Below are 55507 nucleotides of genomic sequence, written 5' to 3'. Positions count from 1 at the left end.
AACGTCAGCGCTCGCTCGGGCAGTTCCGGATCGTCGATGCGCAGATACGACGCCGCCCCGCTCCCGATGTCGTAGCGCCCGATCCCGAGCCGGTGCACGGCTCCGGCGGCCGGCCCCCCGGCGACCCGCAGCTCGACGAGCCCGGTCGGCTCGCCCGGCAGGCACCCGGCGGGGTCGTACAGACTGACGACCGCGCCCTCGCGCAGGGGCGAGGTCCCGATGGTGGCGGAGGGGTCGACGGGAAACCCGTCGACGTAGGCGATCGGAGCACCGCCCTGACCGCCCGGCTGCTGCGCGTGCTGCCCGATGGGGATGATCCGGGCACCGCTGCTGTAACCGACATGAGTCGCCAGCTCTTTGGCGATGTCCCCGACCGAGGACTCAGGATCCGCATCAAGCACCACGTCGGCGGAAGCCCCGCCGAGCGGATCGACGACGGTCAGAGTCAGGCGCACGCTCGTCCTCCCCAGCCACCTGAGGCCGCTTCCCTCCCGCGGGCCACAGTAGGACCGACGATATCCGCTCCCCCCTTCCCGCAGGCAACGGCCTGTGTGCGGGGTCCCTGGAGGGGGTGAGCAGATCCGGCGTACCGCCCGCCCCGCCGGATCCCGGCCCCGCCGCGAACCGGGCCCCGCACCCCACGCTTTCACAGCGCGCTCGTGACAAAGCCGGGGTGTGCTCCTGCAAGCGTCCTGGATAGGCTGCTGACTCAGCGGACGATCGCATCATCCGCATCAGCAGCCACGGGGGCTGGCCCTGCGGCGAGTTGGAACCTGGAGGCGCCACATGGCCAAAGACGCAGATATCACATACGAGAAGATGCGCACCGCCGCGAAGAAGCTCGGCCATGAGAAAGAGAAGATGGACGAGAAGCTCCACGGCCTGGACAGCTACATCGACAACCTCGTAGCCGACGGCTACACCACCTCCAAGGGTTCCTCCGCCTTCGACGACTCCTTCAAGGAGTTCACCAAGGGCATGAAGGACACCCTCGAGGGCCTCAAGGGCATGGCCAAGTTCCTCGACGACGCCGCAAAGGCCTACGAGGACCTGGACCAGCAGCTGGCCAACGGGGTCAAGGGCTAGTCGGTCCCGCGCAACGACTTGCAGGCGTAGCGGCCGCTTTGGCCGCTACGCCTGCTATGCGCAAAAGAGGCTCTTCGTCGAGCGGAGAGTCTTCATCAGGGGAACTCATGTCGGATCGGATCGCAGAGGGACCCTCTTCGGCGGCAGGGCAGCCCAGCGAGCGCTTCTGGGCGCGAGACGGGTTCGTGATCGCCGCCGTCATCGCTCTGATGGCGGCCCTGACAGGGGCGATCGTGTTCACGGTGGGCACCTGGCGGTTGTTCGCGCGCAGGACGGTCCCGGAGTTGTTGGACCTTCCGGGCGGACCGTGGGCGGTGGGCTGCGCGCTCGGCCTGCTCACTGTCGCCGGAGGGTTCGGCATCGTCTGGTCCCTGACCGGAGTCCTCGAGGCGACAAGCCTGCCGCGTGCCCTGCGCAAAGCAGCGACCGCCGCACTCTGGACAGCCACCTTCGCGCCGCTCCTCTACCTCTTGAGCAGCCTCCCAGGCAAGAACTGCCCTTCGTACAAGACGAGTTGCGCCTACATTCCCATCACTGGAAGCGCCCTCCTCGCGTACGCGCTGAGTACTGCCCTGACCGGCTGGCTCCTCCTGCGTTGGAAGAGGTCAGCTGCCGAGGCACAGCAGGCACGGGAGCGGGAGCGCCTGCGCAGACTCCGCAAGAGGGGCAAGGGGAAGAGCCGACGGGCATGAAGCGCTCCCGAGCGCACGGGCCATGACCTGACCGATGAGGGGCCTCCAATGAGCCCCTGACGAGCCCCGTCACGCCCCGTCTCTGCGCGTCACACCGGCTGGACGTGTACGTCCGCCGGGCTGAGCGCCGTGAGATACGCCTCGATGTCCTCCCGGTCGCTCGTGAAGATCACGGCGCTGCCGTGTTTCACGGCGGACAGGGCAACCCAGGCGTCCACAGTGTCCGAGCACTCCGGTCGACCGGCGTTCGTGGTGCTCCCGCCACTCCTGCTCCGTCAACTCCTGGGCGGCCGAATCCGGTTCGACCGGCAGGGCCGCTGCTTCCGCCTCTGCCGCCGCGATGACGGCGTCGATTCCCGAGAACTGTTCCTCCATGGCCTCGGTCTCCGCCATCTGCCGTGTCGCGGCGTGCACGAGGTACGCCGAGACGTCCAGGCCGGCCCGTTCGGCGTGCTGCCTGATGCGCGCGGCCTGCTCCTCTTCAAGGCTGATGCTGATCCCGGGGTCCTCGCCATGAGACGAGTGTGTGACGCGTATTACGCCCTGTTCAAGCGGGCTCGGTTATTGCCGGGCCGTTGGTGGTGAGGCGGCGGTGAAGGACACCGTTTGGAGGATTGCTGTGGTCATGTCGCAGAACTCGCCCCAGTAGTCCACGGCGGCCGTGTCGATGGTGAAGACGGCTGTGTACGGGCCTGTGGGGAAGGGGACGTGGATCTGGATCTGTCCGGTCAGCAGCTTTTCCCGCTCGGCGGTGGCGGTGACGTCCGGGCTGAGCGTGATCTCTCGCATGATGATGCTGGAGACGGCGGGGCCGCAGGGCAGGTCGAGCCAGCGCGCGTCGTTGAACGGGTCGGCGGCGAGGACGGCCAGGATGCCGTGCGCGGCTATGTCCGGATCCGCGTGGTCGGACTCGTAGGCGGCGACGGAGAAGGAGCAGTGCGCCACGCCCTCTGTCTCCAGGCCGAAGAGACCGAAGGCGGAGTAGGCGAGGCCCGCTGTCGCCATCGCTTCCGTGACGAGTTCGTAGAACGGGGCCGCCGACTGCCAGAGTTGGCCGTCCCCGCCGGGATACAGACCGCGGACGAACTCGGCCGTGGCGGTGGAGCGTTCGTCCGCCGTGGCGTCGACCGGCAGGGCGTGGAAGCCGTCCGGCATGACGAACGACATGGGCGGGATGTTCCGGGCGTCGAACGTCGCGATCAGCTGAGCCAGATCGGTCACGGCGCCGTCCCTTCGGTCGTCGGCGCCGTCCTCTCGGCAACGGGTGCCGTCCCTTCGGCAACGACCGTGACGTTCCGTTCAGGAGCCACTGGGCCGTTGCCCTGAGGCGCCAGTGCGCCGTTCCCCTGAGACGCCGGTGCGCCGCTCCTCTCAGGCATCACTGGGCCGTGCCCTTCGGGAAGACGTCCGTGCCGGCGGGGTCCACATAGCGGGTGAGGCTCTGCTCGGTGCCGTTCGACAGGGGCACGCGCAGGTGTACGGCGACCGTGCCGTCGGTGAGCTGCTCCAGCTGCGGAGGTTCCGTGACCGGCAGCACCTCGCCCACCGCGCGGGACACCTGGAGCGGCGGTTCCGCCACGAGCTCGGCGATCCGGTCCCGCTGTTGCGGCGTGACGTCGTCCCCCGACACGGGGCGTCGCTCTCCGCGCAGTTGGCCCACCAGCTTGGCGGCGTCCCCCACCTTCCAACGCGTCCAGGAACCGTCGGCGAACCGGATCCTCACGTCGGAGCCGTTCTCGGAGAAGTGCATCCGCTCCGCTTCGGCGACGGTATCTCGCGGTGTCTCCCACAGCGCGTCGGCGGGCGCCAGGCCGGCTGCGGCGCTGACTCCGAGGACGAGAAGACGACGATCGGTGAGTACGAGCTCGGTCCGGTACCCCTTGGGCCTGCGCGCCGGGTCCAACTGCCAGGGAAGGGTGCGCGCGAGGGTGCCCGCGGCGGCCCACATCACCGGGAAGTCCTCGACCTCGTTCTCGGGTTCCCGGGGCTTTCCGGGGCCATGGGGTTCGCCGAAGGGCGAGCCGCTGGGGGCCGTGGCGTTCGCGGCCATGTTCAGCAGGCGGGGAATGCCGAGCAGCGCGATGTCCAGCGCGCGTACGCCCGCCCGGTCGGCCTTTCCCCGTGGGCTGAACCCCGGCCCGGCCGGCCAGCCGCTCAGCTCTTCTTCGATATCCCGCCGTTCGGTGTCCCTGAACGAACGCAGGCCCGCGACCCGCGGTGCCGATCCGGTCGCGAAGGAGGCGTTGACCCGCATCAGCAGGGCTTCTCCCGGGGGCGGATACCAGTCCACGGCCCTGTGTCCTCTCCGTGCTCACCAGGCAAAGCCGGGTGTGCTGGGTGTGCGTCGTGCTTGGCGTGCCGGGTGCTTCCGACCGGGCGCGCTCCCGGCGGAAGCGCCTCCGGCGGACGCGCTTCCGATGCGGCGCGCTGCGCTCAGTGCGCCGCCGCGGAGTCATGGAATCGGTCCCCCGGGTGCATCATCTCTCCGATGTGCGAGGGAATGGACCATGCTTTGGGGGCGATTTTGATCGCCGCGTCGATTCCGCGTCCCAGATTGCTCATGGAATCGATCTTGTTCAGGCCCGGAATTCCCCGAGTGCCGATCCACTGCCCGTTGCGGACGTTCTGTTCGGCGACCAGGGTGATGCGGTTCATGATTCCGCCCTCGGTCGAGATGAAGCCCCCGGCCTTGAGGCCCCAGAGGCCGACCGTCTTGCCCTTGACCGTGAAGCTCACCGCGCCCGCGACGTTGTCACCGACGCCGATGATGTTCCGGCCGATGGTGGTCACGCCCTTGAAGCCCTCGCCGAGTTCCGCGGCGCGTGAGGCGGCGACGGCCCCGTCGGCGACCTTGACTCCCTTGGCGAACGCGCCGATACCCGGGAGTGCGCCGAGCGCGTCGAAACCGATGCTGACCCAGCTGACGTCGGCACCGGCCGCCATCGCCACAAGATGGGACACCAGGGCCAGGCCACTGGTGACGACGGCCGCGGCGGCGAAGATGGCACCGATCGGCTCGAAGGGGGCGGTGAGGATGGCCAGCATCCCAAGGACGCCACTCAGGTCGCTGAGCAGGTCACCGACCGTCTTGATCAGATCGGCGTGGTCCTCCAGCCACTTGCCGGTCGCGTCCCACGCGTCCGCGATCCCGCTCCCCAGCTTGTCCCAGAAGCCGGGCTCGTCCGGCGCGATGTCCGCCGCCTTGTCGAGGTCCTTGCCGATGAGGGCGGCGGCCTTCTTGTAGCGGTCCTCCAGGTCGTGCACCTTCTGTGTGACGTCGTTGACGTCACTGGACGTCTTGCTCTGGTCCTTGTCCTTCGCCTTGGCGTCGGCCTCGGCGTCGAGGACCTCCCCGGCCCGCTTCTCCAGCCGGTCGGCCTCCTCCTGGAAGTGGACGAGCTCGCCGGCCCACCGGTGCAGGGCGCGCGAGGCCTTGTCGAAGGAGTCGTGGCTCTTCTTGATGAGCGGAGTGATGTCGGTGGAGACGTGCTCACTGAAGGCGACGGCGGTCCTGCCCTTCCAGGCGCCTTCCTTGATCTGCTCCAACTCCTGTACGGCCGTGCCCAGCTCGCTCGCCAGGCCGCCGAGCTTCTTCGCGAGTTCCCGTGTCTGCTCCACGTCGCCGGGGGTGGGATCCCAGCCGATGTGCGGGAAGGAGGGGCGACTCATGCCTGTCTCAGTGCCCCTTCTTCTCGGGGGCCTTCATGGACTCGGCGAGCTTCAGGTCCAGGTCGTCGAAGGACTTCCCGATCTTGTCGATCATCTTGACGGCACCCTGGGTGTGCTTGCCGAGCTGCTTGATGCCGTAGCCCCAGTCGTCGGCGAAATCGTGTACGTCGTCCACGAGTGCCGCGGCGCCCACGACCGAGCCGTCGGTGCCGCGCAGGGTGCGGCGGGCGGTGTCCATGCGGTCGCTGACCGTGGAGAACGTCTTCCGCAGGTCTTCGAAGATGGTGCCGTCTAGTCGGAGATCACTCACGTTTCACTCACGATGCGTTCCGGTTGGGCTCGGGTGTTGCTGACGGATGGGGAGGATTGGAACGATTTCCCCCTTCACGTACGTGAAGGAACGGTGAAGCGGAAGCCGGAGCGTGTGGCATCACACCCTGGCGCTGGAAATCGCCCGATCGAGTGATCCTACGCAGTAGACAGGGCGACGGCCTGGAGCAGCATGGCGGGTGGCGTTGTTTGAGGGGGCTTTGGGGTCGAGTTTGCCGCTCCTTGGCGGGGCTGTGATGTTTCCGCGATCCCCGAGGTGCGGCGTTGCTGGAGCGAAGTCGGACGGGTCCGCGGGTCGACCCGGGTCGTGCCGAGCTCTCCCGCGCGCGGCACCTCGTACGCTGGCCGCGACGCAAGCAGAGGTCGAAAGACACGGGCAGAGAACGAAACGAGCCCCGGACCCGGAGTGAGCCGGGGAGCGGGGGAGCAGGGGGAAACGAACCATGGCCCGCTACATCGAGACGCTCACCATCGAGCGCGGCGGATTCAGGATCAAGGTGCCCGAGTCGTGGTGGGAGTTCGACGTACGGCCCGAGTCGCGTGACGACTCCATCCGGCGCATGGTGAACGAGCGGGTCGAGCAGCGGCCGGAGTTGGCGCAGTACCGGGACACGTACACCGCCTTCCTGCGGAAGTCCGCGGCCGACGCCTGGAAGTCCGGCGCCCTGTACTGCGGCTGCATGGCGGAGAGCTTCGGCGGGGACACCCCGATCACCGGCTCCGTCACCGTCTCGATCGTCGGCGGCCGTACGCAGTCCGGCGAGGCCCTCTCCACCGACCCGCAGGTGATCGCGAGCCAACTCGCCGTGCGCGAGGCGAAGAAGGAGGGCGACGCCTGGCGGAAGGTGACGACCGTCGACATCCCCGGCGTCGGCCCGGCCGCGCGCACGTACGGCATCGAGGACATCGTCGTACCCGACGACACCCTCAAGCGCACCATCCGTGCCGTACTCATGCAGACGTTCATCCCCGTGCCGGGGCAGGAGGGCAAGGTCGCCCTGGTCGCCGGGAGCAGCCAGGTCCTCGACCTCGCGGACTCCTTCTTCGACATCTTCGACGCGATCACGTCGACGTTCCGCTTCGCGACCTGAGTCCGTCACGCGAACACCGCACCCCCGTACCGCCGTCACCCCGCGGCTGAAAGACCTCGCCGCCGCCCCACCGCCTCGTGAACACCTCGTGCAGACCTGGCACACTCCCCGTGACGAACCCCACGCCCCACCCCGGTGTCGGGTTCGCGGCTGCACAGGGGTGACCTGGCACGAATCCCTGTGCTCAACGGGGAACCGGACACCCTCAGTTGCGCGTGGATAACGTCGAGCGCCGTGAGGTTCGCGATCCATAACGCGCCTTGAGGGGCTTATGTGCGGCTGATACGGTGCCATGGCTTGACACTCGCTCCAGCGCTGGCTATTCGGCCAGGTCGCACGGTACGCGCAGTACAGGTGTGCGCGGGCGAAGTGTCCTAATTGGTCGGCAATTTGGCAGAGTTATCTTGGGTGTGCGGGGAGCGGTTGCGTGAAGATCCAAGAGCGTACGGGGGCGGGCAACCAGCGCTCCGCTGCGCCGGCTCAGCCGGCGATGGGTGAGCGCCTTCCCGCGCCGCCTCGCGAGCGCAAACCCGCGCTCGCCGCGCTCGCCGTACTCCTCATCCTCGTGGGCGCGCTGGGCGCCACGATGCTGGTGCTGCGGGCCGGGGACCGGGTCGAGGTCGTCCAGGTGACCGGCGACATCCAGGCCGGGGAGTCGGTGGGCAAGAGCGTGACCTCCGTGCTGGTCGCGGACGACGCGAGCATCAACTACGTGAAGTGGTCGCAGGTGGACACCCTCAAGACCCTCAAGGCCAAGTCCACGATCTACAAGGGAACCGTCGTCATCGGCGACATGTTCGCCAGCAAGACGACCCTCCCCGCGGGCAAGGCCTCGGTCGGCCTCGCCCTGAAGGAGGGCCAGTACCCCGCCAACATCAAGGAAGGCGACGTCGTGGCCGCCTACCGCGTCGGCAACGACAGCGGCAGCAGCTCCAGCCGGAACAGTTCGTCCGGTTCGTCGAGTTCGTCGAGCAGCAACTCCCTGATCGTCGACAACGCGCGCGTGGACACCAAGAGCGACGACAGCGACGCCACGATCAGCACGGGCAACCTCTCCATCACCCTGCTCGTCGACCAGAGCGACGCCCCCGCCCTGACGCAGGCCGCCGCGGGCGGCGACGTCGCCGTCGTTCTCGTCCCCGGCAACGGCAACTAGAGGCGAGTGGGTAAAGAGACATGGCGCTCATCGCCGTCGCCGCCGACAAGGGTTCCCCCGGCGTCACCACCGCCGCGGTGGCCCTGTCGGCGGTCTGGCCCCGCAGGGTCCTGCTCGCCGAGACCGACCCGGCCGGCGGAGACCTCGTCTACCGCAGCGCCGCGGCTCACGGTGGGCCGCTCAACCCCAACACCGGCATGCTGTCGATAGCGGCGACCGCCCGCCGCGGCCTTGTGCCGGACCAACTCTGGGACCACGTACAGCCGTTGAGCGGAGGCCTGGAAGTCCTGGTCGGACTCGGTGTCGCCGAGCAGGCGACCGGTCTCGCCGGACTGTGGCCCACCCTCGGCCGGGCCTTCGCCCAGCTCGCCGACTCCCCGCACGCACCCGCCGACGTGATCGCGGACTGCGGACGGATCAGCGGGGACACCCCGGCCGTCGAGATGTTCTCGCAGGCCGCCCTCGTCCTCCTTCTCTCGCGCACCGAGCCCGAGTCCATCGCCCGCGTCCGTGACCGGGCGGCGGCGCTCAGCGCCAAGCTGCACGGCGGCCCGCGCGGCGCGGCCGCCCTCGCCACGCCCCTCATCGGCGTCATCCTCATCACCGACCCGGGCGACTCCGCCAAGCTCGTCCACCAGGTCAACGACATGCTGGTGGCCGCCCAGACGGGCGCCCGCGTCGTCGGCACGCTCGCCGACGACCCGGCCGGCGCCGACCAGTTGGCCGGCCGCAGGCGCGGGCGCCTCGACAAGTCGCTGCTCATCCGCTCGGCCCGCAAGGTCACCGCGGACCTGTATCAGCAGTACGGCGCCGCCTGGGCCGTACCGGCCGGTGGGCCCCATGGGCAGCCGCACGCCGGAGCCGGCCGATGACAGCCGTCGACCATCAGCTGGTCAAGCGGTTCCGGCAGGAGGCCGGCGACCGGATCGCCGAACAGCGGCGCCTCGACCAGGTCTCCGGCGTCACGCCGATGTCCAGCGAGGACGAGCGGCAGTACGCGCGCGCGGTCATCGCCCAGATCCTGGAGGACTACGCCCGCACGGAGATCAACTCCGGGCGTACGCCGCTGGACGCGGAGACCGAGGAGCAGTACGCGGCCGCCGTGCACGCCGCGCTCTTCGGCGTCGGCCGCCTCCAGCCGCTGCTCGACAACCCGGACGTCGAGAACATCGACATCAACGGGTACGACCACGTCTTCATCGGGTACGCGGACGGGCGTGAGGTCACCGGTGACCCGGTCGCAGAGAACGACGAGGAGCTGATCGAGCTCATCCAGGTGCTCGGCGCCTACTCGGGTCTCTCCTCCCGGCCCTTCGACTCCGCCAACCCGCAGCTCGACCTGCGGCTGCCGGACGGGTCCCGGCTCTCCGCCGTCATGGACGTCACGCGGCGCCCCGCGCTCTCCATCCGCCGCGCCCGCATGGGCAAGGTCTTCGTCTCCGACCTGGTCGGGAACGGGACGATCACGCCCGAGGTCGCGCACTTCCTGGCCTGCGCGGTCCGCGCCCGCAAGAACATCATGATCGCGGGCGCCACCAACGCCGGCAAGACGACACTGCTGCGCGCCCTCGCCAACGAGATCCCGCCGCACGAGCGCCTCATCACCGTCGAGCGCGCCATGGAACTCGGCCTCGACACCTTCGCCGACCTCCACCCGAACGTGGTGGCCTTCGAGGAGCGCCTGCCCAACTCCGAGGGCCAGGGCGCCATCACCATGGCCGAGCTGGTCCGCCGGTCGCTGCGAATGAACCCCTCCCGCGTCATCGTCGGTGAGGTCCTCGGCGACGAGATCGTGACCATGCTCAACGCGATGTCGCAGGGCAACGACGGTTCGCTGTCCACGATCCACGCGAACAGCTCCAGCGAGGTCTTCAACCGTATTTCCACGTACGCGCTCCAGGCGACCGAGCGACTGCCCATCGAGGCAAGCCAGATGCTCGTCGCGGGCGCGGTGAACTTCGTCGTCTTCATCCAGCGGCGCAACGACTACGAGTCGGGCGGCCGCCTCCAGCGCATGGTCACCTCCGTCCGCGAGGTCAACGGCGTCGACGGCCGTGTGCTGTCCAGCGAGGTCTTCGCGGAGGCCCCGGACGGCCGGATCGTGCCGCACGCCCCCCTCTCCTGTCTCGATGAACTCGTCGCGCACGGCTACCGGTTGCCCGGTGGCGGAAGCTGGGGGTGATCACCGTATGACGTCCACGTCCCTCACCGATCTCGCGGCACTCGACTCGCTCGGCTCCATGGGCGGGCTGTTCTCGACGACCGTGCTGTACGCGCTCGCCTCCGGCATCGCCGTCGGCGGCGGCCTCGCGCTGTTCGCCGTCGCGGTGCGCGGCCTGCCCGCCAAGCCCGAGCACGAGAAGCAGAAGGCGAACCAACGGGCCGGTGAACTGGTGCGGTTCGCCGGGCAGCGCGGCTCGATCGCCGCCGGTGCCGGCCTTGTCGTACTGCTTCTCACCCGCTGGGCCGTGGCCGGTATCGCCGCCGGTGTCCTCGTCTTCTTCTGGGACAAGCTCTTCGGCGGCGCCTCCGAGGAGCGGTCCGCCATGCGCCGGGTGGAGGCGCTGGCCTCCTGGACCGAGTCGCTGCGCGACACGATTGCGGGTGCGGTCGGCCTGGAGCAGGCGATCCCGGCGTCCGCCCGCGCGTCCGCCCCCGTACTGCGGCCCCATCTCGACGCGCTCGTCGACCGGTTGCGCTCCCGCACACCGCTGCCCGAAGCCCTCCAGCACCTCGCCGACGAGATCAACGACGCCTCCGCCGACATCATCGTCGCCGCCCTCATCCTCAACGCCCGCCTGCGCGGCCCGGGTCTGCGCCAGGTGCTCGGCGCGCTGGCCAAGTCGGCGCGCGAGGAGGTCGACATGCGGCAGCGGGTCATGGCGCAGCGCGCCTCCACCCGCCGGTCCGTGCAGATCGTCGTGGCGGTCTCGATCGCGTTCGTGCTCGGCCTGTCCATCTTCAACCGCGAGTTCGTCGAGCCGTACGGCACGGCGGTCGGACAGCTCGTACTCGCCTGCGTCTGCGGCCTGTTCGCGCTCGGCTTCTGGTGGCTGCGCAAGCTGTCCACGATCGAGACACCCGAACGCTTCCTGGTGCGCGACGAGTCGTCGGTGCAGTTCGTCCGTCCCCGGATGCCGGCCCAGCAGGAAGAGGGGGTACGGCGATGAGCGACGTGACCATGCCGATCCTGGTCGGCGCGATCATCGGCCTCGGCCTCTACACCCTCGTACGCGCCCTCATGCCGTCCAAGCGCAGCGCGGTCGCGCAGGTCGCCCGCATCGACGCGATGCGGGCGCGCGGAGCGGCGTACGAGTCCGTGCAGCGCGGCGGGCAGGACGCGGGACGGCTCGGGACCGTACGGGCCCAAGTGGGCCGTCGCGTCGCCGAGTTCTACATGCAGCAGGGCTGGGAACTGCGGTCGCTGCGGGCGGATCTCGCGGTGCTGGACCGGAGTTGGGAGAAGTTCCTCGCGACGAAGGTCCTGCTGGCCACCGCGGGGCTCTTCTTCGGCCCGTTCCTCTTCGCCATCGTCTGGACGCTCGGCGTCGGCCGCAGCCCGATCATCCCGGTGTGGCTGGCGCTGCTCTTCGCGGCGGTGTTCTTCATCCTCCCGGACGTGGAGGTACGGCGCGACGCGGCCGAGAAGCGCCGCGACCTGCGGCGGGTCATCGGCGCGTACCTGGACCTGGTGTCCATGAGCCTGGCCGGCGGCCGCGGTCTGCCCGAGGCGCTGATGGCGGCGGCCGAGGTCTCCGACGGCTGGGCCACCCAGCGGATCCGCAACGCGCTGGCCGATGCCCGCATCACCGGCATCAGCCAGTGGCAGGCCCTCGGTTCGCTCGGCGAGCAGCTGGGCGTCGAGGAACTGAAGGACCTGTCGGCCTCGTTGGCGCTGGTCGCGGACGACGGCGCGAAGGTACGCGAGTCGCTCGCCTCGCGTGCCGAGACCATGCGGCACCGCGAACTCGCCGAGATCGAGGGCAGTGCGGGCGAGAAGTCGCAGTCGATGCTTGTCGCGCAGCTGCTGCTGTGCGCGGGATTCCTGGTGTTCCTGATCTTTCCGGCCGCCATGCGCGTGTTCCAGGTCTGACGTCGATCACCTTTTTTGAGAGGACAACTCACCATGAACGGACGGAACTTCAGCACCGGGATCCCGGGGGTGGACTTCCTCGTCACCTTCCTTCAGGGCCGGGTGCAGCGCGCCCGCTCCGGGGAGCTCGACCGCGGTGCGTCCGCGGTGGAGTGGGTCATCATCTCGGCGGTCGTCGTCGCGATCGTCGGCGTGGTCGCCGCGATCATCAACGCCGCGCTGAGCGACGGCGCCAACAAGGTGGGCGACTGCATCAAGGGTGCGGACGCGGGCAAGACCTGCTGACCATCACTACACACGTCTACGGGGTTGCTGGTGCGCGTACGTCGCTGGGTACGCCGTCGGGTGGAGGCCGCCTCCGCCCGCGGTGACTCCGGCATGACCGCGATCGAGTTCGTGCTGCTCACGCCGGTGCTCTTCTTCATGATCTTCGCGACGGTGCAGTTCGCGCTGTACTTCTTCGCCGATCATGTGGCCCAGGCGGCCGCCCAGGCAGGCGCGCGCAAGGCCCGCGCCCTGGCCGACGAACGGCCCGGCGCGTGGCGCGGCGAGGCACGGGACGTCGTCGACAGCTACATCCAGCAGCTCGGCCCGCAGCTCGTGCTGTCCCCGGACGTGAAGATGCTCCAGCCGGAGCAGAACAAGGTCGGGGTGGAGATCACGGCCCGGGTGCCCACGGTGTTCCCGGGGCTGGACCTGACGGTGCACGCGCAGTCCGTGGGCCCGGTGGAGAGATTCGTGAAGGAGGGGGAGAACTAGATGCCCCTCGCTTCCTTTCCGAGGTCCAGGGCCGCGGCCCTTCTGAGGTCGAGAGTCGCGGTCGGCCGTGACACCGGCCTGTCCACGATCGAGGTCGTGATCCTCGCCCCCGTGATGATCCTCTTCATCCTCGTGCTGGTGGCCTTCGGGCAACTGGTGGACGGACGGGGCGCGATCGACGGCGCGGCGCGCGACGCCGCCCGTGCCGGGTCCCTCCAACGCGAGGAGGGGACCGCCATGTCCGAGGCCCAGAACGCAGCGGACGCCGACCTGTCGGACGTCTGCTCGGGCCCGGTGACGGTGACCAAGACCAGCGCCGGTTTCGCCGACGCCGATCTCTTCACGGTCGAGGTCAGCTGCGAGGTGCGGGGCCTGGCGATGCTCGGCCTGGATGTGCCCACGCGCCTGACGGGGACGTTCACTTCGCCGCTCGACCCGTTCAAGAGGAAGGCGTGATGGGGGACATGAGGCTGCGGTCCCGGGTCCGGGTCCGGGTCCGGGAGTGGGCCGGGGCCCGCCGCGCCCGCTTGGACGACCGCGGCTCGGGTGCAGGCGCGGTCATCATCTTCGCCCTCGTCTTCCTCTCCCTCTCCGCGTTCGTCATCGACGGCGGCCTGTCCATCTCCAAGCGCGAGCGCGCCGCGGACATCGCGGAACAGGCCGCCCGGTACGCCGCCCAGGACGTAGACAAGGAAGCCCTGTACGAGAACCGGGGCAGGGACGGGGCGCCCATCCGCTTCGAGAACTGCGGCGCCCGCGTGAAGGCCTTCGCCCGCGAAATGGGCATGTCCGGCGCCGACATCGCCGCGACCCACTGCGTCGCGGCGAACGCCGACGAGGTCGAGGTCGAGGTACAGCTGACGTACTCACCCGTCTTCTCCGGCATGTTCTACGGCGGCGATGTCGTCGTCCACGGGCGGGCGGTGGCGGAGAACGAGGTCGGCTGAGCCACGGGATGTCAGTGGAGGGTGGGCCGGTAGATCAGCTCTTGGATACGACCGTCGAGCGTGCGGTTCTCGAGCAGCTCCAGGTCGAAGTCGGCCGCACCCTGGAGGATCGGTTCCAGCCCGGTCCGACCGGTGATGACGGGGAAGAGCGTCACCTGTACGCGATCGACGAGGCCGGCGGCCATCAGCGCCCGGTTCATCGACAGGCTGCCGTGCGAGCGCAGCGGCACCTCGGACTCCTTCTTGAGGCGGGCGACGACGTCGACGGCGTCACCGCTCACGACGGTCGCGTCCGGCCAGTCGAGGGGGCCCTCCAGCGTCGTCGACACCACCGTCGCCGGCAGGCTCCTCATCCGCGTGACCCAGGGGTCCCGCACATCGGACTCCTCGGTGCTCGACGCCAGCATCTGCGCGAACGCCCGGTACGTGTTGGCCCCGAAGACCATCCGCTGCTCCGCGCCGTACAGGGCGAGGCGGTGGTCGAGCAGCTCCGGGCCCTGCTTGCCCCAGTAGCCGGTCCAGTCGCCGCCGGCGGCGCCGAAGCCGTCGAGGCTGCAGAAGACGTCGAAGGTGTAGGTGGCGGTCATGTCGTTCTCCTCGGGTGCGGGTGCGGGTGCGGGTGCGGGTGCGGGTGATCGATGTGGGTGATCGGCGCGGGTGATCGGTGTGGTTGATCGGTGCGGGTGGAGGCCGGTGATCGGGTCCGGGCGGGCGCCGTAGCCCGTCGCATTCATTGACCCAGGACGCTTCCGAAACTCATCGCTACGCCGATCACCACGGGCCTCGACCACTCGAATGGCACGCGAACGAAGACCGAGTCCAGGTCCCGGGGAGCGGGGTCCCGGGGAGGGGTGGTGGAAAGGCGATGGACAAAGATCGCGCGGGCGGCAGACTGGCCCCATGACCGCATCGGATACCAAGGCTGACCTTCACTACTACTTGCAGTCCGCCCGAGATGCCATGCTGTGGAAGCTCGAAGGGCTCTCGGAGTACGACATACGCCGCCCGCTGACGCCGACCGGCACGAACCTCCTGGGCCTGGTGAAACACGTGGCCGGCGTGGAGCTGGGCTACCTCGGCGACACCTTCGGACGGCCGTCCGGCGAGCCCCTGCCCTGGCTCGACGACGGTGCCGAGACCAACACGGACATGTGGGTCACCGCCGATGAGTCACGCGAGTACATCGTGGAGCTCTACCGCCGGGCATGGGCGCACGCGGACGCGACCATTGAGGCGTTGCCGCTCGAAACGACCGGCAGGGTGCCGTGGTGGTCCGAGGGCAAGGACGAGGTGACGTTGCATCATGCCGTGGTGCGAGTGATCGCCGACACGCAACGGCACGCCGGGCACGCCGATGTTCTCCGGGAGCTCATGGACGGTGCCGTCGGGATGAACAAGGGCAACGACGCGATGCCGCCGGTCGACTCGGCATGGTGGGAGAACCATCGAAGCCGACTGGAGCGTGCGGCTCAGGAGGCCGCCGGCCGACACGCCTGACGGTACGGCCAGGGGCAATGGCCGACGGTGCGACCGGCTCGGGTCCCCCTAGTCGCCGGCGCTGTGGCCCTTGCCGCCCGCGACCTTCTTCTCCGTCTTCGTGCCTTCGGAGACGTTCTTGGCGAGGTCGTCGTCGAGCTTCTTGAACTCGCGGACGACGGCGTCGGACATACCGGCGAGGGCATCGAGTGCCTGCCCGATGTCCTCGCGACCGTCCTCCCAGCCGGACTCGAAGTCGTCGAGGGCGTCGTAGACCGTGTGGTCGCCGAGGTCGTCCTTGAAGGACTCGAAGAGCTTCTTGGTGTGGTTCAGCCGCGTCTTGATGTCGCGCAGCCGACCGCCGTAGTCCTCCAGCTCACTGAGCGGGAGCGCGAGGTCGCTCTTGCCACTGCCCATGTCTCATCCCCTCCTTCAGCTTCGACAGAAATGGCTTGCGAACCTATCGCACAGCTGTTGCTGGTGAGACGCCGGTCGTGGCCGGGGTGGTTCCGTCGCACTCGCTATGCGGGGGTGGAGGCGAGGGCTCCGGAGCGTATGTGGCGGAGGAGGTGCGCGAGGGGGAGGGGGGTGGTGGTGAGGGTGGTGTGGGGGGTGGCGGATTCGCGGAGGTGGAGGGTGGTGGGGGTGGAGGCGAGTTCGATGCAGGCGTTGCCGTCGCCGCCACCGGAGAAGGATGATTTCTGCCAGTTGCGCGGAGTCGTCATGGTGCGCCTCACGGCTCCTTCGTCAGTCGGTGGATGAAGTCACGCGACCGTGCGGGTTCGAGTGACACACCCTCCACTCTACGGAAGAGCGTTCGAAAGCTGCCGAGTTGGGCTTCGGAATCGACAAAGGCCGAGCCGTGCGGTGCATCACGTACGACGGTGTCCAGCTTGGGGACAGCGCCCCCCGCGTAGACCATCGCGCTTCCGGCATCGGTGAAACCGTCCAGGTCGAAGGGGATGACTCGTACGGTCACGTGGTCCGCTTCCGAAAGTTCGAGAATCCGGTTGAGCTGTGCTCGCGACGCGGCGCGGTCGCCGACCCTGATGCGCAGAGCGGCTTCGTGCATCACTGCCTCGTACGGAATGGGCCGTGAGCCCTCAATGATGGTGCGCCGTTTCATCCGGTGCTCTACGCGCAAGTCGAGTTCATTGCCGGGGAGTTCGGGCACGCGGTGTGAAAAGACTCCGCGGGCGTATTCCTCCGTCTGGAGGAGGCCTGGGACGTGCAGGAAGTCCACATCCCAACGAAAGGTGGCGTGGTACTCCAGCTCGGACAGGTCCAGGAAGGGTGTGGGCAGCAGGCCTCGGTACTCCTCCCACCATCCGCGCGTGCGGTCCATCGCCCATGCCACCAGAGCATCGACCAACTCCTCGTCCGCGCAGGAGTAGTGCCCGGCCAGGCGGCGTACCCGTTCCTCGCTCACACCGGCGACGCCGGCCTCGATCTGGCTCATCTGGGCAGAGTTCGCTCCCAGCAGGGCCGCCGCCTCGGTGGCCTTCAGGCCTGCGGCGTCCCGCAGTTTGCGCAGCTCGGCCCCCAGCCGCATCTGTCGCGCGGTGGGGTTTCGCCTTGTTGCCATGGGTCCAGTCTCCCTGGTCCAACTCGCTTGGCGGGATGCCTCGTTCGGGTGTCAGGTTACGAGAGCTGCTTGCGGGGTCGCAAATTTAAGGCGTACCGTCAGTGACGCGATATGCACGCTGCGATACCACCGGGAGCCCGGAAGCGCACCACTCCGTCATGCCATGACGGCTGCGGCAATGTCACCGCCCGCCACTCGCCGCGGACCCCAACCCCCCACCCATCAAGCGGAGTTCACGCATGCCAAAAACCAAGGACGAGCCCTGGGAGTACACACTCCACATCCCGCACGACCTCCGTGCGGTCACGGTCTGTCGCCGCACCCTGCGCCTGATCCTCACCATGCACGGCCTGATCCGCATCGCCGACGTGGCCGAGTTGCTCGCGACCGAGCTGGTCTCCAACGCCGTACGGCATACGAAGGGGCCGGCGTCCCTACGGCTGCGCTGGCGGGACGGAGTCCTGCGAATCGGCGCCTGGGACGCGGACCCTGAACCACCGCCCCCTTCACGCGAGTTGGCGTACGCCTCCATCGAGGCGGAGGCGGGCCGCGGACTCGAACTCGTACGGGCCTGCGCCGACGACTGGGGCTGGCACCCGCTGCTTCAGGGCGGCGACAGAGGCAAGTACGTGTGGTGTGACCTCGGTGTTGCGTAGCTCGTTGATCAAGTCGTACAGGAAGACAGAAGGACAGGAGGGAGGGGTGATGGTCAGCTCGTCGCATGAGGCTCTGCATCGGATCTTCCAGAAGGATCCGGCGTTGCTGACGCGGGCTCTTCAGCGTGTGCTGCGGGTTCCGTTTCCCGAGCCGCGTGAGTTCGCGGTGCTGAACGCCGATCTGACGGAGATCGAGCCGGTCGAGCGGCGTGTGGACACGTTGATGCGGGTGGAGACGGACGAGGGGACGTATCTCCTGGTCGTCGAGTCGCAGGGGAAGAAGGACGAGGGCAAGCGGGGAAGCTGGGCGTACTACCTCTCGTACCTGTACGCGAAGTACCGCTGCGAGCCGGTGCTCATCGTCATCACGCAGAGCAGTGCCACGTCTCGCTGGGCGGCGCAACCGATCCGTCTCGGTCTGCCCGGCTGGGACTCGCTGACCGTGCGGCCGCTCGTGCTGGGGCCGGACAACGTTCCGGTGATCGCGGACGAGCGGGAGGCTGAACGGGACGTACCTCTTGCGGTGCTCTCGGCGATGACGCATGGCCGGGGTCCGCAGGCCGCCGCCATACTGGAATCCCTGGCTACCGCCCTGCGGACCATCGACTCCGAGAGTGCGGCGGTCTTCGTGCAGTTCGTCGATTCATGCCTGGTCGATCCCCAGGCGAAGCAGATCTGGAGGGACCTGATGACGGCGATCCACTACTTCTGGCGGCATCCGCTGGCCGAGCAGGTGCGCGAGGAGGGCCGGGAGGAGGGACGGGCCGAGTCCAAGGCCGAAATGACTCTCCGCATCCTCGAATGGCGCGGTATCCCGGTACCGGCCTCCGTTCGTGAACGGGTGCAGGCTTGCACCGACCTGGAGCAGCTGGAGACCTGGGCCCAGCGAGCGGTCCACGCGGCGAAGGTGGAGGAGCTGTTCGCTGACGAACGGCCCTGATCCGGCCGTTGGAGGTCGAAGCGGGTGGGAGATGGAGGAGTCCGTTCCCTCATCTCCCTGGCATCAAGGAAGCCGTCAATTCCCGCTCTCTCGCACGTAACGCCGGAGTCGGGCCTCGATGTGCTCCATCCACTGCCAAGCAGTCATCCCCTTCGGGGTGAGAAGGCCGTGGCCGATACCTCGGAGGGCCCACTCCAGATCGTCATCGGTCGGAGCGATGATCCTCAGGTCGTCGATGTCGCTCAACATCTCCTCGATGTGCTCGACCTGCTCGCCCTGGATGTGGTCCTCCAGGACCGCATCACGGTCGGGAAAGTCGTAGAGGCAATCCACATGGAATGCTCCGGCCATCAGCCCACGGATGGCGCCGTACCTTTCCCGCCACTCCCATCCCGACTCCGGAACAGCGTCCTCGATATGCTCGCCCGCCGCGATGAATGCCCGCAAATGAACGAGCATCAACTCAAAGAACTCGTCGGGGTCCTTGCCGTCCGACGGCCTCAACTGCTCCGGTTCGACACCGACGTCGTCCAGAGCTTCCAGGACATCGTCCTCCGGACCGCGCTCCAGCAGGAGCTCCAGCTCAGCAACCACGCGCGCCGCGCTCCCCGGGGTGCGTGCTGCCATGCGCAGGTATGTGCGCATGGCACGGGACGGGGAGTCCGGGGTATCCAGATCTCCGGGCGGCAGCAACGAGCCATCGCGTGCGTGATTCACACCGCGCGTCCACTCGTATGCCTGCAACAGTTTCCAGATCTCCTGGAACTCGAGCTTCTCGCCCATTTCTCGATGGGGCGACGAATCAGGGCTTTCGGTCATCAGGTGAATCCTGTTTCGCTGAATATCGGCTAGGTTGCCGAGCCGGGAAAGGATGTGATCACAATGTATTTGTCGGGTTCCATCCGCAAGCCCCGGCCGGCCCACGTCAAGCAACCGGCCACGCCCGAAGTGGCAGAAGGGTGCACAAAGGCCATCCGTGACCTCATCGGGCATTTGCACAAGGCCGACATGCAGGTGTGCATCACCGACCAGGCACTCGGCCGGGCGGTCCCGTACGCCGGAACGCCCCCCTCGCACTCCCCGCCGAAATCAAAGCCCGGCCCGGAGCCCTCGCCCTCACCGCAGGCCCCGCCAAGTCCGCCGTCCAACGGGTAGCGGTCACCTACCGGTTGACCGACTGGATCTCCTGGACGTTCACGTCCTGGGTGGTCCCGAAGGTGCCGTTCGGGAGGTCGCTCCTCCTCAGTCGCATGTGACCGGCATCGCACGTGCATGCTGGTCCCGCAGCGTCCTCCAAGCCAGTTCTTGGGCCGGACCGGGCATCGCGGGGGCGGGGTGCCCGGCTCGGTCGATGAGGACCAGGGAGGTCGCGATGAAACCGAGAGACAGGGACCGCAGGATCCCCTGATCCGACGTTTCCGGTCCGGTCGATGGCCGAGGCGGACAGTGCGCCGAAGTCGTGGAAGTTGATGGCGCATACGCCGTCGGCGGGCAGGTCGATGCCCGAGTCGATGCCGAACAGCCCGGAGAAGACCTCGGCAGTTCCTACGAAGGCGTGGGCCACATCGACTCCGGGGCACCAGATGTCCCGGCCGGGCAGGTCGCTGGGGTGGAACCTGAAATTCACTGGCGGATCAATCCAAGTCCATGGTGTGGGTCTTCCGGCGGTAGGTCTGCGTTATGAGGGCCAGGCGCTGGGGGCGCCAGAGTCCGTCGTCCTCGTTGAGGCTCAATTCGGCACCCCGGCGGAGCAACCAGATCTCCTCGAACTGGAAATGCAGGACCGTGTCGCCGTCGATCCGGTCCAGCAGTGGTACGACCAGCCGGAGCATGTCGTCCTGTTGGTCGCTCACGTCGACACCCTTGGCCATACGGAACCCCACGCCGACCGTCGGAGTGAAGCCGAGCCCGGAGACGATGGGATGGCACGGCTGTGGCGGACGTTCCGTCATCACGCGCAGTTGCGTGCCCAGCCGGGTGAGCGCCCCGTCCATGAGCCGACTGGATGTGATCGGCGCTTCGAACACCCCGGAGTCCTTGCCGACTTCTTCCAATTGAGCCGCCACCTCGTTCGCGGACAACATAGTCGCGCAATCAAGGTAATAATCGATGGCCATACAGTTGATTACCTGGGTCCCTTGGTTTCCGGGAGGGGGAAATGGCATGCCTGGGCTAATCGATTTTGTAAGTGGCGCGATCGTACTCTTGAGAGATCAGTGCGAGACGATTTGGCGTCCACAACTCTTCGTCATCACTCAGGCTAGTTTTTCCAGCGCGGCGGACGAGTTTGGCACTCTCGTAGTCAAGATGCAGCACGGCATCTCCTGGTACCTGTTCAAGCAGCCGGGATGCGAGGAAAGCGACGTCATCGTCCTGCTCCTGCGCATAGACGTTCTTCTTGTATCTGAAGATCACCGTCGTTGAGGGGGAGATTCCCAGATTCTTGACGAGTGGGTCATCAGGATCTGGTTCATCTTCCTCCTCGATAACCCGAAGCCAGGTGCCATGCACCGTAACGGCTCCCTCGGCGAGGAGATCTTCGGGGGAGGGAGCAGGCTGCATCAGTTGCGCATCGCTTGCTGTGTGGACCAGTCTTTCCGCCACACCTAGGGCCGACATTGGTGTCGCGATATCCAGAGTATACGAAAAAGCCATGTCGAAAGTTCTCCAGTCCCGCACGCCCTTCGCGTGCTGCAGTGCGGACTTCGCGGCACTGAGGTCGTCGGCGGCCTTGTCTCGCTTCTTCCTCAGCTGCACCAGTTCGGGATCGTCGTCTCGGGTATGCGGGGGCAGGGCTTTGATGCCCTTCGTGGCCGACTGATGCTCGCGGTCCGCGACCTGGGCCGCCTTCAACGCCTTGTCGGCCAGGTGCTGCACATGTTCGAGAGCGGAGGCCCAGTCGGCGGTGCTCTCCTGGCGGACCCGAGTGCCCATCGCACTCGCGGCCTTGTCGTAGCGGTGGTACGCCTTCCGCAGCGGCTTGAGTGTCTCCTTCGCCGTGTCCCGGAACGCATCGGCTGCCTTGGACTTCCAGGATTCGACACCGCAGAGCGCCTCGACGTCACCACCTTCACTTGGTTCCCTTGCCCTGCTTGGCCTTTGCGTCCTGCCTTCGCAGGGCGGCGGCGAGCTCCGAATCGACGGTGTCGTAGCTCTGTTCGGCGAGATCCTTTCGATGGATCTTCCAATTGCTCGCGAATTCATCGAACGCGTCGACGACGTGCTTGTTCCCCAACTCGGCTGCCGAGGAGGCTTCGGCCGGATTGGCCCGGTCGGTGAAGGAGTGGTAGATCCTCTGCAAGGCGCGCGAGCACTCGCGTATGCGCTTGGTGTCCGCTTTCAGATCACCGTTCGTCTCGTGCGGAACGGTGCCGGTTTCGGCGGAGCGTGTTATCGGTTGACCGACTGGATCTCCTGGACGTTCACGTCCTGGGTGGTCTCGAAGGTGCCGTTCGGGAGGTCGCCGTTCGCGCCGCCTGTGCCTTCCCAGGTGATCTGCCAGGTGACGGAGGCTTTCAGGGGGTACGGCTTGCCGTTCGTGGCGCGGAGGTAGGTGATCCCGCAGGGCGGGGTCCGGTCGGCGTCGCCCTTCTTGTACGGGGTGCCGATGGAGCCGTCGTCGTTGATCTCGCACTCGCCGGAGGCGGGGTAGGTGTCGGCGTCGTCCGTGCCGGGTTCGAGGTGAAGGCTCACGGGCTTGGCCGTCGTTTCCGCCCACAGCCCCGTGTTCGGGAGCTCGGCGCGGACCTTGACTTCCTTGAAGGTGCCCTTGTCCAGCCATATCCAAGTGGGCAGGTTGACCGTGGACTTGCCCTCGGGCCGCAGCTCGACCTTCGTCTCCGGGACCTGGATCTTGTCGTACGCGTACGCCGCCAAGGTCTCCGGAGTGGGGGCGTGCTTGTCGTCGGGGATCGTGCCGGCGTCCTGCCAGAACATGATGCGGCCGCAGTCCCAGGCCTTGGTGTCGCTCTCATGTCCCTTGCGGACGACGCTGCGCCAGAACATGCCCTTTTTGCCGACGTTGTAGTTCTTGTAGCCGTCGGCCGTGCTGTTCTTGGCGCTGCTCAGGTCGAAGTTGTCCTCCGGCTCACCCTTGTCGTAGTGGTCGACGAAGATGCCGTTGCTCCACCACTCGTGGGCGTTGACCGCGCCGCTCTCGCCGGACTCGACGGCCTTCTTGAGGGCTTCGGGCGTGAACACCGGCTCGTACCAGCACACCGGCGGTTCCCAGTTCGGATCCACCGAGGTGAGGTCGTCCAGGGAACCCTTCTCCGTGTGCCCGCCGGGGTAGGTGACCTGGATGCTCGAGTGGGTCACGGACGCCATGAGGTTCCGTCCGTCGGCGTCACCTGTGGGTTTGTCTTTGTGGGGCGGGGTCGTGGTGTTCCCGGGTGTGCCGTTGGCGAGAGCCGGGCCCGCGCTCCACAGCAGCGCGGCCGCGGTGGCGGCGGAGGTCCAGCCCAGGAGGCGTCGGTTGACCGTCATCCCTTGCACTCCTTCACCCTTCCCTGGACGTCGACCTGACGCGCCTGCCAGACCTGCGAGGACGTGGTGGAAGGACTCATGAGGAGGCTGAACTTCTGGTAACTGTCCAGGTTCTCCTCGGTGCGGTTCACCGTCCCGGTCTTGATCTTCTTGCTGAAGAACTTGGCCTGGTTCCTGCAGAAGGTGACCAGAACGGGCTTGCCGTCCCCCACGGGGGCGACATCGGCCTTGAAATACCGGTCCGTTCCGTAGACGGTCCAGCCGCCCTTCACCCAGGCCTGGATCTGGGACTTGGCGTACTTCGCGGCGCCGCCTGTCGAGTAGAACTGGTATGCCGCGTCATTGGCGTCCTGCTGAGCGATGCCGTGGTCAAGGGCTCTGACGTAGTTCTCCGCATCCGCCAGCGCCGCTGCGTGATCGGCGGCCGACGGCTTGTCGAAGTCGAAGACCAGGCTCAGATCCTTCGGCACGCTCACGTCGGGCCGCTTCACGCCGGACGCGCCGGAGGCGGATGCCGAGGCCGACCCCACCCCCGTATCCGCCCCCTTGATGTCGTCCGGCGACGAGTCGTCGCTGTTGCCGCACGCGGTGAGCAGTAGGGCCGCTGTGGCGGCGAGTGCGGTGGCGGTGGGCAGGGTGCGGCGGGACATGGTCGGATCTCCCCCTGTGTAAGGCAATGTGCAGCAGAGAACGAAGCTACCAGGGGCGCGTAAAGGGGAGCGGGGTGGCAATGGGGGATTGTGTGGGGACTGTGAGAACTGTGACATGACAGTTGCGAACGAGGCGGAGGCTGGACGTCGCGGGGGTGACGGCGGGCCGGTGGTCCAGCAAAGCCTCGGGCGGTAACTCGTGCTTAGGGGGCGGATGGTGAGGAAACGGGCGCGCGGTCCGGCGGCACTCCCTGTCCGCCCTTCGACGACCTCCGTACGATCTCGGTAGGCTCAGCACACCCCCCAGGCGCACCCCCGGCACACGTACATGCAGCAGTCACTCTCTCCCCACACGACCCCAGACCCCAGGACACCCGCCATGGCGCGACGCACCACTTCCAGCTCGACGGGAAGCTCGCCGGGTCCGAGGAATCGGACGCCGCAGCCCCTGCCCCGGCGTCGTCGGACGTTCGGGGACTTCGTGAAGGCGTTCCTGGCCTTCGTGGCGCTTGTCGTGCTCGTGGTCGGGGTGCCGGGAGCGCTTGCCGTGGCGATCGGCTGGCCGCTGCCGGGCGGGGCGCCGACGCTGGACTGGCTGCAGCGGCCGATCACCGTCGACACGTTCATCAACGTGCTGACCGTGGTCGTCTGGCTGGCCTGGGCGCAGTTCACGGCCTGTGTGCTGGTGGAAGTGAAGGCCGCGCTGTCGGGCGTCGGACTGCCGGGGCGGGTGCCCGGTGCCGGGCCGAGTCAGCTGCTGGCCCGGCAGCTCGTCGCCGCGCTGCTGCTCGTCGGCGCCACCGCGGCCAGCCTCACACCCGGGCTCTCGCAGCTCGGGCACAGCATGGAGGGCAACCAGAAGGGGACCATCGCCGCGGCGCAGCAGACGCCGGGCGGGCTGTTCGGGCAGCAGCAGGAGCAGGCCGCGTCCAGTGCGGCCGCCGCGATCGCCGAGCAGGCCGCCAACGCCGCGTCCCACGCCGAGGCCGGCACCGGTGGCAGCACGGCCGAGGAAGGCAGCACCAAGTACTACCGGATCCAGCCGCCCGAGGGGCGCCATCACGACTCCCTCTGGGAGGTCGCGCAGCGGCACCTCGGCGACGGCCGCAGGTACAAGGAGATCTACCAGCTCAACAAGGACCGTACGCAGCCCGACGGATCCAAGCTCTCCGAGGCCAGTCTCATCCGGCCCGGGTGGATCCTGGAGATGCCCGGCGACGCCCACGGCGGCGAACTCGTCGAGCTGCCCGACGAGTCGCCCAAGGTGTCGGAGGAGGTCCAGCAGCAGATCTCCCAGTACGCCCAGACCGGCGATCACCAGCAGGGCGGCAACCAGCAGCAGGGCGGCAACACCCACCAGGGTTCCGGCGACCGGGACACCGCCCACATCACCCTCCCCGAGCAGCGGCCCGGCGGCGACCAGCGGAACAACCAGCAGGACGATCGGCAGGGCAGTCAACAAGGAAGCCAAGGCGGCCAAGGCGGCCAAGGCGGCCAGGGCAGCCGACAGAGCAACCAGCAACAGCAGCAGGCCGGTTCGCAGAGTGAGCACGGCGGGTTCTCCTTCGGGCTGCCCGAGGCCCTCGTCGGCGCACCCCTCCTCGCCGCCGGGCTCCTCGGCGCCCTCGGCCGCCGTCGCCGTCAGGCGCTGTGGCAGTCGGCGCTCGGTGCCGTCGGCGGACGGCGCGGTATGGAGCCGCCCACCCCGACCGGGGCCGCGGCCGACGCGCACGACGCGCTGCTCGTGGGGGCCGACCCCGAGGGCGTACGGCTCCTCGACCTCTCGCTGCGCGGGCTCGCCGCGGCGCTGGCCGCCGAGTCCCGGCCCCTGCCGACCGTGTACGCGACGTGGATGAGCGGCAACGGCGATCTGCACCTCCAGCTCGCCCAGCCCGCCGGGAAGCCGCCCGCGCCGTGGCAGCTCGGGCAGGACCAGACGTTCTGGATGCTCGCGCGGACCGACGCCGAGCGGTACGAGGACGTCGACACGGCCGCGCCGTACCCCGGTCTCGTCAGCCTCGGCACCATGGACGACTCGCGGCTGCTGCTCAACCTGGAGGCCGTTCCCGGAATCGTGTCCCTCAGCGGCCGCGAGGCCGACCGCGCAAGCGTCTTCGCCTCGGTCGCCGCCGAGTTGGCGACCAACGGCTGGTCCGACCGCATGACGATCACGCTCGTCGGCTTCGGTGAGGACCTCACCCCCCTCGCCCCCAACCGGCTCCGCCACCTCGACGACGTCGAGGCGCTCGTGGAGACCATGGAGGCGGAGACCCGGCAGCGGCGCGGCGCGCTCGGGGCCGCCGGCCACGACTCGGTGCTCACCGGGCGTACCGGCCCTGCCCAGCACACCCGTTGGGCCCCGCACCTCGTACTGCTCGCCGCCGAGCCGTCCCCCGACGACGCGGTCAAGCTGGCCGAACTCGCCTCCGACGCAAGCCGGTTGGGCATCGGCTACCTCGTCGGCACCGAGAGCGGCGATCTGCCGGGCGCCGCCTGGGAGATGGAGATCACCGGCGACGGCAAACTCCTCGCACCGCTGCTCGGACTCGAACTCGACGCGCAGGTACTGCCGGTGGCCCAGCAGCGCGCGGTCGTCGAGCTGTTCGTGGAGGCCGACCCCGAGCGCGACGACACCAACGCCACCGCCCCGCCGTTCCTCGTCGACATCAGCGAACAGGGACGGCCCGCCGTGTACGCGCGGCTCGTCGGCCCGTACGAGATCATCGGCCTGGAGACGCCCGACGGCGAGCGCAGCCCGCTGATGCACGAGGCGCTCGCACTGCTCCTCCTGCACCGCGAGGGCGTCCACCCCCGGGTGCTCTCCTCGGCCCTGTGGCCCCGCGGCGCCGGCGACGACGTACGCGACGCGCTCGTCGAGCGGCTGCGCGGCTGGCTCGGAACCGACCCGGACGGCACGCCGCGGCTCGGCGTCGACGCGGCCGGGCGGCTCACGCTCGCCAAGTCCGTCGTGTCCGACCTGGACGTGCTGCGGTCGCTCTACCACGAGGCCACGCAGGGCAAGGGCGTCAACTCCCGTGTAGTGCGCGGGCGGTTGCTCACCGACGCGCTCGTCCTTGTCCGCGGTCCGCTGCTCGCCGACCGCCCGCAGGACCGTTACAACTGGCTCACGCACGAGATCATCGATGCCCAACTCCCGCTGCTCGTCGCGGACATCGGGCTCGCGCTCTCCGCGTTCCACCTGGAGAAGGACCGCGCGGAGAAGGCCATCGAGGCGCTGAACGCGGCGCTGGGCTCCGCCCCGGGCGACGAGCGGCTGTGGAACGAGCTGCTGCGCGCCACACACGCCACGGGCGACAGCGACCGGTTGAAGCGGGTCGCCGTCGACCTGGTGTCCCGCAGCGGGGCCCGCGGGGTGCCGCCGCGGACCGAGGCGCTGCTCGACGAACTGCTGCCGTCCTGGCGCAGCGGCGTGGCGGCGGTGGGATGAGCGCCGACCCCCGCCTTGGACGGAGCGACTGCCTTCGAGCTGTTGCGGCCCGGGATGAGCCGCTGCCCGCGTGCTGTTGCGGCCCGGATGAGCCGCTGTCCGCGCGCTGTTGTGACCTGGGATGACTGAGGATCTCGTACTCGCCGCCGTCGCCGCCCTGTGGGGTGCGGCGGCCGGCCTGCTCGTGCCGCGCGCCGCATACCGTTTCTCCGTCGAGCCGGAGCAGCCATGGCAGGACGCGTGCCCCGACGGGCACCCGATCGCCGGGTTCGCGGGCGGCTGGCTCGGGCGCGCCCGCTGCCCGGACGGCACCCGGTACGGCCCCGGCGCCGTCCCCGTCGCACTCGCCACCGCCCTCCTCTGCGCCGGTCTCGCCCTCGCCACCGGCACCCGGCCCGAGCTGGGCGTCTGGCTGCTGCTCGCACCCCTCGGCGTACTCCTCGCCGTCGTGGACTTCCGGGTGCAGCGACTGCCCGACGTGCTGACGCTCCCGCTGGCCGGGGCGGCACTCGCGCTCCTCGGCGTCGTGACGTTCGTACCCGAACACGCGGGCGACTGGCCGGCAGCGCTCTACGGTGCGCTCGCGCTCGGCGCCGCGTACTTCGTGCTCTTCCTCATCAACCCCAACGGCATGGGCTTCGGAGACGTGAAGCTCGCGCTGGGGCTCGGGGCGGTGCTGGGCTGGTACGGGTGGAGCGTGCTGTTCCTGGGGACCTTCGCGGGGTTCCTGCTCGGCGGGCTGTACGGGATGGGGCTCGTCGTCGTGCGGCGTGCGGGGCGCAAGACGTCGATGCCGTTCGGGCCGTTCCTGGTCGCGGGGGCGTATGTGGGGCTCCTGATCGGGGCGTATGCGGCCTGACGTCGGGTTCCTGACCGGGTCGTGCACGGCCTGACGTCGGGCGGTGGGAGTGGCTGGCGTAGGCTGGCCGGGTCCGTCCACACCCTCGCGAAAATGACGAAAGGGACGCTCCCGGTGACCGAGAAGGCCGACCTTCAGTCCGTCCTCGACCGTGCCGCCGCGGGTGGGCGGATCACCCCGGAAGAGGCGCTCGACCTCTACCGCGACGCCCCGCTGCACGCGCTGGGCGCCGCCGCCGACGCCGTACGCCGCCGCAGGTACGCCGGTACCGAGCACATCGCGACGTACATCATCGAGCGCAACATCAACTACACGAACGTGTGCGTCACGGCGTGCAAGTTCTGCGCCTTCTACGCGGCACCCAAGGACACCGACAAGGGCTGGACGCGAGACCTCGACGACATCCTGCGCCGCTGCGCGGAGACCGTCGAGCTCGGCGGGACGCAGATCATGTTCCAGGGCGGGCACCACCCGGACTACGGCGTCGAGTACTACGAGAAGCACTTCGCCGCGATCAAGGCCGCGTACCCGCAGCTGGTCATCCACTCCCTCGGCGCGTCCGAGGTCGAGCACATGGCCCGCATCTCCAAGGTGAGTGCCGAGGAGGCGATCCAGCGGATCCACGCCGCCGGGCTCGACTCCTTCGCCGGTGCCGGCGCCGAGCTTCTCCCCGAGCGGCCGCGCAAGGCGATCGCTCCCCTCAAGGAGTCCGGCGAGCGCTGGCTGGAGATCATGGAGGCCGCCCACAACCTGGGCGTGGAGTCCACCTCCACCATGCTCATGGGCACCGGCGAGACCAACGCCGAGCGCATCGAGCACCTGCGGATGATCCGCGACGTACAAGACCGGACCGGCGGCTTCCGCGCCTTCATCCCGTACACGTACCAGCCCGAGAACAACCACCTCAAGGGCCGTACGCAGGCCACGCTCTTCGAGTACCTGCGGATGATCGCCATCGCCCGGCTGTTCATGGACAACATCAACCACATCCAGGGCTCGTGGCTGACGACGGGCAAGGAGGTCGGGCAGCTGTCGCTGCACTACGGCGCCGACGACCTCGGGTCGATCATGCTGGAGGAGAACGTCGTCTCCTCCGCCGGAGCCAAGCACCGCTCCAACCGCATGGAGATCATCGACCTGATCCGCAAGGCGGGCCGCGTGCCGGCCCAGCGGACGACGACGTACGAGCACATCGTCGTGCACGACGACCCGGCGAACGACCCGGTCGACGAGCGGGTCATGTCGCACATCTCGTCCACCGCGATCGAGGGTGGCACCGCCCACCCCGAGCTGAAGCTGCTCGCCTCCAACTAGCGTCGCCATGCTGACGATTCACGCCGCCGATCTCGTGATCACCGGGGACCGGCGGCCTCCCGTGCCCGGTGGCGCCCTGCTCGTCGACGGGCGGGAGCTCGCGGCTCTGGGACCGTACGAGGAGCTGGTCGCCGCGCATCCGACGGCCCGGATCCGGCGGTGGCCGGGGGTGCTGACTCCGGGGCTGTGCAATCCGTACGGGCCCGAACTGCTGGAGCAGGCCTACCATCCGGACCCGCGTGAGGCCGAGGAGTTGGGCCTTGAGCCCGTCACCGGTGACGCCTTCGCCGCGCTCGCGACGGCCTTCCCGATGACCGACGCCCGGTGGGGTGCGAGCGCGCGGCGCGGTGTGCAGCGGATGCTGGCGCACGGCACGGTCGCCGTCGCCGGGGCGCTGCGGCGGCGTGCCGTCTCGGACGCGGTGCTGCGGGTGGGGCTCAGCCAGGAGGAGCGGTTCGAGCGGCCGGCTGGTCCGCCGTCGCTCGACCCGCTGGCCGGACGGGGCCTGGCGGAGGCGGTCCTGTCGCCGCTCCCGTCGAAGGGCATGGACGCGACGTTCGCCGTGTTCGACGTGCCGGACGAGGAGGCGCTCGTGCGGCGCGGGGCGGCGACGTGCGTGGCTACGGTTCTTGGCGGGCGTCTGGTGTACCGCCGCCGGTGATTGGCCCATCGGCCGTCGGCCATCGGTGCCACAGTCGCCGTCAGCCCGACAAGGCTTCCGCGAACGCTCCCGAACTCTGCTTCACTCCGCTGCAGTTGGTCGCCGCGTCGTCGGAGGCGGAGTCGTCGTCCTCGCACTGCTGGTCGCGGAAGGAGGACCACATCGACACCCAGGCGACCTTCTTCTCCTCGGCGAACGTGCGGACCTGGGCGGCATCGGCGAGCGTGAACGTCTCGCCCGCGACGTCGTTCACGCCGATCATCGAGGTGAGGGCCATGCCCTGCCAGGCGCTCGCGTCGGAGAGCCCGAAGACCTTCTTCAGTTGGGTGTGGGCGGCCTTGGCCGAGGTCAGGGCGTAGGTGCCCATGTCTCCGTCGTACGACTCGCCGTAGTTCATCGTCATGATGTTGACGGTGGAGACCTGTACGGAGTGGTCGTTGGCGGATTCCAGGAGCGCGAGGCCCTCGGAGTCGAGGCCGGACGGCATGACCGGCAGCGTGAAGGTGACCTTCAGGTCGCTTCGCTCCTTCTGCAGCAGCGCGATCGCCTCCGAACGCAGCGCGACCGAGGCCGAGTCGGCCAGTTCGTCGCCCTCGATGTCGAAGTCCGCCTGCGTCGAGCCGGCCGCGTCCAGTGCCTTGCCGTAGGCCGCGGCGAGCGCGGAGGCACTGTCGCACGTCGAGGCGAGCTCCTTGCCGGACGCCCCGCCGAAGGAGACACGCACGCTCGCGCCGGACTTCTCGAGCGCCGAAATCCGGGACTTGGTGGCCGAGTCGGCGAGGGCGGTCGTCCCGTTCCACTTCGGTGTGCAGGCACTGCCGTCGGCGATCACGAAGGCCAGGTTGTACGTCGTAGGCGTTCCGGAGGCGTCGTTGTCGGAGGCGGTCGTGGCACTCACGTAGGGGGCGTACGAGGTGGTGGACGACTCCGTGGGGGAGGCGGACGCGGCGGCCGATGCCGAGGCCGTGGCGCCGCCGGTCTTCGAGGGCTGCGCGGGGGCCGCGTCCGTGGCGCCGTCACCGCCCGAGGAGCACCCCGCACAGGCCAGTGCCACCAGGCAGACGAGCCCGGCGGCCGGCTTCAGGAAACTCCTCATTGCGCATGCACCCGCTCTCGTGATTTCCGTCCCGGAATGTCTCAGGACAGAAACAGAATGTGTCGACGAAATAGAAATGTGTCACACCCGGCTGGGAATTCTGAATACAGGAATGACACAGCAGCCTCATGGGAAATGGTGCATGAATCGGATGAGTCGGACATCAAAATAGGGCATAAGGTATAGATGTGCCCCCTCTGAACTGCGCAGACGTTCTGCGAATCTCTCAGGAAGGAGACAGGTTGAGGGGGGCTCTCATGGTTCTCTCACAAGGGATCAAGGCCTTGGCACATAAAGGCCTCCTAATGTCCGGGGAATGCAATCCGAGTCCGCCGTCGAAAACCGCGCTCCTGTGCGCGGACGTGGCCGCAAGCGCGGCAGCGGGTCCGAAGAGGGACCCGTCTTCGTTGACAACTCCGGGCGCAGAGCGCGACTGGTGCGCCGGTTCGCCACCCTCCTGTGCGTCCTCTCCCTCGGGTACGTGGCCGTGCTCGGCCTCGCCTTCATGGGCTGGGGAACCTCGCTGAGCGACTCGATCACGCCCTTCGGCGGCGGCCGGGCCGGCTCGGCGCCCGGAGGCTACGGGCAGCAGGGCGGCCGGGACGGGGTCGCCCCGACCGGCGCCCCCACCGGCACACCGCCCACGAAGCCCACCGGCACTCCGCCCTCGGGCACAGCCACCGGCTCCGCCCCGACCCCCGCCGCGTCAGCCTCCACCGGCGCCAACTGAGCGGAACACACCCACACTTATGACTACGACGACGCCCTCGCGCGGCCGCCGGCGCGCCCCCACCCGCATCGAGCGGGCGGCGGGCAAGGCCGCGGCGCTGCAGAAACCCCGTGTGATCCTCGCCCTGCTGCTTCTGCTGGGCCTGACCAGTGTGATGCTCCTGGACGGCTATCTGCGCGGCGAGGTCTTCAGCGACCAGCGCGTGCGCGACGGCGCCGCCTACGACGACGTACCGCAGAAGATCCTGGAAGCCGGACCGATCTTCACGTCCAGCAACGGGACCGTGGACGCCAAGTCCGTACCGGACAAGACGATCGTGCTGACCTTCGACGACGGTCCGAACCCCGAGTACACCGAGAAGGTCCTCAAGATCCTCCAGGGCAACGACGTGCCCGGCACGTTCTTCGTCGTGGGCTCGATGGTCTCGCGCTACCCGGACGCCGTGAAGGACATGGTGGCGCAGGGCAACGAGGTCGGCATCCACACCTTCTCGCATGTCGACCTCTCGTATCAGAGCACCTCGCGCCTCGAACGCGAGCTGAACCAGACGCAGTTGGCCCTCGCGGGCGCGGCAGGCATCACGACGACGCTGTTCCGCGCGCCGTACTCGGCGGAGACCGACGCCATCGACAACTACAGCTGGCCGGTCTACAAGAAGATCGCCAAGCTGGGCTACACCAGCGTCTTCATCGACACCGACAGCGACGACTGGAAGCAGCCGGGCGTCGCGAGCATCATCAAGACGGCCACGCCGAAGAAGAACAAGGGCGCGTCGGTCCTCTTCCACGACGCGGGCGGCGACCGGGACCAGACCCTGCTGGCGCTGCCGAAGTACATCAAGAAGATGAAGGCGAAGGGGTACACCTTCACGACCGTGAGCGGTGCGCTGGCCAAGCAGCGGTCGGCGAACGCGGGCGCGCAGGCCGGGCAGCGGCAGGCCGCCGGGACTCCCGGTACCGGTGCCGCGCCCGGTTCCCGTGCCTCCGCCGGTTCGGCCGCCGTCGAGCAGGCCGCCCACCGCAAGGCCACCGGCACCACCCTCTACGAGGGCAGGGCACTCATCTACGCGGTCGCCTTCGCCGAGTGGAGCATGCCGGGGCTCGCGACCGGACTCGCTGTCGTGGGCGTCGCGGTCATGGGCCGCTTCGGGATGATGCTCATCCTCGCCCGCCGCCACTTCCGGCAGCGCAACAAGCGCCGGTTCAGCTGGGGGCCCGAGGTCACCCGCCCCGTCAGCGTGATCGTGCCGGCCTACAACGAGAAGGAGTGCATCGAGAACACGATCAACTCCCTTACTCAGTCCACTCATCCGATCGAGATCATCGTCGTCGACGACGGCTCGACGGACGGTACGGCGGCCCTTGTCGAGGCGATGGGCGTACCCAATGTCCGTGTCATCCGCCAGGAAAATGCCGGCAAGCCCGCCGCCCTCAACAACGGTGTGCGCAACGCCAGTTACGACATCGTCGTGATGATGGACGGCGACACCGTCTTCGAGCCGGACACCGTACGGCAGTTGGTGCAGCCGTTCGCGAACGAGGATGTCGGCGCTGTCGCGGGCAATGCCAAGGTCGGCAACCGCGACACGGTCATCGGCGCCTGGCAGCACATCGAGTACGTGATGGGCTTCAACCTCGACCGCCGCATGTACGACCTGCTGCGCTGCATGCCCACCATTCCGGGCGCGATCGGCGCGTTCCGCCGCGACGCGGTACTGGAGGTCGGCGGCATGAGCGAGGACACGCTCGCCGAGGACACCGACATCACCATCGCCATGCACCGCAAGGGCTGGCGCGTGGTCTACCAGGAGCACGCCCGGGCCTGGACCGAGGCGCCCGGCTCGCTCAAGCAGCTGTGGTCGCAGCGCTACCGCTGGTCGTACGGCACCATGCAGGCGCTGTGGAAGCACCGCAAGTCCCTTACGGACAAGGGTCCTTCCGGCCGGTTCGGCCGGGTGGGCATGCCGCTCGTGGTCATCTTCCAGATCGTCACGCCGGTCTTCGCCCCGCTCATCGACGTGTTCACCGTCTACTCGATGATCTTCGTGGACTTCTGGGCCTCCCTCCTCGCCTGGCTGGCCGTGCTCGCGGTCCAACTCCTCTGCGCCGCCTACGCGTTCCGGCTCGACCGCGAGAAGTACCGCTATCTCCTGATGATGCCGCTCCAGCAACTGGCCTACCGCCAGATGATGTACCTCGTCCTCATCCACTCCTCCATCACCGCCCTCACCGGCGGCCGCCTCCGCTGGCAGAAGCTGAAGCGCACGGGCGAGGTCGGCACCCCGGCGGGGGTGAGCTGATGAGCTGGGGGTCGGAGCAGCAGGGGCACGGGTACGGATACGGCCACGGCGGCGGCTATGACGGGTCCGGGCAACCGCCGTACCAGCAGCCGTACCAACCGCCGTACCAGCAGCAGCCGTATCAACAGCCGTATCAACCGCCCTACGAGCAGCAGTACGCGGATTACTACGGGCAGGGGAGCGGGCAGGGCAACGGACCGGGGAACGGGCAGGGTTATGCCCAGGAGACGGCGCCGCTGCCGGTGGTCGAGCCGGTGGTCCAACCGGTGGTGGAGCCTGAGGAGCCCGCGGTCGAGGCAGGCACCGACCCCGCGGGCCCCGAGGGCACGACGAAGAACCCGCCGCCGAAGCCGAAGCCGAAGTCCGGCGGACGGGACCGCTACTTCGACGCCCTGCGAGCCATCGCCCTCGTCCGCGTGGTGGCGTACCACACCTTCGGCTGGCCCTGGGCCGGCATGGTCTTCCCGTCCATGGGCGTGATGTTCGCGCTCGCCGGCACGCTGATGGCGAAGTCCCTGGAGCGGCCCGCGCTCAAGGTGGTCAGGAGCCGGATGCGCCGGCTGCTGCCCCCGTTCTGGGTGTGGGGGTTCTTCGTCGTGGTCGCGATGATGATCCACGACTGGATGCCGGGCTGGCAGATCGTCTACTGGATCGTGCCGCTCGGCGACCCGCCCGGCAACGACTGGGGCATGCAGGCCTGGGAGATCCTCTGGTACCTGCGGACGTACCTGTGGTTCGTGCTGCTCTCACCGGCGCTCCTGTGGGTGTTCCGCAAGGCGCCGATCCCGGTGCTGCTCGGCTCCCTCGCGCCGGTCCTGGTCCTTCAGTTCCTTTGGGAGGCGCCGGACAACCGCTTCGGCAGCGCGCTGACGGACCTCGCCACCTTCCTGTTCTGCTGGGTGGTCGGCTTCGCGCACCGGGAGGGCGTGCTGCAGCGGCTGAAGCCGTTCGCCGTGGTCGCGCTGTCGCTCGCCGCGCTGGTGTACGGCGCCTGGTACGCCTTCTCCCACCAGGCGGAGACCGGCAGCTACGACCTGGACGACATCCCGGTCGCGCAGACCTTCTACTCGGCCGGCTTCGTGACGCTGCTGATGTACTTCAAGGCGTACTACGACGTCGACTTCGCGTGGCTGGCCCGCTTCAGGCGAACCGACCGGATCGTGACGGTCTTCAACGCGCGCGCGGTCACGATCTACCTCTGGCACGAGATCGCCCTCGTGCTGGCCGTCCCGCTGATCGACCAGTTCTGGAACGTGCCCGCGTTCGAGAAGTACCTGCCGCTGGAGAGCCAGTGGTTCATGTTCGGGATCGGCTGGGTGCTGATCTGGGTCGCGATCCCGCTCTTCGGCTGGGTCGAGGACGTGGCCGGGAAGAAGAAGCCGAAGCTGCTGCCGTGAGGCAGAGGCCGCCGCGTGAATGAAGACCGGCATACGGGCCGGGTGCTGGAGAGTCGCCCGGTCCGTACTGCCACAATAGGGACCGTGACCCGCGCATCCCTGGACAAGCAGCCGCACGAAGTCGCCTCGATGTTCGACGACGTGGCGGAACGGTACGACCTGACGAACGACGTGCTGTCGCTCGGCCAGGACCGGGTGTGGCGCAAGGAGGTCGCGAAGGCGGTCGACGCCCGGCCCGCGCAGAAGATCCTGGACCTGGCCGCGGGGACAGCCACCTCCTCGCTGCCCTTCGCGCGCACGGGTGCGTACGTCGTCCCCTGCGACTTCTCGCTCGGCATGCTCCGCGTCGGCAAGAAGAACTACCCCTGGCTGCCGCTGACCGCGGGCGACGCGACGAAGCTGCCCTTCAAGGACGACACCTTCGACGCCGTCACGATCTCCTTCGGGCTACGCAACGTCCAGGACACCGACGCCGCGCTCAGCGAGCTGTACCGGGTGACCAAGCCCGGCGGCCGCGTGGTGATCTGCGAGTTCTCGCACCCCACCTGGGCGCCGTTCCGGACCGTCTACACCGAGTACCTGATGCGCGCGCTGCCCCCGGTCGCCCGCGCCGTCTCCTCCAACCCCGACGCGTACGTCTACCTCGCCGAGTCCATCCGCGACTGGCCGAACCAGCCCGCGCTGGCCGAGCTCCTGCAGAAGGCGGGCTGGTCGCAGGTGGCATGGCGGAACCTCACGGGCGGAATCGTGGCGCTGCACCGGGGCTTCAAGCCCGCCTAGCCCCGACGTAGGTCGTACGGAGTCGAATCACTCGTACGAAGGACACGTTGACGGGAACCGGTCAATGGGAAACTCCGTCCGTTGAATACGTCCGATCACGGCACGAGTTCTCTGGACGACGGAGCGTTTCCATGGCGTCGCACTGCCCGCACTGCGGGGTTCCCGGTCCCGACGAGGCCCGCTTCTGCATGCACTGCGGACGCGAGCGGCAGGGACCGGCGGATGCCCGGACGGATGCCCGGACGGATGCCCGGACGGATGTACCGGCGGTGGGTGCATCCGCGGATGTCTCGGCCGATGTGCCGACCGATGTGCCGACCGATGTGCCGACCGATGTGCTGGGCAAGGCGCTGAGCGATGCCCCGGGCGCCGCGTCGGCGGATGTGCCGTCCGAGACACCGGCGGTCGCTGCCGCGGGGAGCCCACCGGTGCCGGGTACGCCGCCCGCACCCGGCGCGGCGCCGACTCCTGGCGCGCCGCCGGCACCGGGTACGCCGCCGCCTCCCGGCGTGTCGCCGACGCCGGGTACGCAGCCCTTGGGGCCGCCGCCACCGGTGTACGCCCCCGGCCCTGCCCGGCAGTCGCCCTTCGGCGCCTTCCTCGGCCGTACGTTCCGCGGTGACTGGGCGGGAGCCGTGCAAGCGGCGCTCTGGCCTGTCGGCCTGCTGCTGATCGCCTCCGTGGCGCTGGGGATTCCCTCCTACGGGCAGTCCTCCGACGGGGGAGAGGCGATCATCGGGTTCGGCGACCGGACGCGGGTCGCCCTCGCCGTGCTGCTGCAGGCGCTCGGCGGCGGCTTCGAGGTGAAGTCGGCGCCCGCGTCGGTGTTCGGCGGGGGCGGCGGAGACAGCGGCCTGGCCGGGGACTTCGAAGGAGGCGGCTCGCTGTCCCTCGTCCCGCTCACCGTCACCGCACTGTGGATCGCGGCGCTCTTCATCGGCGCACGGATGCTGCGGACCCGGACGTTGCGGCTGGAGGCGCTGCGGGCAGCGGCACTGGGCACGGGGATGCCGGGCACGGGGGTGCCGGTTGCGGGGATGCCCTTTGCGGCGGCGCCGGTCGCTGGGATGCCGCGTACGCAGTTCGCGCAGCCCGGCCCGTACGGCGGTGCCCCGCAGAGCACGACCGCCGGGCTCGAGGCCGCCGCCCGGGTCGCGCTTCTGGTGACCGCGGGCGTCCTGGGCCTCGGGCTGGTCGCGCGCCCGACGCTCCTGGGAGTCGTACAGGTCTCGTCGTCGCCGCTGCTCGCCGGGCTGGGAGCCCTTCTGCTCGGGTTCGCGGTCGCGGCCGGCGTACTGCACGGCGACGACCTGGCACGCTGGTCGGCGGCCCGGCCGGGCACGCGGGCTCTGCTGCGCGCGACCGGCACCGCCCTGCGCGCGCTGTCTGTCGTCCTCCTCCTGTGCTCCGTCGTCGCCTTCATCTGCCTCACACAGATCGACGGCCTCGACGACCTGTGGGACACCGACAGCATCTCGCCGCTGGCCGCCGCGCTGCTCGTGCTGCCCAACCTCGCGGTCACGGCCCTTGGCCTGTCCTGGGGCACGCCCATCGTGGGGGAGGCGCGCGGCACGTCGTCGTACAGCTACGGCGGCGGATACGACCACGAGTCGTTCGGCCTCTCCGAACTCGCCGACGTCACCAACTCCTGGGCGATCGTCGGCGCACTGGCCCTCGGCCTCGTCTGCGCCCTGACTGTTGGCGTCATGGCTGCGCGCCGCTCCGCCGACCGCCGCGAACAACTGCTGGCCGCGGGCGTCTTCTACGGCCTCTTCCTGCTGATCGCAGGTTTCGGCGGCCTCGGCTGGGAGCTGTCCGGCAGCAGCTCGGACGACAGCGGGTACGGCTCCGGCTACTCCTCGGGCGGGTCCCGCAGCGGCAGCGTCTCGATCGGCCTCGACTTCCCCTACGCCCTGCTCTTCGGTCTGCTCTGGATCTTCATCGCCGCGTTCGGCGCACCGTATTTGCTGCGGATTGCGGGCATGGGGGCGGGCTCGAAGATGGGCTCGGGGATGGGCCCAGCGATGGGCCCAGCGATGGGCGCGGGGATGGGCTCGGGGATGGCTTCCGTGCCGGGCCTGGGCGCGCCGGTGCCGTCGGAGACCTCGATGCCTCCCGCGACTGCGATGCCTTCGGTGACTCCGCTCCCCCCGGTGACTCCGGTGACCCCGCCGCCCGCGCCCGCTCCGCCGCTGCCAGGCAGTCCCACGCCGGGGCCTGTACCGCCGCCGCAGGCATTCGCCTCACCGCTCCCGGCCCCCGTCTCCGTCCCGGTCCCACCCCCTGCTCCTTTCCCGGGCCCGGTCGCGGCCCCGGCCCCGACCCCGATGCCGTACGACTTCCACACCGTGCACCTCGGGCAGCGGCCGCCCGTCACCCCCACGCCGCGCAGTCGCTCGCTCGTCTGGGTGGTGACCCTTGCCGTGGCATTCGTCGTGGGTGGCGGGGCGGCGGCGGGCGTACTGGTCTGGCAGGACCAGCACTCCGACGGATCCTCGAACAAACCGGCGGCCGGTTCGACGCCGACGGGCGCCGCGACCCCGTCGGCCTCTTCGACCGCTTCCCCGTCCCCGACCTCGCCGGAGTCGCAGACGACCGAGCCCACGGGTACCCCCTCGCTGGAGGCGACGGGGAACGCCACGGACGACGCCACGACGTCATCCGTGGAACTGCCCGACGGCTACCACCAGTCGGGCGACCCCATGGGCTTCTCCTTCGCCGTCCCGGACGGCTGGACACGCGTGGGCGTCAAGAACGGCACCCAGGTCACCTACGCCGGCTCGGCCGGCCTGGAGCACCTCCAGGTCGGCGTCATCGCGAACGCGGGCTACACCTCGTACGACAACTTCGTGACCCTGGAGAAGACCGCCAAGAAGAAGGACACCGACTACCGGCGGATCAAGCTGGAGAAGAACACCTTCCAGGGGCGCGCCGGAGCGATCTGGGAGTACACGTACACCGACGAGTCGGGAGCCACCGTCCACGCGAAGGACCAGGGGTACGTCGCCGCGAACGGAACCGAGTACGCGATCATGATCGTCGGACACGACGACGCCTGGCAGAGCGGTCTCGTGGAGACGTTCCGCGTCGCCCTCGACTCCTGGAAACTCACCTAGGGCGCGGGCGGCTCACCTGAGGATCTCGAACGGGTCGCCCGGCTCGTCGAGTTCGCGGCGCAACCCGCCCGACGGAGGGCCGGGCCGGCGCGGCTCGCGCACCCCCGCGCCGCCGCCCTCACCGTCTCCGAGTTCGAACCACACCGTGATCACGGCGCCACGCGGCACCTCGGCGCCGGGCGGAGGATATTGGCGTACGACGTAGTCGATGACCGCGAGGTGGAAGTCGGGGCGGTCGGGCGCGGCGAGCAGCACGCCCTGCGCCTCGGCCGTCTCGCGCGCGTCCACGGCCATCAGGCCGACCAGTCGCGGGACGCGCACCTCGGGTGTCTTGGGTGTTATGCGCACGGACGTCACCCCCAGCGGTACCGGAAGGGTAAGCCCCGCCGGTCCCGTTCCGGAAGCGTCGGCCGGGACCGTCAGCGCACGAGCAGAGTCGGAGAACCGCCCGTAGTGGAAAACCGGCCGGAGTCGCAGAACCGGCCGGAGTCCTAGAACCAGCCTGTGCCAGAGTTCCGCCAGGGCTGGACCTCCGCTGTGTCAGGCCTCCGCCGGGTCAGACCTCCGCCGGTTCAGAGCGCCAGCCGGTAGCGGTGACCCTCCTCCTGCGATCTCGGGGTCGTGAACCTCTCGGCGAGCTCCATGCCGAGGCGTCTGGTCACCGCGATGGAGCGTTCGTTGCGTGCGTTGACCATGGCGACCACGTCGGTGACGCCCGCCGCGCGCACCCGTTCCAGCGTCATGTGCGCGGCCGCGGTGACGTAACCCCGCCCCCAGTACGCTCGGCCGAGCCGCCAGCCGATCTCGATCTGCCCCGCCGGGCCCCAGGCGTGCGGCCAGGGCTGCGCGCCCGTGAAGCCGATGACCTCGCCCGAGTCGTCGAGCATCGTCCACAGGCAGAAACCGTGCTCCGCGTCATGCCGACGCTGTCGGGCGGTCAGCTCCTCGTACACGGACAGTTCGGCCGCCTTGCCGCCGTGGAACTCCATGACATCCGGGTCGGCGAAGATCCGGTGCCAGGCAAAGGCGTCCTCGTCGGTGGGGACGCGGAGCCGTACGTCGGGGAGAGCTCGGTTCACGGGGCAACCCTTCAGCCGGGTGATCAGTACCGCTGCATAGACTGCCCATGTCCAGTGCCCGTCAGCACGCAGATTTCTAACCTTGGGGAGATCCCGCCGTGACCGAGCCCCAGCCCCTCTCCGAAAACACCGCCGACGTGATCGTCGTCGGGGCCGGGCCAGCCGGTTCCACCACCGCCTACTACCTGGCGAAGGCGGGTCTGGACGTCCTGCTCCTGGAGAAGACCGCCTTCCCGCGCGAGAAGGTCTGCGGCGACGGCCTCACGCCCCGCGCGACCAAGCAGCTCGTCTCGATGGGCATCGACATCTCGGAGGAGGCCGGCTGGCTCCGGAACAAGGGCCTCCGCATCATCGGCGGTGGCGTCCGGCTCCAGCTGGACTGGCCGGAACTCGCCTCCTTCCCCGACTACGGACTCGTCCGCAAGCGCGACGACTTCGACGAGCAGCTGGCCCGGCAGGCGCAGAAGGCGGGCGCCCGGCTGTACGAGCGCTGCAACGTCGGCGCCCCGATCATCGACGACCGCACCGGCCGGATCACCGGTGTGCACGCGAAGCTCGGCGACACCGGTGAGAAGCGCGAGGTCACCTTCCACGCGCCCCTGGTCGTCGCGGCCGACGGCAACTCCACCCGCCTCTCCCTGGCGATGGGCCTGCACCGCCGCGAGGACCGCCCGATGGGCGTCGCGGTCCGCACCTATTTCGAAAGCCCCCGCCACGAGGACGACTACCTGGAGTCCTGGCTGGAGCTGTGGGACCGCCGCGGGGCCGAGGACCGCCTCCTGCCGGGCTACGGCTGGATCTTCGGCATGGGCGACGGCACGTCGAACGTCGGCCTGGGCGTCCTGAACACCTCCGCCTCCTTCAAGGAGCTGGACTGGCGTGAGGTCCTGAAGGCCTGGTGCGCCTCGATGCCGGAGGACTGGGGCTACACCCCGGAGAACATGACGGGCCCGATCCGCGGCGCCGCCCTCCCGATGGCCTTCAACCGCCAGCCCCACTACACGAAGGGGCTGCTGCTGGTCGGCGACGCGGGCGGCCTGGTCAACCCCTTCAACGGCGAGGGCATCGCGTACGCCATGGAGTCCGGCCAGATCGCGGCCGACGTCATCGTCCAGGCCCACGCCCGCGCCACCCCGGCCCAGCGCGAGATCGCCCTCCAGCGCTACCCGCGGGTCCTCAAGGACACCTACGGCGGCTACTACACCCTCGGCCGCGCCTTCGTGAAGCTCATCGGCAACCCGAAGGTCATGAAGATCGCCGCCCAGCGCGGCCTCACGCACCCGATGCTGATGAAGTTCACGCTCAAAATGCTCGCCAACCTCACGGACCCCACCGGCGGCGACGCCATGGACCGCATCATCAACGGCCTGTCCAAGGTGGCCCCGAAGGCCTAGCGGCCCGAGGACGAGGCCGGGTACGCCGATGGTCGCCTCCCCTCGGGGAGGCGACCATCGGCGTACCCACCGCGTGCTAGAGCACCCGCACCGCACCCGAAGCGGGGTAGCCCGAAAGATCCTGGATGACAACGCCCTTGGAGGGGTTGGCCGCGTCCAGGTACTGGCCGTTACCGATGTAGACACCCACGTGGTACGCCGAACCGGCCGAACCCCAGTACAGGACGTCGCCGACCTGGATGTTGGAGAGCGACACCGGCGTACCGGACGTCGACTGGTCCTGTGAGACGCGCGGCAGGTCGACGCCGACCTGCTTGAACGCTGCCTGCACGAGACCGGAGCAGTCCCACGCGTTGGGGCCGGTGCCGCCCATGACGTAGGCGTCGCCGACCTGCGCCTTGAGGAACGAGATGACCGTCGCGACGCTGCCGCTGGCAGGAGCGGAGACATTCGTGGACGTCGACGCGGACGCCGAGGCGGAGAGAACGGTCCGCTCGGAGGAACGCGAGGCGGCCTCGGCGGCAGCAGCCTTGCGAGCGGCCTCCGCCTTCTTCTTCGCCTCAGCCTTCTTCTTGGCGTCGGCGAGGTCCGCCTTGGCCTGCTTGGCGGCCTTCGCGGCGGCCGCGTCGCGCTCGGCCTGCAGCTCGTAGTTCGCCGCGGCCTGCTGTGTGGCGTCAGCGGACTGTGCGACCTGTGCGGCCAGGTCGGCCGTCAGGGCGGGCAGTTCGAGCGTCTGCGTCACGGGCTCGGCTGCGTTCGCCGAACCGGACGCACCGGCGACTGCCAGGGTGCTGAGGACGCCACCGGCAACTCCGGCGCGCATCGCGAGCGTCGACGCGTTGCGGCGGGGCTTCCGGTGGCTGCGTATGTGAGCGGTGTGGGACATGGGTACAACCGGTATCAGGGGCTCCTCCATACCTTCAAGAAACGTGTGGTGCGCCACAGTTGTTCAATCGGCGGCCGAATCTCCCACGCGTCACTCTTTATTGACGCCGTAACGGGCATTGCGGACACAGGTGATCAAGCCCGTGATCATGGCCTTTCATTGTTACGCCCGAATTGCCCGCGTCCTACCACTGGTTGGACCCGGTGGCCAAGCCCGGTTTTTTGGCCCTGCTGTGAATGTGGCGCAGGTCACGGAACGGTCTCCGTGATGGCCGCGTCCCGCGCGTAGGTGGCGGTCGCCCCGCTCGTGAACGCGTGCACGCGTCCACTTCCGTCCACACCTCTCCCTCTGATGTGTGAACGGCCTCATCTATCAAGGGTTCTGGTCCAGCGCCAATTTGCCCTGAACAACCGCGCCTTGATAATGCAAGACGGCCCCGACCAGCAATGATGAGGCAAAATGTCACCTCTTGGTGATCACTCGACTGCTTCGCGTATGAAGATCACCGCTCATCCGACTTCATGATCCTTCGCCGGGTGGTGGAGATCACAAAGTCCTTGATGACCCCCGTGTCGCAGATCACAGACCGGCAGGCATAGGATGCGGGGCAGTTGGGCTTGTGACCTGCTTCACATGTACGCGATCTTCGCCGGGACGGGCGAGGTGCGCGGGGCACGTGAATGAGGGATCGGGTCCGACGCATCCGCCAGCAGTCAGTGCCGACTGAGAGGAGCGAGGAGCGGTGAACGCGTATGCGCCCATCCTCGTACTGGGAGCCCTCGGGGCAGGCTTTGCGATCTTCTCCGTGGTCATGGCCACGCTGATCGGGCCGAAGCGGTACAACCGGGCCAAGCTTGAGGCCTACGAGTGCGGTATCGAGCCGACCCCCACGCCGGCCGGCGGCGGGCGCTTCCCCATCAAGTACTACCTGACGGCGATGCTCTTCATCGTCTTCGACATCGAGATCGTCTTCCTCTACCCCTGGGCCGTCACCTTCGACGCCCTGGGTGTTTTCGGGCTCGTGGAGATGCTGCTCTTCGTGCTCACCGTCTTCGTGGCGTACGCGTACGTATGGCGGCGCGGCGGCCTGGAATGGGACTGAGGGGCCTTTAAGCATGGGACTCGAAGAAAAACTGCCGAGCGGCTTCCTGCTGACCACCGTCGAGCAGGCCGCGGGCTGGGTGCGCAAGGCGTCCGTCTTCCCCGCGACATTCGGACTCGCCTGCTGCGCCATCGAGATGATGACGACCGGCGCCGGGCGCTACGACCTGGCGCGCTTCGGTATGGAGGTCTTCCGCGGGTCACCGCGCCAGGCGGACCTGATGATCGTCGCCGGGCGCGTCAGCCAGAAGATGGCGCCGGTGCTGCGGCAGGTCTATGACCAGATGCCGAACCCCAAGTGGGTGATCTCCATGGGGGTCTGCGCCTCATCGGGCGGAATGTTCAACAACTACGCCATTGTGCAGGGTGTCGACCATATCGTCCCGGTCGACATCTATTTGCCCGGCTGTCCGCCGCGGCCCGAGATGCTGATGGACGCGATTCTCAAGCTCCACCAGAAGATCCAGACCTCCAAGCTCGGCGTGAACGCCGAGGAGGCGGCCCGCGAGGCGGAGGAAGCGGCGCTCAAGGCGCTCCCCACCATCGAGATGAAGGGCCTGCTGCGGTGAGCGACGCGAACGGCAACGGCGCGAGCAACGGGGTGAACCCCGAGAAGGACCTGAGCGCCTCCAACCTCCCCGGCCAGCGTGGTGACGCGGGCGAGGAGATCCGCGTCCAGCGCGGAATGTTCGGCGCCAACAACGGCGGCGACACCTCCGGCTACGGCGGCCTGGTCCGCTCGATCCGGCTCCCTGGCGAGTCCGCCCGCCCCTACGGGGGCTGGTTCGACGAGGTCGCCGACGAGCTGGAAGGCGCCTTGGAGGAACAGGGGCTCGTCCCCGAGAACGCGATCGAGAAGACGGTCGTCGACCGCGACGAGCTCACCTTCCACATCGAACGCGAGTACCTGGTCCGCGTCGCCCAGACCCTGCGCGACGACCCGGCCCTCCGCTTCGAGCTGTGCACCGGCGTCAGCGGAGTCCACTACCCGCACGACAAGGGTCGCGAGTTGCACGCCGTCTATCACCTGCGCTCGATCACCCACAACCGGCTGATCCGCCTCGAAGTCAGCGCCCCCGACGCTGATCCGCACGTCCCGTCACTGGTCCCCGTCTATCCGACGAACGACTGGCACGAGCGCGAGACGTACGACTTCTTCGGCCTGATCTTCGACGGTCACCCGGCGCTGACGCGGATCATGATGCCGGACGACTGGCAGGGCTTCCCGCAGCGCAAGGACTACGCCCTCGGCGGCATCCCCGTCGAGTACAAGGGCGCCCAGATCCCGGCTCCGGACCAGCGGAGGTCGTACTCATGAGCACGCAGACCCCTTCTTCTGCCGCATCCGCCCGTGAGACCACCGAGGGCACCGTATATACGGTGACCGGTGGCGACTGGGACGAGGTCGTCGAGACCGCGGCCAAGTCCGACGACGAGCGCATCATCGTCAACATGGGCCCGCAGCACCCGTCCACCCACGGGGTGCTCCGGCTCATCCTGGAGATCGACGGCGAGACGGTCACCGAGGCCCGCTGCGGCATCGGCTATCTCCACACCGGCATCGAGAAGAACCTCGAGTACCGCACGTGGACGCAGGGCACCACGTTCGTGACGCGCATGGACTACCTGACGCCGTTCTTCAACGAGACGGCGTACTGCCTCGGCGTGGAGAAGCTGCTCGGCATCGAGGAGCAGATCCCCGACCGCGCCTCGATCATCCGGGTGCTCCTGATGGAGCTGAACCGGCTCTCCTCGCACCTGGTGTGCATCGCCACCGGAGGCATGGAGCTGGGCGCCACCACGATCATGATCTACGGCTTCCGTGATCGTGAACTCATTCTCGACATCTACGAACTCATCACCGGCCTGCGGATGAACCACGCGTACATCCGGCCCGGCGGTCTCGCCCAGGACCTGCCGCCCGGCGCGGTGGACCAGATCCGCGAGTTCGTGAAGAAGATGACGAAGAACCTTCCCGAGTACGACAAGCTCGCCACCGGGAACCCCATCTTCAAGGCCCGCATGCAGGACGTCGGCTACCTCGACCTGGCCGGCTGCATGGCCCTCGGCGCCACCGGCCCGGTTCTGCGCTCGGCGGGCCTCCCGCACGACCTGCGCAAGGCGCAGCCGTACTGCGGTTACGAGAACTACGACTTCGAGATCCCGACCGCCGACACCTGCGACTCCTACGGGCGCTTCCTGATCCGTCTGGAGGAGATGCGCCAGTCGCTGCACATCGTCGAGCAGTGCCTGGACCGGCTGCAGCCCGGCCCGGTGATGGTCGCGGACAAGAAGATCGCCTGGCCGGCCCAGCTCGCCCTGGGACCGGACGGACTCGGCAACTCCCTCGACCACATCAAGAAGATCATGGGCACCTCCATGGAGGCCCTGATCCACCACTTCAAGCTGGTGACCGAGGGCTTCCGCGTCCCGCCGGGACAGGCGTACGCGGCGGTCGAGTCGCCCAAGGGCGAACTCGGGGTGCACGTCGTGTCCGACGGAGGCACCCGCCCCTACCGGGTCCACTTCCGCGACCCGTCCTTCACCAATCTGCAGGCCATGGCGGCGATGTGCGAGGGCGGCCAGGTCGCCGACGTCATCGTCGCCGTCGCGTCCATCGACCCCGTGATGGGAGGCGTCGACCGGTGACCACCACCCCCGAGGGCGTCAGCCTGGGCATGCCCCAACTGCCCGCGCCCGACTATCCGGACGATGTCCGAGCCCGGCTGGAGACGGACGCGCGCGAGGTCATCGCCCGCTACCCGGACTCCCGCTCCGCCCTCCTTCCGTTGCTGCATCTCGTGCAGTCGGAGGAGGGGCATGTCACGCGCACCGGCCAGCGGTTCTGCGCCGAGATGCTGGGCCTGACCACGGCCGAGGTCACCGCGGTCGCGACCTTCTACTCGATGTACCGGCGCAGGCCGAGCGGTGACTACCAGGTGGGCGTCTGCACCAACACCCTGTGCGCGGTGATGGGTGGCGACGCCATCTTCGAGGCGCTCCAGGACCACTTGGGCATCGGCAACGGCGAGACCACCGACGACGGCAAGGTCACCCTGGAGCACATCGAGTGCAACGCGGCCTGCGATTTCGCGCCGGTCGTGATGGTCAACTGGGAGTTCTTCGACAACCAGACCGTGGCCTCCGCGAAGCATCTCGTCGACGACCTGCGCACGGGAGCACAGGTCGAGCCCACCCGCGGCGCCCCCTTGTGCACGTTCAAGGACACCGCCCGGATCCTGGCCGGCTTCCCCGACACGCGTGAGGGAGCCGTCGAGGCCACCGGCAGCGCGGGACCCGCCTCGCTGATCGGCCTCCGCCTGGCCAAGGGGGAGACCCACCCCGCGCGCGTGGTCCACCCGCGAGGCTCCGGTGCTCCCCAGGACGAGCGGCCGCACGACCCGTCGCCGACCGAGCACCTCAGCTCGCACGACGCGCCGCAGCAGACGTCGGCCTCCGATCCGTCCCACCCGGCGGGTCCTGTCGCCGAGGAGGGGGAGTGATGACCGTGTCCACCCAGTACGGGGGCACCTCACGGCCGGAGGCCGGGGGAGAGACCAGCCCCGAGAAACTGCTCGCGCCGGTGCTGTCGGCCTTCTGGGACGAGGACAAGTCCTGGACGCTGGACGTCTACCGAAGGCACGAGGGATACGAGGGACTGCGCAAGGCCCTCGCCATGTCGCCGGACGACCTGATCGCGTACGTGAAGGAGTCCGGTCTGCGGGGCCGCGGCGGTGCGGGATTCCCCACCGGAATGAAATGGCAGTTCATTCCGCAAGGAGATGGAAAGCCGCACTATCTAGTTGTCAACGCCGACGAGTCGGAGCCGGGCACCTGTAAGGACATCCCGCTCCTCTTCGCGAACCCGCATAGCCTCATCGAGGGCATTGTGATCGCGTGTTATGCCATTCGGTCGTCGCATGCCTTCATCTATCTGCGCGGTGAAGTGGTCCCAGTGCTGCGGCGGTTGCACGAGGCCGTACGAGAGGCCTACGCGGCGGGCTACCTCGGCGAAAACATCCTGGGCAGCGGGCTCGACATCCAGCTCACCGTGCACGCGGGCGCGGGCGCGTACATCTGCGGTGAGGAGACCGCGCTGCTCGACTCGCTCGAAGGCCGCCGTGGACAACCGCGGCTTCGTCCCCCTTTCCCTGCCGTCGCGGGCCTCTACGCGTGCCCGACTGTTGTAAATAACGTCGAATCCATCGCGTCAGTTCCCGCAATTCTCCAAAAGGGCAAGGAATGGTTCAGGTCGATGGGAAGCGAGAAGTCCCCGGGCTTCACGCTCTACTCGCTCAGCGGCCATGTCGCCAGCCCCGGCCAGTACGAGGCCCCGCTCGGCATCACACTGCGTCAACTCCTCGACATGAGCGGCGGGATCAGGCCCGGTCACCAGCTGAAGTTCTGGACGCCGGGCGGCTCCTCGACCCCGATGTTCACCGACGAGCACCTCGACGTCCCTCTTGATTACGAAGGAGTGGGCGCCGCGGGTTCCATGCTCGGCACAAAAGCACTCCAGTGCTTCGACGAGACGACCTGCGTCGTACGCGCCGTCACCCGCTGGACCGAGTTCTATGCCCACGAGTCCTGCGGCAAGTGCACGCCCTGCCGCGAAGGCACGTACTGGCTCGTGCAGTTGCTGCGCGACATCGAGGCGGGCAAGGGCGTCATGTCCGACCTCGACAAGCTGAACGACATCGCCGACAACATCAACGGCAAGTCCTTCTGCGCCCTCGGCGACGGTGCCGCGTCGCCGATCTTCTCCTCGCTCAAGTACTTCCGCGAGGAGTACGAGCAGCACATCACGGGCCGCGGCTGCCCCTTTGACCCGGCCAAGTCGACGGCCTGGGCGGACAAGCACACGGAGGTGAACGCATGACGGTGACCACCAGCGCTCCCTCCGGAGGGGGAGAGGCGGCGGTTCCGCCGGAAGATCTCGTCTCGCTGACGATCGACGGCGCCGAGATCAGCGTGCCCAAGGGCACCCTGGTCATCCGGGCCGCCGAACAACTCGGCATCGAGATCCCCCGCTTCTGCGACCACCCGCTCCTCGACCCGGTCGGCGCCTGCCGCCAGTGCATCATCGAGGTCGAAGGCCAGCGCAAGCCGATGGCGTCCTGCACGATCACCTGTACGGACGGGATGGTCGTCAAGACGCATCTCACCTCGCCCGTCGCCGAGAAGGCCCAGCACGGTGTGATGGAGCTGCTGCTCATCAACCACCCGCTGGACTGCCCGGTCTGCGACAAGGGCGGCGAGTGCCCGCTGCAGAACCAGGCCATGTCGCACGGCAACTCCGAGTCCCGCTTCGAAGGAAAGAAGCGGACCTACGAGAAGCCCGTCCCGATCTCCACGCAGGTGCTGCTCGACCGTGAACGGTGCGTGCTGTGCGCCCGCTGCACCCGGTTCAGCAACCAGATCGCGGGCGACCCGATGATCGAGCTGGTCGAGCGAGGGGCGCTCCAGCAGGTCGGCACCGGTGAGGGCGACCCCTTCGAGTCGTACTTCTCCGGGAACACGATCCAGATCTGCCCCGTGGGCGCGCTCACGTCGGCGGCGTACCGCTTCCGCGCCCGCCCCTTCGACCTGATCTCCACGCCGAGTGTCTGCGAACACTGCTCCGGCGGCTGCGCGACGCGCACCGACCACCGGCGCGGCAAGGTCATGCGGCGCCTGGCGGCAGCGGACCCCGAGGTCAACGAGGAGTGGATCTGCGACAAGGGGCGGTTCGGCTTCCGGTACGCACAGCAGACCGATCGCCTCACCACCCCTCTGGTCCGCAACGCGGAAGGTGTCCTGGAACCCGCTTCCTGGCCTGAGGCCCTGGAGGCGGCGGCTCAGGGGCTGGGAGGTGCCCGGGGCCGGACCGGTGTCCTGACCGGCGGCCGTCTCACCGTCGAGGACGCCTACGCGTACAGCAAGTTCGCGCGCGTGGCCCTCGACACGAACGACATCGACTTCCGCGCGCGCGTGCACAGCGCCGAGGAGGCCGACTTCCTGGCCGCCCGGGTCGCCGGACGTGGACGGGACCTCGACGGTACGGGGGCCACGTACACCGCGCTGGAGAAGGCGCCCGCCGTCCTGCTCGTCGGTTTCGAGTCCGAGGAGGAGGCGCCCGGCGTCTTCCTGCGACTGCGCAAGGCCTGGCGCGCGCACAAGCAGCGGACGTTCTCGCTCGCCACGCACGTGACGCGGGGCCTGGAGAAGGCGGGCGGCACGCTGCTGCCCGCCGCACCCGGCACCGAGACCGAGTGGCTGGACGCCCTCGCGAGTGGCGTGGGTCTGGAGGGCGACGGTGCCAGGGCGGCCGAGGCGCTGCGTGCCGAGGGCGCCGTGCTCGTCGTCGGTGAGCGGCTCGCCGCCGTGGCCGGCGGGCTCACCGCGGCCGTACGGGCCGCGTCCGCGACCGGCGCCGAGCTGGTGTGGATTCCGCGCCGGGCCGGTGAGCGCGGCGCGATCGAGGCGGGCGCGCTGCCGTCGCTGCTGCCGGGCGGCCGCCCGGCCACCGACCCGCGCGCGCGGGACGAGGTCGCCGCCGCCTGGGGCGTCTCCGAACTCCCGCACCGCTACGGCCGCGACACCGGGCAGATCGTCGAGGCCGCCGCCGGCGGTGAACTGCGGGCGCTGGTGGTGGCGGGCGTGGAGGTCGCCGACCTTCCCGACCCGGCACGCGCGCGTGCTGCCCTTTCCGAAGTGGGCTTCCTGGTGTCGCTCGAACTGCGTCCCAGTGAGGTCACCGAACACGCGGACGTCGTCCTTCCGGTGGCCGCGGTCGCCGAGAAGGCGGGCACCTTCCTCAACTGGGAAGGACGAGTGCGCTTCTTCGAAGCCGCGCTCAAGCCCGAGCAGATGACCCGCCGCCTGGCACCCACCGACGCGCGGGTGCTGCAGATGCTGGCCGACGCCATGGACGTACACCTCGGTCTGCCGGATCTGCGGACCGCGCGCGGGGAGCTGGACCGGCTCGGAGCCTGGGACGGGCCGCGGGCCACCGAGCCCCTGGAGAGCGCCGCTCAACTGCCCCGCCCCGCTGCCGGGGAGGCCGTGCTCGCGGGCCACCGGCTGCTGCTCGACCAGGGCCGTCTCCAGGACGGCGACGCGGCACTGGCCGGGACCCGGCACGCCGCCCACGCGCGCGTGTCGGCCGCCACGGCCGCCGAAGCGGGCGTCAAGAACGGCGACATCCTCGCTGTCACAGGCTCCGCCGGAACCGCCGCGTTCCCGCTGGAGATCACGGAAATGCCCGACCGCGTGGTCTGGCTTCCGCTGAACTCCGCCGGGTCGGGCGTCGCCTCCGACACCGGTGCGGTACCCGGCGCCCTCGTCCGAATCGGCCCGGCGACCCTCGCCCCCGAGGCCCCCAAGGAGGTGGAGGCATGACTCCGTACCTCGCCGCTGAAGACCTGTCGATGTTCGGCCACGACCCGTGGTGGCTGGTCGTCATCAAGGCGGTCTTCTGCTTCGCCTTCCTGATGATCACCGTGCTCTTCTCCATCGTGTGGGAGCGCAAGGTCGTCGCCTGGATGCAGCTGCGCATCGGCCCCAACCGGCACGGCCCCTGGGGCATGCTCCAGTCGCTCGCCGACGGCATCAAGCTGATGCTCAAGGAAGACGTCATCGTCAAGCGCGCGGACAAGGTGGTGTACGTCCTCGCGCCGATCGTCGCGGCCATTCCGGCCTTCATGGCGATCGCGGTGATCCCCTTCGGGCCCTCCGGCAACGAGGTCTCGATCCTCGGCCACCGTACAACGATGCAGCTCACCGACCTGCCGATCGCGATGCTCTACATCCTCGCGGTCGCCTCGGTCGGCATCTACGGGATCGTTCTTGCGGGTTGGAGTTCTGGATCCACCTATCCGCTGCTGGGCGGTCTGCGCTCCTGCGCGCAGATGATCTCGTACGAGATCGCCATGGGCGCCGCGTTCGCGTCGGTGTTCCTCTACTCCGGGTCGATGTCGACCTCGACGATCGTCGAACAGCAGCACGACCGCTGGTACATCATCCTGCTGCCGGTCTCGTTCCTGATCTACATCATCACGATGGTCGGCGAGACCAACCGCGCCCCCTTCGACATGCCGGAGTCCGAGGGCGACCTCGTCGGCGGCTTCAACACCGAGTACTCGTCCATCAAGTTCGCGCTGTTCATGCTCGCCGAGTACGTGAACATGGTGACGGTCTCGGCCGTGTCGACCACCCTCTTCCTGGGCGGCTGGCGGGCCCCGTGGCCCATCAGTACTTTCTGGGAGGGCGCCAACCACGGCTGGTGGCCGATGCTCTGGTTCACCATCAAGGTCCAGTTGCTGCTGTTCTTCTTCATCTGGCTGCGCGGCACCCTCCCGCGCGTCCGCTACGACCAGCTGATGAAGCTCGGCTGGAAGGTCCTCATCCCGGTCTCCGTGGTCTGGCTGATGCTCGTAGCCACCGTGCGGACCCTCAGGAACGAGAACTACGACTTCGCCGACATCGCTCTGTACGTCGGTGGCGGAGTCCTTGTCCTGCTGCTGCTCTCCTTCGCGGCCGACATCTTCCGCGACCGCTCCGGCAAGGAGCAGGAGGCGCCCGCCGAGCCCGCCGCCTTCGACCCGATGGGGGGCGGCTTCCCCGTGCCACCACTGCCGGGACAGGAGTTGCCGCCGGTGCCGCGACGCCGCCCGCGCCGCGAGCGCGAGTTGATTGTCAGTGGCGGGTCGGATACTGCGAGTGACGGACCGATTGGCGGAACTCGTGACGGAAAGGAGGGGTCCGATGGCTGAGGAGCCGAAGGAGACCAAGCCCGGTTTCATGAACCCCGTCGCCGGCTTCGGCGTGACCTTCAAGGCCATGTTCAAGAAGCGGCTGACCGAGCAGTACCCGGAGCAGCAGAAGACCACCGCACCGCGGTTCCACGGCCGGCATCAGCTCAACCGCCACCCGGACGGCCTGGAGAAGTGCGTCGGTTGCGAGCTGTGCGCCTGGGCCTGTCCCGCGGACGCCATCTATGTGGAGGGCGCGGACAACACCGACGAGGAGCGCTACTCGCCGGGCGAGCGGTACGGCCGCGTCTACCAGATCAACTACGCCCGCTGCATCCTGTGCGGCCTGTGCATCGAGGCGTGCCCCACACGCGCGCTCACGATGACGAACGAGTTCGAGCTCGCCGACAGCAGCCGCGCCAACCTCATCTACACCAAGGAGCAGCTGCTCGCAGGTCTGGAAGAGGGCATGGTCGACTCGCCGCACTCGATCTTCCCCGGCATGGACGAGCAGGACTACTACCGGGGACTGGTGACGGAGGCCGCGCCCGGCACCGAGCGCCAGGTCGCCGCCTCCAAGGGGCAGAAGCCCGAAGAAGAGGGGGTGGAGGCATGAGCGCGCAGCTCGCCGCCGCAGCCACTCTTTCCGCCGGCACCTCCACCGGTGAGGCCTTCCAGTTCTGGGTCCTCGGCACGGTGGCCGTGATGGGCGCCCTGTGCACCGTCTTCATGAAGAAGGCCGTGCACAGCGCGCTCTGCCTCGCCGGAACCATGATCATTCTGGCGGTGTTCTACCTCGCCAACGGGGCCTACTTCCTGGGCATCGTCCAGATCGTCGTCTACACCGGCGCGATCATGATGCTGTTCCTCTTCGTCGTCATGCTTGTCGGTGTCACCGCGGCGGACTCCCTGAAGGAGACCATCAAGGGCCAGCGCTGGCTGGCCCTGGTGTGCGGCCTCGGCTTCGGCGTCCTGCTGTGCGCGGGCATCGGCAACGCCTCCCTCACGGAGTTCAACGGCCTGGCGAAGGCCAACGCGAACGGCAACGTGGAGGGCCTCGCCGCCCTCATCTTCACGAAGTACGTGTTCGCCTTCGAAATCACCGGCGCCCTGCTCATCACCGCCGCCGTCGGCGCCATGGTCCTCACGCACCGCGAGCGCACCGAGCGCGCCAAGACCCAGCGCGAGCTGTCCGAGCAGCGCGTACGGGAGGGCAAGCACCTGCCGCCGCTGCCGGCTCCGGGCGTCTATGCCCGGCACAACGCGGTGGACATCGCGGGCCTCCTCCCGGACGGCACCCCGTCCGAGCTCACTGTCAACAAGACGCTGCGCGAGCGCGGTCAGGTCCGTGACGTGTCGACCGATGCACTGAACGACCTGCGGGCCCTGGAACAGCGTGCCGAGGAGCGCCTGGAGCGCACCGAGGCCGAGCCGGTGCACCTCAAGAGGGCCGAGGAGGCGTCGAAGTGAATCCCGTCAACTATCTGTATCTCGCCGCCCTGTTGTTCACGATCGGCGCCACCGGCGTGCTGATCAGGCGGAACGCGATCGTGGTGTTCATGTGCGTCGAGCTCATGCTCAACGCCTGCAACCTCGCGTTCGTCACCTTCTCCCGCATGCACGGCAATCTCGACGGCCAGATCATCGCCTTCTTCACGATGGTCGTCGCCGCCGCGGAGGTCGTGGTCGGGCTCGCGATCATCGTGTCGCTGTTCCGTTCCCGCCACTCGGCCTCGGTCGACGACGCCAGCCTGATGAAGCTCTGAGGGGTCGCTGAATCGTGGACAACCTGATTGCGCTGCTCGTAGCGGCGCCTCTGCTCGGAGCGGCCGTACTGCTGTGCGGCGGACGGCGGCTCGATGCCGTCGGCCACTGGATCGGCACGGCACTCGCGGCCTCCTCCTTCGTCATCGGCGTGACCCTCTTCACCAACATGCTGGGCAAGGACGCCGAACACCGGGCCATCGGCCAGCACCTGTTCAGCTGGGTCCCGGTCGCCGGCTTCAAGGCCGACATCTCCTTCCAGCTCGACCAGCTGTCGATGACGTTCGTGCTGCTGATCACCGGCGTCGGCTCGCTCATCCACCTGTACTCGATCGGGTACATGGAGCACGACGAGCGCCGCCGCCGCTTCTTCGGCTATCTGAACCTGTTCCTCGCGGCGATGCTCCTGCTCGTCCTCGCCGACAACTACCTGTTGCTGTACGTCGGCTGGGAGGGCGTGGGCCTCGCCTCGTACCTGCTGATCGGCTTCTGGCAGCACAAGCCCAGCGCCGCCACCGCCGCGAAGAAGGCCTTCCTGGTCAACCGCGTCGGCGACATGGGCCTGTCGATCGCCATCATGCTGATGTTCACCACCTTCGGGACCTTCGCCTTCGGGCCGGTGCTGGAAGCCACCGGTGACACCTCCGAGGGCAAGCTCACCGCCATCGGCCTGATGCTGCTGCTCGCCGCCTGCGGCAAGTCCGCCCAGGTGCCGCTGCAGTCCTGGCTCGGCGACGCGATGGAGGGCCCGACCCCGGTCTCGGCCCTCATCCACGCCGCGACCATGGTCACCGCGGGTGTGTACCTGATCGTCCGCTCCGGAGCGATCTTCAACGCCGCGCCGGACGCCCAGCTGGCCGTCACCGTCGTCGGCGCGGTCACGCTGCTGTTCGGTGCGATCGTCGGTTGTGCGAAGGACGACATCAAGAAGGCGCTGGCCGGCTCGACGATGTCGCAGATCGGCTACATGGTGCTGGCCGCGGGCCTCGGCCCCATCGGCTACGTCTTCGCGATCATGCACCTGGTGACGCACGGCTTCTTCAAGGCCGGGCTCTTCCTCGGCGCCGGTTCGGTCATGCACGGCATGAACGACGAGGTCGACATGAGGAAGTACGGCGGCCTCAGGAAGTACATGCCGGTCACGTTCTGGACGTTCGGTCTCGGCTACCTCGCGATCATCGGTTTCCCGGGCCTGTCGGGCTTCTTCTCCAAGGACAAGATCATCGAGGCGGCCTT

The 55507-nt window shown here is 68.6% G+C and carries 57 protein-coding genes and 1 pseudogene (2 of these 58 cut by a window edge); 38 read left to right on the top strand and 20 right to left on the bottom strand.

From position 1 onward, the window contains the following. Positions 1-455: the start of an FtsK/SpoIIIE domain-containing protein gene (locus ACN6LB_RS04405; RefSeq protein ID WP_445024636.1), read on the bottom strand. It extends 4141 nt beyond the left edge of the window; the window shows 455 of its 4596 coding nt (coding positions 1-455); its start codon is at positions 453-455; the stop codon falls past the left edge of the window. A 331-nt stretch (positions 456-786) separates the two neighbouring features. On the opposite strand from ACN6LB_RS04405, the gene ACN6LB_RS04400 reads away from it, so the two are divergent. Then, complete coding sequence (locus ACN6LB_RS04400; RefSeq protein ID WP_356133643.1) at positions 787-1086, top strand: WXG100 family type VII secretion target; 300 nt, start codon at positions 787-789, stop codon at positions 1084-1086. A gap of 107 nt (positions 1087-1193) precedes the next feature. Beyond that, positions 1194-1778, top strand: coding sequence for a hypothetical protein (locus ACN6LB_RS04395; RefSeq protein WP_445024635.1), 585 nt, complete (start codon positions 1194-1196; stop codon positions 1776-1778). Between the two features lie 561 nt (positions 1779-2339). Here the strand turns inward: ACN6LB_RS04395 and ACN6LB_RS04390 are convergent. From ACN6LB_RS04390 to ACN6LB_RS04375, 4 genes are all read right to left on the bottom strand, one after another. Then, positions 2340-2999, bottom strand: a complete 660-nt coding sequence (locus ACN6LB_RS04390; protein WP_445024634.1) for a hypothetical protein — start codon at positions 2997-2999, stop codon at positions 2340-2342. A gap of 157 nt (positions 3000-3156) precedes the next feature. Beyond that, positions 3157-4068, bottom strand: a complete 912-nt coding sequence (locus ACN6LB_RS04385) for a hypothetical protein (protein ID WP_445024633.1) — start codon at positions 4066-4068, stop codon at positions 3157-3159. Positions 4069-4211: 143 nt separating this feature from the next. Then, positions 4212-5447: a WXG100 family type VII secretion target gene (locus ACN6LB_RS04380; protein ID WP_445024632.1), complete on the bottom strand. Its 1236-nt coding sequence runs from the start codon at positions 5445-5447 to the stop codon at positions 4212-4214. 7 nt (positions 5448-5454) lie between these two features. After that, positions 5455-5757 (bottom strand): hypothetical protein, encoded by a 303-nt coding sequence (locus tag ACN6LB_RS04375; RefSeq protein ID WP_356133631.1) that lies wholly within the window; start codon positions 5755-5757, stop codon positions 5455-5457. 463 nt (positions 5758-6220) lie between these two features. On the opposite strand from ACN6LB_RS04375, the gene ACN6LB_RS04370 reads away from it, so the two are divergent. From ACN6LB_RS04370 to ACN6LB_RS04325, 10 genes are all read left to right on the top strand, one after another. Next, the gene (locus ACN6LB_RS04370; protein WP_356133629.1) at positions 6221-6868 is read left to right on the top strand and encodes a hypothetical protein; all 648 of its coding nucleotides are present in this window, start codon (positions 6221-6223) and stop codon (positions 6866-6868) included. Positions 6869-7295: 427 nt separating this feature from the next. Then, positions 7296-8024 carry a hypothetical protein gene (locus tag ACN6LB_RS04365; protein WP_356133627.1) on the top strand — a complete coding sequence of 243 codons (729 nt, stop codon included), beginning with the start codon at positions 7296-7298 and terminating at the stop codon, positions 8022-8024. A 20-nt stretch (positions 8025-8044) separates the two neighbouring features. Beyond that, positions 8045-8896 carry a hypothetical protein gene (locus tag ACN6LB_RS04360; RefSeq protein WP_445024631.1) on the top strand — a complete coding sequence of 284 codons (852 nt, stop codon included), beginning with the start codon at positions 8045-8047 and terminating at the stop codon, positions 8894-8896. Further along, positions 8893-10206 (top strand): CpaF family protein, encoded by a 1314-nt coding sequence (locus ACN6LB_RS04355; protein WP_356133623.1) that lies wholly within the window; start codon positions 8893-8895, stop codon positions 10204-10206. The genes ACN6LB_RS04360 and ACN6LB_RS04355 overlap by 4 nt, the downstream gene beginning before the upstream one ends. A 7-nt stretch (positions 10207-10213) precedes the next feature. Beyond that, on the top strand, positions 10214-11194 hold the full coding sequence (locus ACN6LB_RS04350; RefSeq protein ID WP_356133621.1) for a type II secretion system F family protein: 981 nt from the start codon (positions 10214-10216) through the stop codon (positions 11192-11194). After that, positions 11191-12117, top strand: a complete 927-nt coding sequence (locus ACN6LB_RS04345; RefSeq protein WP_445024630.1) for a type II secretion system F family protein — start codon at positions 11191-11193, stop codon at positions 12115-12117. Before ACN6LB_RS04350 ends, ACN6LB_RS04345 begins: the two co-directional genes overlap by 4 nt. Positions 12118-12150: 33 nt before the next feature. Continuing rightward, positions 12151-12402 carry a hypothetical protein gene (locus ACN6LB_RS04340; RefSeq protein ID WP_356133617.1) on the top strand — a complete coding sequence of 84 codons (252 nt, stop codon included), beginning with the start codon at positions 12151-12153 and terminating at the stop codon, positions 12400-12402. 24 nt (positions 12403-12426) lie between these two features. After that, positions 12427-12876, top strand: a complete 450-nt coding sequence (locus ACN6LB_RS04335) for a TadE family protein (protein WP_445024629.1) — start codon at positions 12427-12429, stop codon at positions 12874-12876. Continuing rightward, a complete protein-coding gene (locus tag ACN6LB_RS04330; RefSeq protein WP_445024628.1) occupies positions 12877-13332 on the top strand; it encodes a TadE/TadG family type IV pilus assembly protein in 456 nt (151 codons plus the stop codon). It begins immediately after the preceding gene. Next, on the top strand, positions 13332-13823 hold the full coding sequence (locus ACN6LB_RS04325) for a pilus assembly protein TadG-related protein (RefSeq protein WP_445024627.1): 492 nt from the start codon (positions 13332-13334) through the stop codon (positions 13821-13823). The genes ACN6LB_RS04330 and ACN6LB_RS04325 overlap by 1 nt, the downstream gene beginning before the upstream one ends. Positions 13824-13834: 11 nt before the next feature. Here ACN6LB_RS04325 and ACN6LB_RS04320 read toward each other — a convergent pair whose 3' ends face one another. Next, a complete protein-coding gene (locus tag ACN6LB_RS04320) occupies positions 13835-14410 on the bottom strand; it encodes a dihydrofolate reductase family protein (RefSeq protein WP_445024626.1) in 576 nt (191 codons plus the stop codon). A 313-nt stretch (positions 14411-14723) separates the two neighbouring features. Between ACN6LB_RS04320 and ACN6LB_RS04315 the strand changes: the two genes are divergently transcribed. After that, positions 14724-15320, top strand: coding sequence for a DinB family protein (locus ACN6LB_RS04315; RefSeq protein WP_445024625.1), 597 nt, complete (start codon positions 14724-14726; stop codon positions 15318-15320). 48 nt (positions 15321-15368) lie between these two features. On the opposite strand, the gene ACN6LB_RS04310 is transcribed toward ACN6LB_RS04315, so the two are convergent. The 3 genes from ACN6LB_RS04310 to ACN6LB_RS04300 form a co-directional block, all read right to left on the bottom strand. Continuing rightward, positions 15369-15716 carry a hypothetical protein gene (locus ACN6LB_RS04310; protein ID WP_356133605.1) on the bottom strand — a complete coding sequence of 116 codons (348 nt, stop codon included), beginning with the start codon at positions 15714-15716 and terminating at the stop codon, positions 15369-15371. A gap of 104 nt (positions 15717-15820) precedes the next feature. Further along, the gene (locus ACN6LB_RS04305; RefSeq protein WP_445024624.1) at positions 15821-16024 is read right to left on the bottom strand and encodes a DUF397 domain-containing protein; all 204 of its coding nucleotides are present in this window, start codon (positions 16022-16024) and stop codon (positions 15821-15823) included. Positions 16025-16032: 8 nt separating this feature from the next. Next, positions 16033-16884, bottom strand: a complete 852-nt coding sequence (locus ACN6LB_RS04300) for a helix-turn-helix domain-containing protein (RefSeq protein WP_445024623.1) — start codon at positions 16882-16884, stop codon at positions 16033-16035. Between the two features lie 239 nt (positions 16885-17123). Between ACN6LB_RS04300 and ACN6LB_RS04295 the strand changes: the two genes are divergently transcribed. Beyond that, positions 17124-17540 carry an ATP-binding protein gene (locus ACN6LB_RS04295; protein ID WP_445024622.1) on the top strand — a complete coding sequence of 139 codons (417 nt, stop codon included), beginning with the start codon at positions 17124-17126 and terminating at the stop codon, positions 17538-17540. Between the two features lie 49 nt (positions 17541-17589). Continuing rightward, positions 17590-18480 carry a hypothetical protein gene (locus tag ACN6LB_RS04290; RefSeq protein WP_445024621.1) on the top strand — a complete coding sequence of 297 codons (891 nt, stop codon included), beginning with the start codon at positions 17590-17592 and terminating at the stop codon, positions 18478-18480. A 75-nt stretch (positions 18481-18555) separates the two neighbouring features. On the opposite strand, the gene ACN6LB_RS04285 is transcribed toward ACN6LB_RS04290, so the two are convergent. From ACN6LB_RS04285 to ACN6LB_RS04255, 7 genes are all read right to left on the bottom strand, one after another. After that, on the bottom strand, positions 18556-19299 hold the full coding sequence (locus ACN6LB_RS04285) for a contact-dependent growth inhibition system immunity protein (protein WP_445024620.1): 744 nt from the start codon (positions 19297-19299) through the stop codon (positions 18556-18558). Between the two features lie 423 nt (positions 19300-19722). Then, complete coding sequence (locus ACN6LB_RS04280; RefSeq protein ID WP_445024712.1) at positions 19723-20022, bottom strand: DUF6086 family protein; 300 nt, start codon at positions 20020-20022, stop codon at positions 19723-19725. A 92-nt stretch (positions 20023-20114) separates the two neighbouring features. Further along, positions 20115-20597 (bottom strand): SitI3 family protein, encoded by a 483-nt coding sequence (locus ACN6LB_RS04275; protein WP_445024619.1) that lies wholly within the window; start codon positions 20595-20597, stop codon positions 20115-20117. Positions 20598-20652: 55 nt separating this feature from the next. Next, on the bottom strand, positions 20653-21357 hold the full coding sequence (locus tag ACN6LB_RS04270; RefSeq protein ID WP_445024618.1) for a SitI3 family protein: 705 nt from the start codon (positions 21355-21357) through the stop codon (positions 20653-20655). Positions 21358-21550: 193 nt separating this feature from the next. Then, on the bottom strand, positions 21551-21781 hold the full coding sequence (locus ACN6LB_RS04265) for a hypothetical protein (protein WP_445024617.1): 231 nt from the start codon (positions 21779-21781) through the stop codon (positions 21551-21553). 89 nt (positions 21782-21870) lie between these two features. Beyond that, positions 21871-22965: a hypothetical protein gene (locus tag ACN6LB_RS04260; protein ID WP_445024616.1), complete on the bottom strand. Its 1095-nt coding sequence runs from the start codon at positions 22963-22965 to the stop codon at positions 21871-21873. Further along, positions 22962-23615 carry a hypothetical protein gene (locus tag ACN6LB_RS04255; RefSeq protein ID WP_356133589.1) on the bottom strand — a complete coding sequence of 218 codons (654 nt, stop codon included), beginning with the start codon at positions 23613-23615 and terminating at the stop codon, positions 22962-22964. The genes ACN6LB_RS04260 and ACN6LB_RS04255 overlap by 4 nt, the downstream gene beginning before the upstream one ends. Positions 23616-23994: 379 nt before the next feature. Here ACN6LB_RS04255 and ACN6LB_RS04250 point away from each other — a divergent pair, with 379 nt between their 5' ends. From ACN6LB_RS04250 to ACN6LB_RS04235, 4 genes are all read left to right on the top strand, one after another. Further along, complete coding sequence (locus ACN6LB_RS04250) at positions 23995-27063, top strand: BTAD domain-containing putative transcriptional regulator (protein ID WP_445024615.1); 3069 nt, start codon at positions 23995-23997, stop codon at positions 27061-27063. 121 nt (positions 27064-27184) lie between these two features. Beyond that, positions 27185-27922, top strand: coding sequence for a prepilin peptidase (locus tag ACN6LB_RS04245; RefSeq protein ID WP_445024614.1), 738 nt, complete (start codon positions 27185-27187; stop codon positions 27920-27922). Positions 27923-28036: 114 nt separating this feature from the next. Next, positions 28037-29236 (top strand): cyclic dehypoxanthinyl futalosine synthase, encoded by a 1200-nt coding sequence (gene mqnC, locus ACN6LB_RS04240; protein ID WP_445024711.1) that lies wholly within the window; start codon positions 28037-28039, stop codon positions 29234-29236. Between the two features lie 7 nt (positions 29237-29243). Further along, the gene (locus ACN6LB_RS04235; protein ID WP_445024613.1) at positions 29244-29897 is read left to right on the top strand and encodes an imidazolonepropionase-like domain-containing protein; all 654 of its coding nucleotides are present in this window, start codon (positions 29244-29246) and stop codon (positions 29895-29897) included. A gap of 40 nt (positions 29898-29937) precedes the next feature. Here ACN6LB_RS04235 and ACN6LB_RS04230 read toward each other — a convergent pair whose 3' ends face one another. Then, positions 29938-30993: a chitinase gene (locus tag ACN6LB_RS04230; protein ID WP_445024612.1), complete on the bottom strand. Its 1056-nt coding sequence runs from the start codon at positions 30991-30993 to the stop codon at positions 29938-29940. A gap of 316 nt (positions 30994-31309) precedes the next feature. On the opposite strand from ACN6LB_RS04230, the gene ACN6LB_RS04225 reads away from it, so the two are divergent. From ACN6LB_RS04225 to ACN6LB_RS04200, 6 genes and pseudogenes are all read left to right on the top strand, one after another. Continuing rightward, positions 31310-31723, top strand: coding sequence for a hypothetical protein (locus ACN6LB_RS04225; RefSeq protein WP_445024611.1), 414 nt, complete (start codon positions 31310-31312; stop codon positions 31721-31723). Between the two features lie 19 nt (positions 31724-31742). Further along, positions 31743-34022: a bifunctional polysaccharide deacetylase/glycosyltransferase family 2 protein gene (locus ACN6LB_RS04220; protein ID WP_445024610.1), complete on the top strand. Its 2280-nt coding sequence runs from the start codon at positions 31743-31745 to the stop codon at positions 34020-34022. Then, a complete protein-coding gene (locus tag ACN6LB_RS04215; protein ID WP_445024609.1) occupies positions 34022-35419 on the top strand; it encodes an acyltransferase family protein in 1398 nt (465 codons plus the stop codon). Before ACN6LB_RS04220 ends, ACN6LB_RS04215 begins: the two co-directional genes overlap by 1 nt. Before the next feature lie 84 nt (positions 35420-35503). After that, on the top strand, positions 35504-36199 hold the full coding sequence (locus ACN6LB_RS04210; RefSeq protein WP_445024608.1) for a demethylmenaquinone methyltransferase: 696 nt from the start codon (positions 35504-35506) through the stop codon (positions 36197-36199). Between the two features lie 131 nt (positions 36200-36330). Continuing rightward, positions 36331-36399 (top strand): annotated as a pseudogene (locus tag ACN6LB_RS04205) (zinc-ribbon domain-containing protein); the annotation flags it as partial. A gap of 69 nt (positions 36400-36468) precedes the next feature. Further along, positions 36469-39315, top strand: coding sequence for a hypothetical protein (locus ACN6LB_RS04200; RefSeq protein ID WP_445024720.1), 2847 nt, complete (start codon positions 36469-36471; stop codon positions 39313-39315). Positions 39316-39327: 12 nt separating this feature from the next. Here ACN6LB_RS04200 and ACN6LB_RS04195 read toward each other — a convergent pair whose 3' ends face one another. Together ACN6LB_RS04195 and ACN6LB_RS04190 are read right to left on the bottom strand one after the other, a co-directional pair. Continuing rightward, a complete protein-coding gene (locus tag ACN6LB_RS04195; RefSeq protein ID WP_445024607.1) occupies positions 39328-39663 on the bottom strand; it encodes a PASTA domain-containing protein in 336 nt (111 codons plus the stop codon). Between the two features lie 224 nt (positions 39664-39887). Next, on the bottom strand, positions 39888-40394 hold the full coding sequence (locus ACN6LB_RS04190) for a GNAT family N-acetyltransferase (RefSeq protein ID WP_356147028.1): 507 nt from the start codon (positions 40392-40394) through the stop codon (positions 39888-39890). 98 nt (positions 40395-40492) lie between these two features. On the opposite strand from ACN6LB_RS04190, the gene ACN6LB_RS04185 reads away from it, so the two are divergent. Beyond that, a complete protein-coding gene (locus ACN6LB_RS04185) occupies positions 40493-41788 on the top strand; it encodes a geranylgeranyl reductase family protein (protein ID WP_356147025.1) in 1296 nt (431 codons plus the stop codon). Between the two features lie 76 nt (positions 41789-41864). Here the strand turns inward: ACN6LB_RS04185 and ACN6LB_RS04180 are convergent, their stop codons facing one another. Beyond that, positions 41865-42704, bottom strand: a complete 840-nt coding sequence (locus ACN6LB_RS04180) for a C40 family peptidase (RefSeq protein ID WP_445024606.1) — start codon at positions 42702-42704, stop codon at positions 41865-41867. Between the two features lie 712 nt (positions 42705-43416). Here ACN6LB_RS04180 and ACN6LB_RS04175 point away from each other — a divergent pair. The 12 genes in view from ACN6LB_RS04175 to nuoL are tightly spaced (at most 29 nt apart) and all read left to right on the top strand, a layout consistent with a single transcriptional unit that may run on beyond the window. Then, positions 43417-43776 (top strand): NADH-quinone oxidoreductase subunit A, encoded by a 360-nt coding sequence (locus ACN6LB_RS04175; RefSeq protein WP_007383963.1) that lies wholly within the window; start codon positions 43417-43419, stop codon positions 43774-43776. 13 nt (positions 43777-43789) lie between these two features. Further along, entirely contained in the window at positions 43790-44344 is a 555-nt protein-coding gene (locus ACN6LB_RS04170) for a NuoB/complex I 20 kDa subunit family protein (protein ID WP_003998928.1), read from the top strand. Next, the gene (locus tag ACN6LB_RS04165; RefSeq protein ID WP_356148803.1) at positions 44341-45093 is read left to right on the top strand and encodes an NADH-quinone oxidoreductase subunit C; all 753 of its coding nucleotides are present in this window, start codon (positions 44341-44343) and stop codon (positions 45091-45093) included. The genes ACN6LB_RS04170 and ACN6LB_RS04165 overlap by 4 nt, the downstream gene beginning before the upstream one ends. After that, on the top strand, positions 45090-46424 hold the full coding sequence (locus ACN6LB_RS04160) for an NADH-quinone oxidoreductase subunit D (RefSeq protein ID WP_445024605.1): 1335 nt from the start codon (positions 45090-45092) through the stop codon (positions 46422-46424). Before ACN6LB_RS04165 ends, ACN6LB_RS04160 begins: the two co-directional genes overlap by 4 nt. A 29-nt stretch (positions 46425-46453) precedes the next feature. Next, a complete protein-coding gene (nuoE, locus tag ACN6LB_RS04155; protein ID WP_445024710.1) occupies positions 46454-47278 on the top strand; it encodes an NADH-quinone oxidoreductase subunit NuoE in 825 nt (274 codons plus the stop codon). Further along, positions 47278-48654 (top strand): NADH-quinone oxidoreductase subunit NuoF, encoded by a 1377-nt coding sequence (gene nuoF / locus ACN6LB_RS04150; RefSeq protein WP_445024604.1) that lies wholly within the window; start codon positions 47278-47280, stop codon positions 48652-48654. The genes nuoE and nuoF overlap by 1 nt, the downstream gene beginning before the upstream one ends. Beyond that, positions 48651-51155 (top strand): NADH-quinone oxidoreductase subunit G, encoded by a 2505-nt coding sequence (locus ACN6LB_RS04145; protein WP_445024603.1) that lies wholly within the window; start codon positions 48651-48653, stop codon positions 51153-51155. The genes nuoF and ACN6LB_RS04145 overlap by 4 nt, the downstream gene beginning before the upstream one ends. After that, positions 51152-52528, top strand: coding sequence for an NADH-quinone oxidoreductase subunit NuoH (gene nuoH, locus ACN6LB_RS04140; RefSeq protein WP_356148406.1), 1377 nt, complete (start codon positions 51152-51154; stop codon positions 52526-52528). The genes ACN6LB_RS04145 and nuoH overlap by 4 nt, the downstream gene beginning before the upstream one ends. Further along, on the top strand, positions 52521-53123 hold the full coding sequence (gene nuoI / locus ACN6LB_RS04135; protein ID WP_356148403.1) for an NADH-quinone oxidoreductase subunit NuoI: 603 nt from the start codon (positions 52521-52523) through the stop codon (positions 53121-53123). The genes nuoH and nuoI overlap by 8 nt, the downstream gene beginning before the upstream one ends. Then, entirely contained in the window at positions 53120-53977 is an 858-nt protein-coding gene (locus ACN6LB_RS04130; protein ID WP_445024602.1) for an NADH-quinone oxidoreductase subunit J, read from the top strand. The genes nuoI and ACN6LB_RS04130 overlap by 4 nt, the downstream gene beginning before the upstream one ends. Then, positions 53974-54273, top strand: coding sequence for an NADH-quinone oxidoreductase subunit NuoK (gene nuoK / locus ACN6LB_RS04125; RefSeq protein WP_093829093.1), 300 nt, complete (start codon positions 53974-53976; stop codon positions 54271-54273). Before ACN6LB_RS04130 ends, nuoK begins: the two co-directional genes overlap by 4 nt. Positions 54274-54287: 14 nt before the next feature. Next, positions 54288-55507 carry the 5' portion of an NADH-quinone oxidoreductase subunit L gene (gene nuoL, locus ACN6LB_RS04120; protein ID WP_445024601.1) on the top strand. It continues 727 nt past the right edge of the window, so the window shows 1220 of its 1947 coding nt (coding positions 1-1220); it begins with the start codon at positions 54288-54290; its stop codon lies off the right edge, out of view.

The sequence above is a fragment of the Streptomyces sp. SAS_270 genome (assembly GCF_052543295.1).
The sequence above is the reverse complement of the archived record's forward strand: the minus strand, read 5'-3'. Positions and strand labels throughout refer to the sequence as shown.

Bases quoted from the DNA above. Each gene is read 5' to 3' on its own strand.
- ACN6LB_RS04400 (WP_356133643.1), top strand. From the start codon at position 787: ATGGCCAAAGACGCAGATATCACATACGAGAAGATGCGCACCGCCGCG.
- ACN6LB_RS04395 (WP_445024635.1), top strand. From the start codon at position 1,194: ATGTCGGATCGGATCGCAGAGGGACCCTCTTCGGCGGCAGGGCAGCCC.
- ACN6LB_RS04380 (WP_445024632.1), bottom strand. From the start codon at position 5,447: ATGAGTCGCCCCTCCTTCCCGCACATCGGCTGGGATCCCACCCCCGGC.
- ACN6LB_RS04370 (WP_356133629.1), top strand. From the start codon at position 6,221: ATGGCCCGCTACATCGAGACGCTCACCATCGAGCGCGGCGGATTCAGG.
- ACN6LB_RS04360 (WP_445024631.1), top strand. From the start codon at position 8,045: ATGGCGCTCATCGCCGTCGCCGCCGACAAGGGTTCCCCCGGCGTCACC.
- ACN6LB_RS04355 (WP_356133623.1), top strand. From the start codon at position 8,893: ATGACAGCCGTCGACCATCAGCTGGTCAAGCGGTTCCGGCAGGAGGCC.
- ACN6LB_RS04350 (WP_356133621.1), top strand. From the start codon at position 10,214: ATGACGTCCACGTCCCTCACCGATCTCGCGGCACTCGACTCGCTCGGC.
- ACN6LB_RS04345 (WP_445024630.1), top strand. From the start codon at position 11,191: ATGAGCGACGTGACCATGCCGATCCTGGTCGGCGCGATCATCGGCCTC.
- ACN6LB_RS04340 (WP_356133617.1), top strand. From the start codon at position 12,151: ATGAACGGACGGAACTTCAGCACCGGGATCCCGGGGGTGGACTTCCTC.
- ACN6LB_RS04330 (WP_445024628.1), top strand. From the start codon at position 12,877: ATGCCCCTCGCTTCCTTTCCGAGGTCCAGGGCCGCGGCCCTTCTGAGG.
- ACN6LB_RS04325 (WP_445024627.1), top strand. From the start codon at position 13,332: ATGGGGGACATGAGGCTGCGGTCCCGGGTCCGGGTCCGGGTCCGGGAG.
- ACN6LB_RS04320 (WP_445024626.1), bottom strand. From the start codon at position 14,410: ATGACCGCCACCTACACCTTCGACGTCTTCTGCAGCCTCGACGGCTTC.
- ACN6LB_RS04315 (WP_445024625.1), top strand. From the start codon at position 14,724: ATGACCGCATCGGATACCAAGGCTGACCTTCACTACTACTTGCAGTCC.
- ACN6LB_RS04310 (WP_356133605.1), bottom strand. From the start codon at position 15,716: ATGGGCAGTGGCAAGAGCGACCTCGCGCTCCCGCTCAGTGAGCTGGAG.
- ACN6LB_RS04305 (WP_445024624.1), bottom strand. From the start codon at position 16,024: ATGACGACTCCGCGCAACTGGCAGAAATCATCCTTCTCCGGTGGCGGC.
- ACN6LB_RS04300 (WP_445024623.1), bottom strand. From the start codon at position 16,884: ATGGCAACAAGGCGAAACCCCACCGCGCGACAGATGCGGCTGGGGGCC.
- ACN6LB_RS04295 (WP_445024622.1), top strand. From the start codon at position 17,124: ATGCCAAAAACCAAGGACGAGCCCTGGGAGTACACACTCCACATCCCG.
- ACN6LB_RS04290 (WP_445024621.1), top strand. From the start codon at position 17,590: ATGGTCAGCTCGTCGCATGAGGCTCTGCATCGGATCTTCCAGAAGGAT.
- ACN6LB_RS04285 (WP_445024620.1), bottom strand. From the start codon at position 19,299: ATGACCGAAAGCCCTGATTCGTCGCCCCATCGAGAAATGGGCGAGAAG.
- ACN6LB_RS04275 (WP_445024619.1), bottom strand. From the start codon at position 20,597: ATGGCCATCGATTATTACCTTGATTGCGCGACTATGTTGTCCGCGAAC.
- ACN6LB_RS04260 (WP_445024616.1), bottom strand. From the start codon at position 22,965: ATGACGGTCAACCGACGCCTCCTGGGCTGGACCTCCGCCGCCACCGCG.
- ACN6LB_RS04255 (WP_356133589.1), bottom strand. From the start codon at position 23,615: ATGTCCCGCCGCACCCTGCCCACCGCCACCGCACTCGCCGCCACAGCG.
- ACN6LB_RS04250 (WP_445024615.1), top strand. From the start codon at position 23,995: ATGGCGCGACGCACCACTTCCAGCTCGACGGGAAGCTCGCCGGGTCCG.
- ACN6LB_RS04245 (WP_445024614.1), top strand. From the start codon at position 27,185: ATGACTGAGGATCTCGTACTCGCCGCCGTCGCCGCCCTGTGGGGTGCG.
- ACN6LB_RS04235 (WP_445024613.1), top strand. From the start codon at position 29,244: ATGCTGACGATTCACGCCGCCGATCTCGTGATCACCGGGGACCGGCGG.
- ACN6LB_RS04230 (WP_445024612.1), bottom strand. From the start codon at position 30,993: ATGAGGAGTTTCCTGAAGCCGGCCGCCGGGCTCGTCTGCCTGGTGGCA.
- ACN6LB_RS04225 (WP_445024611.1), top strand. From the start codon at position 31,310: ATGCAATCCGAGTCCGCCGTCGAAAACCGCGCTCCTGTGCGCGGACGT.
- ACN6LB_RS04220 (WP_445024610.1), top strand. From the start codon at position 31,743: ATGACTACGACGACGCCCTCGCGCGGCCGCCGGCGCGCCCCCACCCGC.
- ACN6LB_RS04215 (WP_445024609.1), top strand. From the start codon at position 34,022: ATGAGCTGGGGGTCGGAGCAGCAGGGGCACGGGTACGGATACGGCCAC.
- ACN6LB_RS04180 (WP_445024606.1), bottom strand. From the start codon at position 42,704: ATGGAGGAGCCCCTGATACCGGTTGTACCCATGTCCCACACCGCTCAC.
- ACN6LB_RS04170 (WP_003998928.1), top strand. From the start codon at position 43,790: ATGGGACTCGAAGAAAAACTGCCGAGCGGCTTCCTGCTGACCACCGTC.
- ACN6LB_RS04160 (WP_445024605.1), top strand. From the start codon at position 45,090: ATGAGCACGCAGACCCCTTCTTCTGCCGCATCCGCCCGTGAGACCACC.
- nuoE (WP_445024710.1), top strand. From the start codon at position 46,454: ATGCCCCAACTGCCCGCGCCCGACTATCCGGACGATGTCCGAGCCCGG.
- nuoF (WP_445024604.1), top strand. From the start codon at position 47,278: ATGACCGTGTCCACCCAGTACGGGGGCACCTCACGGCCGGAGGCCGGG.
- ACN6LB_RS04145 (WP_445024603.1), top strand. From the start codon at position 48,651: ATGACGGTGACCACCAGCGCTCCCTCCGGAGGGGGAGAGGCGGCGGTT.
- nuoH (WP_356148406.1), top strand. From the start codon at position 51,152: ATGACTCCGTACCTCGCCGCTGAAGACCTGTCGATGTTCGGCCACGAC.
- nuoI (WP_356148403.1), top strand. From the start codon at position 52,521: ATGGCTGAGGAGCCGAAGGAGACCAAGCCCGGTTTCATGAACCCCGTC.
- ACN6LB_RS04130 (WP_445024602.1), top strand. From the start codon at position 53,120: ATGAGCGCGCAGCTCGCCGCCGCAGCCACTCTTTCCGCCGGCACCTCC.